Here is a 57,671-nt window from a genome sequence, read left to right on the forward strand (position 1 = left end):
AGCTGCGAGGATGGAGTCTCACGGCGGCCAGCCTGCCGGTCGCCTTCGATCCACTGCCGCTCGCGGCCCCTGCAACGAACGCAAGCCATGACCTCGCCCCGTCGCCGCGACTTCACCCCCGCGATGAAGCGTCGCAACCAGCATCTGCTCAAGGACGTGACCTGTGCCCAGAGCGCACCGCTCAATGTCGCCTTCATTTTACTGGAGCACTTCTCGATGCCCGCCTTCACCAGCGCCCTCGATGTGCTGGTCACGGCCAATCTGCTCCGCGATATCCCCTTCTATCGCATTCACACCTTCGGGGTGACGGCGGGCAGTGTGCGCAGTGATCTGGGCATCGACATCATGGCCAGCGCCGGGCTCGAGTCGCTGGGGCAGGCGCAGATCGACATGATCATCGTGTGTGGCGGCTACCGGGTGCAGCTGGACGAGATTCCCTTGCTGAGCGAGGTCTTGCGGCGAGCCGACCACCAGGGCTGTCGCCTCGGCAGCCTGTGGAATGGCAGCTACTTTCTGGCAGCCGCCGGCGTGATGGCCGGCCATCGCTGCACCATCCATCCCGAGAATGCGGCGCTGTTCAGCGAGTCATTCCCCCAGCTGGAGCTGTCGCGTGCCCCGCTGGTGGTGGAAGCAGCGCGCTTCAGCTGCACCAATGCCGGCAGCGCGCTGAACATGATGCTGGAAGCCATGCGCCAGCGTCACGGCGATGACCTGGCGCGCAGTGTCGAGGAAATCCTCGCCTGCGAGCGCCCCGCGACGCCCAGTCCCTGGCATCCGGACCAGACGCTGCCCGCGCCGGACAGCCAGCACCCGGAGGCACTGCGCACCATTCTCGAGCTGATGAGCAACAACCTCGAGGAGCCTTTGAGCATGAGCGAGATCTCGCACTGCGTGACGCTGTCACGCCGCCAGATCGAGCGCCTGTTCACCCGCCATCTGGATACCACACCCTCGCGCTACTATCTGGAGCTGCGCCTGACCCGGGCACGCCAGCTGCTGACACAGGGCAGTGCCAGCATCACCGAGGTCACCGTGGCCTGTGGCTTCGTCAGCACCACCCACTTCAGCCACTGCTTCCGCGATTACTTCGGCATGTCGCCGACGCGTGCGCGTCAGCAGCGCTGACGTTGCCCTGTCGCTGACGTGCCGGCGCCGCTCCACAGACTTTCCGCCACTGAAACGCAAGACGCCGCCCCGAAGGGCGGCGTTCTTTCATTGCGGCTTGTGCTCACGTGGGGGTTCTTGCCCCGCGCTCACAATCTCGCTTCAGGCCCACATCAGGCAGAAGCCGTCTGCAGCTCGCGGCGCTCATGACGCTGACCGAGCAGGAAGACGATCAAGCCCGCGATGGCCATCGCCACCCCGACCAGGCCGATGGAGGAATGCGACGGGCCATAGGCGAAGGCCATGCCACCACACCAGGCGCCCAGCGCATTGGCAATGTTGAAGGCCGCATGATTGAGCGTCGCCGCCATGGTCTGGGCGTCTTCCGCCACATCCATCAGGCGCATCTGCAGCGCCGGTGCCAGCCCGATGCCGGTACCGACCAGCCCGACGAACAGGATGCCGCTCCAGACACCATCGGCGGCGAAGTAGAAGCCGCCCTGCACCAGCGCGCTCCAGATCAGCACGGCAGGAATGGTGCGCATCAGGTCGATGTCCGCGGCACGGCTACCGATCAGGTTGCCGATGATGGTGCCTACCCCGAAGACGGCCAGCACCATCGGCACCAGGTTCTGGGACAGCCCGGCCTGGACGTTGAGCGTCTCCACCGCATAGCTGTAGACACTGAACATGCCGCCGAAACCGATGCAGGCGATGCCGAGGGTATAGAGCACCCGCGGCTTGATCAGCGCTGCCAGCTCGGTGAGCGGGGTCGCGTCCTGATTGCCGGCCTGATAGGGCACGAAGCCGCGCACCAGCACCGCCGTGGCCAGCGCCAGCAGGCCGACGACGAGGAAGGCGGAATGCCAGCCGAACAGGCTGCCGAACCAGGTCGCCGCTGGCGCCCCGATCAGAATCGCCACCGTCAGGCCCAGCATCACGCGACCGACGGCCCGCCCGCGCTCGCCGGCGGGGGCAGCATCCGCCGCCACCAGGGCCGCGACGCCCAGATAGACACCATGCGGCAGGCCGGCGATGAAGCGCAGCGCGGCAAAGCTGGTCAGCGACGGTGCGAGCAGGCTGGCCACGTTGCTGACCGCGAACAGCAGCATCAGGCCGATCAGCAGCCCGCGACGCGGCAGGCGTGCGCCCAGCGCCGAGATCAGGGGTGCACCGACCACCACGCCCATCGCATAGGCACTGATGGCGTAGCCGACCTGCTGCGAGGACACATTGAAGTCCGCCGCGATGTTGGGCATCAGGCCCATGATCACGAATTCGGTAGTGCCGATGGCAAAGGCACCGAGCGCCAGCGCCAGTTCGGCGATGCGCGGATGGCGCGCAACGGGGGAGGCAGACATGTCCGGGTCTCCTGAAACTTGAAAAGGGGGTATCACCCGTGGCCGTACTCAGCCTTGGCGTCGCTGTCAGGGCAGGCCACGGCTGACATTGCCCGCGCATGGCTGGCGCTACGCAGGGCAAAAGACCGCGCGCCATTCATCATCAGCCGGAAGGCGGGAATGAATGGCGCGCGGGACAGGTAACGGGTGATGCGCTCGTGCGCGGCCTCTCTGGCGGAGGCCTGCGGCACGTCTGGCGCTGCTCTATCGACTTATGTACGCGTCTGGCAAGGCGCGATGGGAATCACGGGAGTGCGCAAGCTCAGGCCAGCGTGGCGAGGCGGCGGCAAACCCCTGTGTCCCTTCAAGACCCCAGGCCGGCGCGAGAACTGGCTGACGCGACAACTGGCCGACGCTTGAGTGATAACTGAAATATACGACCATTGTTGCAGATAACGCCACGCCAACCCAGCCACTTCGCGACGACAACTGTGATGCCCGAGCTGCAACATTGCATCACGGGACTGTCATGCGCGCGTGCAGCGGAAGCGGGGTGGATTATGCGATAATGCCGCGATTCAGCGACAGCAAGCGGATCACTTCCATGTCTTCGACTTCTTCAGCATCTTCCTCGGCGGCCAGCAACGCACGTGGCACGCTCTACATCATTTCCGCGCCGTCCGGCGCCGGCAAGACCACCCTGGTCAAGGCACTGCTGGAGCGCATGGACGGTATCGGCGTGTCCGTCTCGCACACCACCCGCGGCCAGCGCCCGGGCGAGCAGGATGCCGTCAACTACCACTTCGTGGATGTCGATCACTTCAAGACCATGATCGAGCAGGGCGACTTCTTCGAGCACGCCCAGGTCTTCGACAACTTCTATGGCACCTCGCGTCCGGCGGTCGAAGCTCGCCTGAGCAAGGGCGAGGACGTCATCCTCGAGATCGACTGGCAAGGCGCCCAGCAAGTGCGTGCCCAGGTGCCGGAAGCCGTCTCCATCTTCATCCTGCCGCCGTCGCGTGAAGCGCTGCTCGAGCGTCTGTCCGGCCGTGGTACCGATGGCGAAGACGTGATCGCGCGTCGCATGCGCGATGCGGTCAGCGAGATGTCCCACTACGACGAATACGACCTGATCGTCATCAATGATGACTTCGAACAGGCCCTCGACGAGCTGTGCGGACTCGTCAATGCCCAGCGTGCGCGTCTGCCGCGCGTGCAGCATCGCCACGCGGCACTGCTCGATTCCCTGCTGGCCGACTGATGAAGGCGGCGGGAATCCCGCTGCTCGCTCAGACGCTCAGTCAGCCGTTCGGTCAGCCGCGCGGCCGGCCGTTCTGACAGCAGTTCGGACAGCCTGACAGTCGGGCAGGACTTGCCGGCTTTCGTCCTGATCATGCGCGCTGTGGTCGCGTACGCCGCCGACAGACGCGCCAGGCGAAGGAGTTGATCGCGCCTGACTTGTCATGCAACAACGGCGTCGAGTAGACTCGATTCCCTTTCAGAATCATTGGCCGCTGAGCCGTCTCGCCCCTGGCGGGCCGGCTCAGCGGCATTGTGCTTGCGTCGTGTGCGAGATACTGTCAGATGATCAGGGTAAGTGACCCCTAGCGGTCGCGGCACTCTGCGCTGATTACACGCCGACAGCGAACCCCGAATATCCCGCTATTGATAGGTGCACCGCCATGGCTCGCGTAACCGTAGAAGATTGCCTCGAGAACGTCGACAACCGCTTCCAGCTGGTGATGATCTCCACTCGTCGTGCCCGTCAGCTGTCACGCGGCAGCCGCAACGCCCAACTGCCGTGGGAAAACGACAAGCCCACCGTCCTTGCCCTGCGCGAAGTGGCGGCCGGTCTGGTCGGTCGTGACATCCTGAACGAGCCGGTCGAAGCTCCGATCCAGCGCAAGCCGGTAATGCCGCAGATCGAAGACTGAGCCCACGCTCAACCTGCCGACTGCATGTGTGCTTCCGCACCTCTGCCACTCCCGCCCTCGCGGCCGGAGCACGGGGTGCGGGCCCGGAATCACTCTGAGCCAAGGCCGCTGAATGTTCACGATCGATGACCTGGCAGACCGCCTGGGCGGTTATCTTCCCGAGGAAGAGATCCGTCAGGTTAGGCGCGCCTTCTATTACGCCGAGCAGGCCCACGATGGTCAGCGCCGGCGTTCCGGTGAGCCCTATGTGACCCACCCGCTGGCGGTGGCGAACATTCTCGCCAACATGCACATGGACCATCAGAGCCTGATGGCCGCCATGCTGCACGATGTCATCGAAGACACCAGCGTGACCTTCGAGGCACTGGCAGGCCAGTTCGGCGAACCCGTCGCCCTGCTGGTGGATGGCGTCTCGAAGCTGACCCAGATCACCTTCGAGGACAAGGCCGTCGCCCAGGCCGAGAACTTCCAGAAGATGGTGCTGGCGATGTCCCAGGACATCCGCGTCATCATCGTCAAGCTGGCCGACCGTCTCCACAACATGCGTACCCTCGGTGCCCTGCGCCCCGAGAAGAAGCGTCGCATCGCCCGTGAGACGCTCGAGATCTATGCCCGCGTCGCCAACCGTCTCGGTATCAACACCATCCGCGTCGAGCTGGAAGACCTCTCCTTCCAGGCGCTGCACCCGATGCGTTCCGAACGCATCAAGCGTGCCGTCACCGCCGCGCGTGGCAATCGTCGTACCCTGATGCGCGAGATCCAGGCCAGTCTGCAGAACGCGCTGGAGCGCGATCAGCTGCCCGGCTCGGTGATCGGCCGTCAGAAGCATCTGCTGTCCATCTATCGCAAGATGCGTGACCAGCAGAAGCCCTTCAATGAATTGATGGACGTGTTCGGCTTCCGCATCATCACCGATGACGTGGACAGCTGCTATCGCATCCTCGGCGTGGTGCACAATCTCTACAAGCCGGTGCCGGGTCGCTTCAAGGATTACATCGCGATCCCCAAGGCCAACGGCTACCAGAGTCTGCACACCACGCTGTTCGGCATGAACGGCATGCCCATCGAGGTACAGATCCGTACCCGCGAGATGGAAGCGATGGCCAACAACGGCATCGCGGCGCACTGGCTGTACAAGGCCGGCCAGACCGACCGCCCCATCGGCGCCGGCAGCCATGCGCGTGCCCGCGAATGGGTGCGGGGTCTGCTCGAGATGCAGCGCCATGCCGGCAACTCGCTCGAGTTCATCGAGCACGTCAAGAACGACCTCTTCCCCGACGATACCTACGTGTTCACCCCCAAGGGCGACATCATGGAATTGCCGCGCGGCGCGACGGCGGTCGATTTTGCCTATGCGGTGCACACCGATGTCGGCAACAGCTGTATCGCCTGCCGCATCGATCGTCATCTGGCACCGCTATCCTCGCCGCTGGAGAGTGGCCAGACCGTCGAAGTCATCACCGCGCCGGGCGCCAAGCCCAATCTGGCGTGGCTCAACTTCGTCACCACGGCCAAGGCGCGCTCTGCCGTGCGCCATTACCTCAAGCATCAGCAGCGCAGCGAATCCGTGACCCTGGGCCAGCGTCTGCTCAACAAGGCGCTCTCCGGGCTGGACTCTTCCCTCGAGCAACTGCCGCCCAGGCGTCTCGATACGCTGGCCGCGGAGCTGGAGCTGGAAGGCGGGCGTGATGATCTGCTCGAGTCCATCGGGCTCGGCACCCGCGCCGCCTACAGCGTCGCCCAGAGCCTTCTGAGCGACACGACCAACACCACGGCGCAGCAGCCCAAGTTCTCGGCCAAGGACGGCAACGTCCAGGCGGAGAACAGCGGCAACAGCCCGATGCAGGTCAGCGGTGGCAACAGCATGGTCACCAGCTATGCGCGCTGCTGTCACCCGCTGCCCGGCGAGCCGATCATGGGCCATCTGTCGGCCGGCAAGGGGCTGGTGGTCCATCGTCAGGAATGCAGCAACATCACCGAACTGGCCAGCGATCCGGAACGCGTCTTCCCGCTGACCTGGGCCGATCAGGTCGAAGGCGACTTCACGGTGGCGCTGCGTATCGAGGCACAGACCCAGCGCGGCCTGATCGCCGAGCTGGCCGAGCTGGTCACCGATGCCGAAGCCAATATCGAGCGCATCGGCATCGAGGAACGCGACGCCCATCTGGCCATCGTCAATCTGACGCTGGCCGTGCGTGATCGCATTCATCTGGCGCGCATCATCAAGCGTATGCGCAACCTGTTGCACGTGGAGCGAATCACCCGCGTCCTCAGCTGATCTACCGTACTGGCCGCGTCGTCCGCCACTGGCGGGCGGCGCGGTTTTTGTTTTCAAGGCTGCCGCAGAGCGGCCATCGGACACGTTCTTCTGAACACCCGTGTCGCGGCCAAGGCCGACTGCAGTGCAGGTCCTTGACCGCGACCGAACTCGCCGTGGACGGCGAGACCCTATAACCACAATCGTAACCCGCTGCTGAAGGCCGCCACCACACAACACTCGCAACCGGCAAGGCTTGAGCGCAGTCACAAGGAGCATGTCATGAGCAATCGCGCGATCATCAACACCAACAAGGCCCCTGCTGCCATCGGTCCGTATTCCCAGGCGATCAAGGCGGGCAACACCGTCTATCTGTCCGGCCAGATTCCGCTGGACCCGCAGACGATGGAAGTCGTCGAAGGCGGTATCGAGGCGCAGGCGCGTCAGGTCTTCACCAACCTGAATGCCGTGTGCGAAGAAGCCGCCGGCAGCCTGGGCGACATCGTCAAGCTCAACCTCTACCTGACCGATCTGGACGACTTCGCGCGCGTCAACGCGGTGATGGAAGAGTTCTTCACCGCGCCCTTCCCGGCGCGTGCCGCGGTTGGCGTCAAGGCGCTGCCCAAGGGCGTGGCCTTCGAAGCCGAAGGCGTGATGGTCATCGGTGACTGAGCACCCGCTCACTGACGATGGCAGGTCACCCGCGAGAAGTGGCTGACGCAGAGACGACAGTGCCCGCCCCGGGATTTCGGGGCGGGCACTGTCAGTTGGCGCTTCGCCTGGGCACTTGACCAGGCGCTTCATCACTCGAGAACTGCGCCGCTCGTCAGCCAGTCTCGGCGAGCAACTTATCCACACCCGGTCAGACGGCTCGAGGCGCAACCGGGTGTGGATAAGTGAAAGCGGCGGTGATCAGCGGCCCGACAATTCGCTCTTCGGCACCGTCACGCCGTGCTCCTTGAGCACCTCGGCATAGCCTTCGCGGAAGGTCGGGTAACGGAAGGTGTAGCCGCTCTCGAGCAACAGGGCATTGCCGCAGCGCTTGCTGGAACGACGCCGCAGCGGTGACTGGATCACCTCGGTGGACTCGACCTTGAGCTGACGCGCCAGCCAGGCCATCACTTCGTGCAGCGGTGCGCCATCGCAGTCGGTGGCCAGATAGATCGGCTCGACCGGCTTGCCCTCGAGGCTCAGTGCGATCAGGTGCGCCAGCACGCCCGCGCAGTCGTCACGGTGGATGCGGTTGGAGTAGAGTGGCGGGTTGCTGGCGGCGATGCGACCATCACGCGCCTGGCGGATCAGCATGTCGCGGCCCGGCCCGTAGATGCCGGAGAAGCGCACCACGGTGCCGTTGAGCGAGGAATCGAGCAGTGCCTGCTCGCCTTCGCGCATCAACTGGCCCGAGAAGCTGGTGGCATCGGTGGGCGACTGCTCGTCGACTTCCTCGCCATCCTTCTGGGCGTAGACGGAGGTCGAGGACACGAACAGCACGCGGGTCGGCGGTTTGGCGCGCGACTCGAGCTCCGTCACCAGCGCCCGAATGCCGTCGACGTAAGCGGCGCGATAGGCCTCTTCGTCGAAACGGTCGGCGCTCAGCACATGTACCACCGTGTCGGCATCTGGCAAGCTGGCCAGTGCACCTTCGGCAGTGATGTCCAAGGCCAGCGCCTCGATGCCGAGATCCGCGAGCTTGGACACATCGCGCCTGACACCAATGACGTGCTGACCGGCCTTGAGCAGTTCGCGCGCCAGCGCGCTGCCAACGTCGCCACAACCGAGGATGAGACTCGTCTTCTTCACCTTTGCCATGCTCCTTGGTAAAACGAATCGGTACCCACCGCATCCCAGGATGCCAGTTCCGGGCAGGAATCATGACTCTAACAGAACTCCGCTACATCGTAACCTTGGCCCAGGAGCGTCATTTCGGACGCGCCGCAGAGCGCTGCTTCGTCTCGCAGCCCACCCTGTCGGTGGCCGTCAAGAAGCTTGAGGAAGAGCTGGGAGTCGCACTGTTCGAGCGTTCCAAGTCCACCGTACAGGTCACACCGCTCGGCGAGAAGATCGTTCAGCAGGCTCAGCGCGTGCTGGAGCAGTCCAGCGTGATCAAGGAACTGGCCAATTCCGGCAAGGATCAGCTCTCCAGCCCGTTGCGCATCGGCGCCATCTATACCATTGGACCGTATCTTTTCCCGCACCTGGTGCCGGAACTGACGCGGCGTGCGCCGAAGATGCCGCTCTACATCGAGGAAGGCATGACCGGCGACCTGCGTCGCAAGCTGCGCAATGGCGAGCTGGACGTGATCATCGTCGCGCTGCCGTTCACCGAGACCGACGTGCTGACGAAGATCCTCTACGAAGAGCCCTTCGAAGTCCTGCTGCCGGCCGGCCACCCCCTGCTCGAGCAGGACAGCATCGCCAAGGAGCAGTTGATCAACGAGCGTCTGCTGATGCTCGGCGAGGGCCACTGCTTCCGTGATCAGATTCTCGAGGCCTGCCCGGCCATCGGCAATCAGATCAACAACCCCGAGAATACGCTGATCGCCGAAGGCGGCTCGCTGGAAACCATTCGCCACATGGTCGCCTCCGGCCTCGGTATCACCGTGCTGCCCTACTCGGCGACCGGTACCGGTCATTACGAGAGCGGCGTGCTCGAGACGCGTCCCTTCAAGGACCCGGCACCCAGCCGCAGCGTGGCGCTGGCATGGCGTGCCAGCTTCCCGCGCCCCAAGGCCATCGACGTGATCAGCCAGGCGATCGCCGAGTGCTCCAATCGTGCGCGCCAGAGCAATGAGAACGGCATGCAGGGCTCCGCTTCCCAGAGCCACGAACCGGCATGAGCAGGGCGGGCACGGAAGCCTCATCTGCCGGGCCCGCGAGCGCCGGTGTCTTTGCCACCGGCGCGCTGGCCCAACCGCTGGACAGCCTGAGCGGCGTCGGCCCCGCGCTGAGCGAGAAGCTGTCGCGCCTGGGGCTGGAGCGCGTCGCAGACCTGCTGTTCCATCTGCCGCTGCGCTATCAGGACCGGACCCGCGTCACGCCCATCGGCACGCTCAAGAGCGGCATGGAGGCGGTGGTGGAAGGCGAGGTGACGGCCTGTGACATCGTCAAGGGCCGTCGCCGCAGCCTGCTGGTGCGCCTGCGCGATGGCAGCGGCATCCTCAGCCTGCGCTTCTTCCACTTCTCCCCCGCCCAGCAGCAGCAATTCCAGCGTGGCCATAGCGTGCGCTGCTTCGGCGAGGCACGCGCCGGGGCCACCGGTCTCGAGATCTACCATCCGGAATACCGCCTGCTCGGCCAGGGTGCCGCGCCGGTGGAAGACCACCTCACACCCATCTATCCGGCCACCGAAGGCCTCAATCAGGCACGCCTGCGCGCTCTGATCGCCCAGGCGCTCAAGCAGCTCGAGGAAACGCCCCATGAGCTGCCGGACCTGATTCCCGAGGCGCTGCGCACGCGCTTTCGCCTGCCCGGCGTGATCGAGTGCCTGCGCTTTCTGCACGAGCCACCGCCGGATGCGCCCGTCGACCAGATGAGCGACGGCGTGCACCCGAGTCAGCGCCGCCTCGCCCAGGAAGAATTGCTCGCCCACCAGTTGAGCCTGCGTCAGGTGCGCGCGCGTATCCAGCAGGATGGCGCGCCCTCGCTGAGCGCCAGTGGCGGCCTCAGCACGCGCTTTCTCGCCCAACTGCCCTTCTCGCTGACCGGCGCCCAGCATCGCGTGCTGGAAGATGTGCGCCGCGACCTGGCACGCGAAGTGCCGATGCTGCGTCTGGTGCAGGGCGATGTGGGCTCGGGCAAGACGGTGGTCGCCGCGCTGGCGGCACTGATCGCGATCGGCGGCGGCTGTCAGGCGGCCTTGATGGCGCCCACCGAGATTCTCGCCGAGCAGCACTATCGCAACTTCCGCGAATGGCTGGAGCCATTGGGCATCGAGGTGGCGTGGCTGGCCGGCAAGCTCAAGGGCAAGGCGCGGCTGGACGCCAAGGCCGCCATCGCCGATGGCCGGGCACGCATGGTAGTCGGCACGCATGCGCTGTTTCAGGCCGATGTGACCTTCCAGCGCCTGGGGCTGGCGATCGTCGATGAGCAGCACCGCTTCGGCGTGCATCAGCGTCTCGCCTTGCGGGCGAAGGGGGAAGCCGGTGGCCTGACACCCCACCAGCTGATCATGACCGCGACGCCGATTCCGCGCACCCTGGCGATGAGCGCCTACGCCGACCTCGACCTGTCGGTGATCGACGAGCTGCCGCCGGGGCGCACCCCGGTGCAGACCGTCGCGGTGGCCGACCCGCGCCGCCCCGAGGTGGTCGAGCGCATCCGCGCCGCCTGCTCCGAGGGCCGCCAGGCCTATTGGGTGTGTACGCTGATCGAGGAATCCGAGGTGATGACCTGCCAGGCCGCCGAGGTGACGCGTGACGAGCTGACCGAGGCGCTGCCGGAGCTGTCCATCGGCCTGGTCCATGGCCGCATGAAGGCAGCCGAGAAGGCCGAGGTGATGGCGGCGTTCAAGGATGGCGAGCATGACCTGCTGGTGGCGACCACGGTGATCGAGGTCGGGGTCGATGTGCCGAATGCCAGCCTGATGGTGATCGACAATCCCGAGCGTCTCGGCCTGTCGCAGCTGCACCAGCTGCGTGGCCGTGTCGGGCGTGGCAGCACCGAGAGCTTCTGTGTGCTGCTCTATCATCCGCCGCTGTCGCAGCACTCCAAGCAGCGCCTGGCGGTGATGCGCGAGACCACCGACGGCTTCAAGATCGCCGAGAAGGACCTGGAGCTACGCGGCCCCGGCGAAGTGCTGGGCACGCGTCAGACGGGGCTGGCGGGGATGAAGATCGCCGATCTCGAGCGTGACAGTGACCTGATCGCCCCGACCACCACGCTGGCCGATGCCATCCTCAGCGAGGCCCCGCAGGCCGCGGAGCCATTGATTCGCCGCTGGCTGGGCGAGGCGGCCGGGCAATACGGCGCCGTCTGAGCGCGCTGCCCGCTGCTCGCCTGGCGCCCTCACGTATTCAACCCGGACACTCGATCACTCGGCCCGCCGCGCCAGTCGCTCAGACAGCACTTGTCTTGCAGTACAGGTCAGTCAGTACTTGTCTTTCAGTACCGGTCAGTCAGGACAGCTCAGCTGGCGCGGCTGGCCTTGATCAGCTGGGTGCCGGCGCTTTCCAGCGGCTGCAACAGCCGCAGCACCAGAATCAGCTGTGACAGCGCCAGGCGTCCGGTGATGGATTCGACCTGCTCGACCTCGGCTTCCAGTGCCGCGATCTCATCTTCGCTGTCCAGCGTGACGGCGATCTCACCGCCCGCCTCCAATTGCTCTCCCAACGCCGTCAGCTGCTGACTCAGGCGCTCGCCATGGCGCAGCAGCGTCTCGATGCCGCTGCTGGCCGAGGCGGTCGATTCCAGTTCGCCACGATGCGCTGCCAGCGCCGAGAGATAGCCGAGCACGGTGTGCGCGTGGAGCAGGAAGCCGAAGCCCGGCTCGACATCGCGCCGGAAGTGGCCGGGCTCCTTGCGGGCCGTGGCCAGAAGATTGGAGAAGGCCGCGTCGGCGTTGTGGGCATTGCGGCGTGCCAGGCGGTAGGCCAGATCGTCGCGCTTGCCGTGACGATACTGGGACAGCACCTCGCCCAGATAGCGACCGCTGGTCTTGAGGCTGACGCCGGCCTGACGATAGAGCTTGCGGCCCTGCCAGTCCGGCAGGATCAACACCACCGAAAGCCCAGCCAGCAGGCCACCGACCAGCGTATCGAACAGACGCGGCCAGATGAGATCGAAGCCATCGCCGACCTGATTGAAGCACGCCAGCACCATCAGCGTGATGGCGGCGGTGGCCAGGGTATAGCGCGAGCCACGGGTGGCGAAGAACAGTACCCCAGCGACCACGGCGATCCCGGCCTGGATCGTGGGCGCCGGGAACAGACTGATCAGCGCCCAGCCGGCGACCAGACCGATCAGCGTGCCCAGAATCCGCTGCGCCAGCGTGCGGCGCGTATCGCCATAGCTGGGACGGCACACGAACAGCCCGGTCAGCAGAATCCAGTAGCCCTGGGTCGGGTGTACCGCCAGCAGCACGCCATAGCCGGCCACCAGCGTCGCGGTCAGACGCAGCGCATGGCGGAAGATCGGCGAGCGCGGCGTCAGGTGGCTGCGGATACGCTCGAACATGTCCCGCGTGCCGTGGGGCGAGCGGTCCAGCAGGCTGTTGTCGCTTTCATTGCTGACGGCTTCGAGATCATTCAGGCGCGCGATCTGACCTTCGATCAGGCGCAGGTTGCTGGCCAGTGCCTCCAACGCCTGCATCAGATGGTGCCACTCGGGCCGCTGCTGTTGCTTGAGATAGACGAGCGAGGCGTTGAGGTCTTCCAGCGCCTGCTGGCTGTCACTGGCATCGAAGGGCTGGCGCATCAACAGCGCCTTGCCGAGTCCGCGACAGGCGCGCCCCTGCTGCTCCAGCAGGCGCTGACAGCGGAACAGGATGTCGTGATGGAAGAAGGCGTCGGTGAGCTGGCCGTAGGGATAATGGCTGGAGCTGGCGCGCTCGTGGAGGTCCTGGGCGATGAAGTAGAGCCGCAGGTAGCGGTCGAGCTTGGTGGTATCGCGCCGCCCGGCGAGGCGCCGGAAGACCATCTCCTTGGTCTGGTTGAGTGCCACCACCACGCGGCCGTTCTGCTCGGCCAGCGCCAGACGGCGGGCAGACTGGTCGACATTGCGCAGCGGCTCGAACAGCTGCGCCTTGAGAATCAGGTAGCGCCCCAGCTCACGGTAGAGCGTCGCCATGCTGTGCTTGAGCGGCTGGCGCGAGAACAGCGCACACCACACGACCGAGAGCAGGCCATACCAGGTCGCCCCCACCACCAGCAGCAACGGCTGAACCAGATTGATGCCCAGCCCCGGCTCCCGCAGCCACTCGGGCAGGCTGCGCTCCAGCACCGCGATCTGACCATCACCATGCTGCTGCTCGAGGCTGATCATGGTGTAGACGGCCAGAATCAACGAGGCGCGCGCGATGGCGCCGTAGCGGGCATCGATGGCGCCCAGCATCGGCATCGCGAAGGTGGCCAGCGCCAGCCCGATCACGAAGGGCAGCGGCATGCCGAACAACAGCTCCACCGAGACGGCGGCGATGCTGAAGCAGGCCAGCGTCATGCCCAGCGCGCGCAGGCGGCCGCGCCAGTGATCATCGGTTTCCGCCAGCCCCGAGGCGATCACGCCCAGAAACAGCGGAATCACCACCGCCATCTCGTCGAGCCAGAACCCCACCGCCATCACGCCACCCAGCGCGATCAACATGCGCAGCGAATAGCTGAAGGCATCCAGCGTCCACAGACGACGCAGGGAGTGCATGAGGGAGTCCAGGAGAGAGCGTGTCATGAAGTGTTCCGTGACCAGGGCGCCGGGCAGCGCATTAGACTTTAGATTTATATCGCTAGCATAACACCCCGTTCTGCCGTGTCCGAGAGCCATGGCGCATGCAAGCGTTGGCGGGCGCGTCGAATGTCGAATCGCCGCGACGTGCCACTCTGAAGACTCCTGACCTCATTGGCTTTCATGGAGAATACCGATGCATCCTCTTATCGAACGCGTCACTGGCTCCCTCGGGCTGTCACCGGAAATCGCCGAGCAGGCGGTCGGCATGGTTCTCAAGTTCGTGCGTGAGCAGGGGCCGGATGGCCCGGCCGCCTCACTGCTGGGCGCCATTCCGGGGGCGGAAGGCCTGATCGGCAGCGCAGGCGAGGAAGCCGCCGAGTCCGGTGGCGGTGGCCTCATGGGCGGCCTGATGGGCGCCGTCAGCGCCTTCACCGGCGGCAGCGGTGGCGGTGCGCTGGAACTGGGCCAGAAGCTGATGGGGCTGGACCTGAACATGGACCAGGCGCGCGGCGTGGCCGATGAGACGCTGAGCTATGCGCGCGAAGAAGCCGGCGATGGCGTGGTCGATCAGGTGCTCGAAGGCATTCCGGGCCTCAAGCAGTTGCTGTGACGCCTCGAGGGCGTTGAGAGGGTCTTCTCGAACAGCCCCTCGCAAGTAAAGGCTCGCGACAACTGCTCATGACAAAAACAACGCCCCGCTGATTCTCTCAGCGGGGCGTCTTTCGTTCATGCAGGCACGGCACCGGGTCGTTCAGCGAATGCGCTTGAGCAATGACTGCAAGCGGTTGAGCTGGGCCGAATCGCCAACCAGCCGCACGCGCTGGTCCATCAGGCCTTGCAGGAAGGCACGCGGCGAGGGCTTGAGCAGAAAGGCCACCGCACTGTCGCTATCGGCGAAGCGCAGCTCAAGCTCGGTATCCACCGGCAGGCCACTGCCAGTGGTGACGCCCGCGCGGGACATGCGGTAGTGACGCGCGATGCTCATGTCTTCGGTCGCGACGCCCCAGTCCAGCGGACGCTTTTCCAGCTCGGCACGAAATTCGGGGTCGCGCTTGAAGGCCCGCTTGAGCAGCAGACCCAGCACCCACAGCAATATCTTGAGCTTCATGGTGTCATTCCTTGAATCGCGAAGCGTCGGTCACGCAGGCCATATGAAAATGCCACCGGCCCCGCAGGGCGGAACCGGTGGCATCAGCATGACAGCCGACAGGGCTTTTGATGACGACGATTGAAAGCCATGGCGACAGCCACCCCGGGTCTGCGCTGAAGCACGAGCCGAGGTTACTTGGTCACTGCATCCTTCAACGACTTGCCGGGTTTGAAGGCAACGGTCTTGCTGGCCGGGATGGTCAGCGGCTTGCCTGTCTGAGGGTTCTTGCCGGTACGCGCCGCACGCTGGCGCACGGTGAATGACCCGAAACCGATCAGTGAGACGTCATTGCCTTTGGCCACGGTATGAGTGATCTCGTCGAGAATCACGTTCAGTACCTGACTGGCCTTGTCCTTGGATAGATCCGCACGCTCGGCGATGGCCGCAGCGAGTTCTGGCTTGCGCATGAAAAGCCCTCCTGGTTTGGCATTCTGCACGGGCGGCCAAGCCGCCGTTTCCATTGTTGTTCTTGCACTTGCTAGCGGTGGCGTATGGCGGCGACGCAATCCGCTCCCGGCAAGCTTTGCCGTATCAAACCTGTCGATGGCAGCAATCTGTCAGACTCCGCACGCTGAGCAGAATGTCTGACGGAGCATTCACTATCGTGCCTGACCGCGCTGGCAGCAAGGGATTTACGACCATCGATCATGGCATCGCCTAGCCTAGCAACGGCGGCGCCTGCCGCGCTAGCTCGACTTTCCTGCGAACGGCGGCGCCTGTCAACGCATATCCAATCAAGCGTTCGTTCATATCCAGTGCACGCGCTTCGAGGTCATCGCCTTCACCGTTGATTTCCCAGCGCGCCACGGCCGAACGCGGCGGATAGGCCACCACCGGCAAGACCGGTGTCTTGACCAGCACCGGCCACGCCTTCCAGTCGAGCACGCTCGGCTCACCACACAGGTTGGCCGCCAGGGTGCGCGCGGCCATCTGCAGCGGCTGGACATACATGGCATTGACGCCCTCGACACTGGCGCAATCGCCCAGCGCCCAGATATGCGGCTGGGAGGTGGCCAGGTGGCGGTCGACACGGATGCCGTCACCACCGGCGCTCAGGCCCGCGGCCTGCGCCAGACGAATGCGCGGCGCCAGCCCGGTGGCCAGCAGAACCACGGAGCCCGTCAGGCGACGACCGCTCTGCAGGCGCACCTCGACCGGCGCGGCCTGACGCTCGGCCTCCTCGCCTGAGCTGGCGGCGATGGTCTCGACCATCTCGCCCTGGCGACGCGTCACACCGAGTCCATCCAGCGCCGCACCCAGACGCTGCCCCAGTGCTTGCGGCAACAGTCCATCCAGCGGAGTTTCCTCCGGCGCGACCAGCGTGACGCGGTGGCCGGCCGCCGTCAGATCATTGGCGTATTCACAGCCGACCAGTCCGGCACCGACAATCACCACGTGCCCGTCTTCCCCGCGCTCGCGGGCCTTCGCCAGCGTCGCGCAGAAGGCCGCATAGTCGTCGAGGTCATTGATGCTCTGCACGCGTGAGGCCACTTCCGCGGCGACGGGGAAGGGACGACGCGGCGCGGCGCCGAGTGCCAGCACCAGCTCGTCATAGGCCAGACACTCCTCGCCCAGCCATAGCTGGCGGGCATCACCGTCGATGGCGGTGACGCGTTGACGGGTACGCAGCTCGGCATTCAGCTCGTCCACCAGCGCCACCGGCGCCTGACGCGACAGGTCGGTGGCCGACATCTTCTTGGCGAAGGCGGTGGACAACATCGGCTTGGCGTAATCGTGGCCGCTATCCTGGCTGATGAGGATCAGCCGGCTGTCCTTGTCACGCGCACGCAGCGCGCGCGCCAGACCAATGCCCGCCATGCCGGTACCAATGATGACAAGGGTGCGAGGGTCGCGCATGGCACCATCTCCTGAGATCGATCCGAGGGAAGCGCTGATGAAAGAGCGCCAGCAGCGTCCGTCATGAACGCCGATGAATGCGCCCAGCATACCAGCCCGCCAGCAGTGCAGGCATGCCTGAGCGGGAGGCCTTGCCGCCCGGCCATGCTAGACTCGCCATTTCGTCATCCTGACAGGGAATTCACCGTGGTCCGATGCCCAGCAGGCGAGCCTCATCGCGCAGCGCTCACGCCACAGACCTCCACCTGTGAGGCGCCTCATCCGTCAGCCGAGACCCTATGCAAGCCTGCGCCTCGCTGGCCTTCGCCCTCGCGCACCGCACCCGTTGCTTCGGCGGCGGTGCGCCGTCATTGGCAGCCGGCTGCCGCGCTGCAAGGTGTCATGCCGGCCGGCTGGTGGGCGTGGCTCTCCTCGACGGACTCGCTGACCCAGCGTCTTGCCAGCGCCATGCAGCAGCAGGATGAACGCGATGGCCAGTCCATCCAGGGCCTGCGCGTGCGCCTGCTGCTGCAGGACACCGGCCCCGCGCGGCTGGATGAGGCACGCCTGCTGGGCATCGGCCCACGCCGGCATGTCTGGCGGCGCGAAGTGGCACTCTGTCATGGCGATACGCCATGGGTGATCGCACGCTCGCTGGCGGCGCTGGACCTGGCCCACGGTCATCGCCTCTCGACGCTGGGCGAGCGCTCGCTGGGCCATTGGCTGTTTCGCCAGCCCGACCTGACCCGCAGCGCCATCGATGTCAGCCGCGCCCCGCTGGTGCTTTCGAGCCCCAGGCCGCTGGCCCGCACCACCAGCCTGTGGATGCGCCGCTCGATGTTCTCGCATGGTCGCTTCAAGGTACTGGTGCAGGAGGGCTTCACACCGGCCTTCCAGCACGCGCTGCAGCTGGCCTGAGCCTTGTGGCCGACTGGCCTCGTTTCTCTCTCTTCCCTTGCCCACTACCACTCGCCCAGGAGCCCCGATGACCGCGTCATCCACTTCCGCCGCTTCGCGTCCTTCCAGACTGGCCGACTACCTCGCCCTGACACGGCTGGACCGCCCCATCGGCACCTGGCTGCTGATGTGGCCGACCCTGTGGGCACTGTGGCTGGCGGCAGATGGCATTCCCGAGCGCACGACCCTGCTGATCTTCATCGCCGGGGTCTATCTGATGCGCGCCGCCGGCTGCGTCATCAACGACTACGCCGACCGCCATTGGGACAAGCATGTCGAGCGCACGCGAGACCGGCCGCTGACCTCGGGTCGCATTTCGGAGCGCGAGGCGCTGACGCTGTTCGGGGGGCTGGTCGCGGCCGCCTTCGTGCTGGTGTGCTTCACCAACCTGACCACGGTGCTGCTGTCGATCGTCGCCGTGCTGCTGGCGGCCAGCTATCCGTTCATGAAGCGCTTCCATCATCTGCCCCAGGTGGTGCTGGGCGCCGCCTTCGGCTGGGCGATTCCGATGGCCTTCGCCGCGACGCTGGAGGAGGTACCGACCTACGGCTGGTGGCTGTTCGCGGCCAATCTGATGTGGACGGTGGCCTACGATACCGCCTACGCGATGGTCGATCGCAACGACGACCTCAAGGTGGGCATCAAGTCCACCGCCGTGCTGTTCGGGCGTGCCGACAAGCTGATGATCGGCCTGTTGCAGCTGGGCATGCTGGCGGTGTTGATCGGCATCGGCCTGCACCTGACGCTGGGCATCTTCTACTGGCTGGGGCTGGCCGCCGCCGCCGTCACCTTCGTCTGGCAGCAACGTCTGATCCGTGAGCGTGAGCGTGCGCCCTGCTTCCAGGCGTTCCTCAACAATCATTGGACGGGTCTGCTGATCTTCGCCGGTATCGCCCTGGCGACCTGGCCGATGAGCTGACTCCCGCATAAACATTAGTATTATTTAATTTAAAGCGACCCCTGCCCTCTGTTGCTCCCCAGCCCACGGTTCATGCCTGCCTGCCGCGCCTCCAAGGCGGCTGGCAGGCTTGCGTGCAAGCTGCCATGCTGGCAGTTGTCATCTCGTTGTCATATAAGCGGGTTGTAATCGTCATCGACTTGTCATTCTGGCGCGTGCGCCGACTGCTGCATGGGATCTAGCGATGAGCTCCAAGACCGTACTGATTGTCGACGATGAATCCTCGATTCGCGAGATGATCGCCGTTGCCCTCGAAATGGCGGATTACCGCGTGCTGGAGGCAGACAATGCCCAGGACGCCCACGCCATCGTCGTCGATGAAAAGCCCGATCTGCTGTTGCTGGACTGGATGATGCCGGGCACCAGTGGCCTGGAGCTCGCGCGGCGTCTCAAGCGTGACGAGACCACCTCGGAGCTGCCGATCATCCTGCTGACCGCCAAGGGCGAGGAAGACAACAAGATTCAAGGCCTGGAAGCCGGTGCCGACGACTACATCACCAAGCCCTTCTCGCCGCGCGAGCTGGTCGCCCGTCTCAAGGCCGTGCTGCGTCGCACCACTCCCAAGGGGGTCGAGGAGGCGGTGGAAGTCGAAGGCCTGATGCTCGACCCGGCCAGCCACCGCGTCACCGCCCACGGCAACTCGCTGGATGTCGGCCCGACCGAATATCGCCTGCTGCAGTTCTTCATGACGCATCAGGAACGTGCCTACACGCGCAGTCAGCTGCTCGATCAGGTATGGGGCGGCAACGTCTATGTCGAGGAGCGCACCGTGGACGTGCACATCCGTCGCCTGCGCAAGGCGCTGGGCACAGGCCATCAGCATCTGATCCAGACCGTCCGCGGCACCGGTTACCGCTTCAGCGCTCAGGCCTGAGGGATTCATGCGCTATTGGACCAACGAGCTATGGCGCCTCGGCTACCTTGCCGGTGGCTTCGGCCTGATCGGTGGCCTGCTGGGCCATCTGGGCTGGGGCCTGGCGCTGGGCCTTTCGCTGTATCTGTTCGTCCATCTCAAGCACTTGAAGAGCCTCTACACCTGGCTGATCACCAATCCCCATGAAGAGCCGCCGCCCGGCGATGGCGTCTGGGGAGACCTGCTCGATCGTCTCTACCGCTACCAGAAGGGCCAGCGTCAGGCTCAGGAGCGACTGCGCAGCATCCTCAACCGTATCCAGGAATCCTCCGAGGCCATGCGCGACGGCCTGGTGATGCTGGACAACCACGGTGACATGGAATGGTGGAACAGCGCTGCCGAGCAGCTGGTCGGTCTCAAGGCCAGCCACGACCGCGGTCAGCACATCACCAACTATCTGCGTGACCCCGTCTTCATCGACTACTTCAATCGGCTGGCCTACCGCGAGCCGCTGACGCTCCAGTCGCCGCTGTCTGACAACCTGACGCTGCAGATCTCCATCACCCTGTTCGGTGACAACGAGCGTCTGGTCATGCTGCGTGACGTCACCCGCCTCTATCGTCTTGAAGAGATGCGCCGCGACTTCGTGGCCAATGTCTCCCATGAACTGCGCACGCCGCTGACGGTGCTGGCCGGCTATCTCGAGACCTACTCCGATTACGCCGATGACCTGCCACCGCGCTGGCAGCGTGGACTGGGCCAGATGCGGAGCCAGACCGACCGCATGCAGCACCTGGTCGAGGACCTGCTGACCCTGTCACGCCTGGAAAACGACGAACTGTCCGATAATGGTCGCTGCATCGACATGTGTGCCCTGCTCGGCCATATCCGCGACGACGCCGAAGGCCTGTCCCAGGGGCGCCACACCTTCTCCATCGAGGCCGATGCCAGCCTGTCTCTGCGCGGCGAGGAGCAGGAGCTGCGCAGCGCGATCTCGAATCTGGTCTTCAATGCGGTACGCTACACCCCCGAAGACTGTCATATCACCCTGCGCTGGAAGGCGGATGACCAGGGCCTGCTGGTCGAGGTGGAAGATGATGGGGACGGCATCGACCCGGTCCACCTGCCGCGCCTGACCGAACGCTTCTACCGCATCGACAAGGGCCGCAGCACCGCCACGGGAGGCACCGGCCTCGGGCTTGCCATCGTCAAGCATGTGCTGATTCGCCATCAGGGCCATCTGGAGATCGACAGCCACCCCGGCGAGGGTGCGCGCTTCCGCTGTCACTTCCCCGATGAGCGCGCCTGTCAGGCGAGCGCTCCCCAGGCCAGCAGTGCGCTAGCCCAGTGATGGGCTGATTCCGTGATGATCTGACCCGGACGTCAGCCCAACGCAGAACGCCCCGCAGCCACCTCGAAAGGAGGCGACTGCGGGGCGTTTCGTTTGGTCAATCAGACGACGCTGCGGCTATTTCAGCGACAAGCCAGCTCTGCGACGGGCTGTCTCAACGACGCGGCGCCGGCAACTGACGGTAGTGGCTCTGCCACATCAGTACCGCCCCGGCGACGGCGCCCGGGATGAACAGCAGATTGGCCAGCGGCACCAGCGTCATGACGAACACCGCGGCGCCGAAGGTCAGTGAGGGCCACCAGCGCGCCTTGAGGCGCTGCTTCATGTCACCGAAGCTGACCTGATGATTGTCCATCGGGTAGTCGAGGTACTGGATCGACATGCTCCAGGCCGAGAACAGTCCCCACAACAGCGGCGAGAGCAGGTTCAGGCCCGGGATGAAGCCGATGATGAACAGCGCGATCATGCGCGGGATGAAATAGCCCAGCTTGGCCATTTCACGCCCCAGCGAGTCGACGCCGATCTTCATCAGGCCGCGGTCATCATCGATCAGGGTGCCATCCAGACGATGCTCGACCTTCTCGGCCAGAATGCCGTAGAAGGGCGCGGCGATCAGGTTGGTCACCAGGCTGAAGGTGAAGAACACCACCAGCAACAGACTCACCACCAGCACCGGCCAGATCAACCAGCTGAGCCAGTCCAGCCACGCCGGTACCTTGAGCATCCAGTAATCGATCCAGCCACCGAACTGGTTGAACAACACCCATAGCGTGATGCTGTAGAGCACCAGGTTGATCGCCAGCGGTACGAATACGAAGCGGCGCAGCCCGGGGGTATAGACCATGCGGGTCCCGCGGACCAGCGCCGATACGGCATCAATCATGCGACGTCCTCGTCATCTCAAAAGAACCGGCCAGCCAGCGGGCTGGCCGGAGCCACACCCTAGCACTCCCGCCTGCGCGGCGCAGCTGTCGGCCGCCTGACATCGCTCGCGCTCCCACGACGCAATCGCCCCGCGACCTGCCGGTGGGCAGGAGCGGGGCGAAAGACGCTACACAGGGGCAGGGAAGCGCGTCAGCTCACTTCTTGTCCAGGTCCTGCGGCTTCAGGTCATTGGTATCGGTGTGACGCACGTCCACGCCCTTGACCAGGAAGATGACGTACTCGGCCAGGTTGTCGGCGTGGTCACCGATACGCTCCAGCGCACGCAGAATCCACATCACATTGAGCACCGGCGTGATCTGGCGCGCGTCTTCCATCATGAAGGTCATCAGCGAGCGCATCGCGCTCTGATATTCCAGATCCACCGAGGCGTCTTCACGCAGTACCTTGAGGGCAAGGTCGGTATCGAAGCGCGCGAAGGCCGTCAGGGAGTCACGCACCATGCTGCGCACGTGCTGGCTGAGATGACGCACCTCGACCATGCCGCGCGGGCTCTGGCCGTTCTCGACCAGCGAGATGGCGTTGCGTGCGATCTTGCTCGATTCATCACCGATACGCTCGAGATCGGAGGTGGCGCGGATGACGGCCAGCACCAGTCTCAGGTCGGAGGCCGCCGGCTGACGGCGGGCCAGCACCCGGGTGCACTCGTCATCGATCTTGAGCTGCATGTCGTTGACAGCCTTGTCGTTGTCGCGCACCCGCGTGGCGGTTTCACTGTCGCCTTCCAGCAATGCCGTGACGGCATCCTGCAGTTGTTTCTCTACCAGTCCGCCCATGGCCAGCAGGTGTGTCTTCAGTGCATCCAGCTCGTGATTGAACTGCTCTGAGATATGCTTGCCGTGCGAATCGCTGGTGATATCCATTTCCCTCTCCCGGAAAGTCGCCCACCGAGTCAGGGGGCGTGACATGAATGACGTGACAAGTATGGCCCACTACTGACTGACACAGCGGGATCCCCCTCAGCATGCCGACACTTGATTGCAGTTATGTTTCACCCATGGCGCAAAGGCGGTATCTGGCCGCCATCGTCAGCAATATCAGGGCGAAAAGGCTACCTGGCTGCACGTTCGCGCATGAGCGCGCTAACCGAAACGCCCCGTGATGTAGTCTTCCGTCTGGCGGCGCCGCGGGTTGGTGAACAGCTGATCGGTCGGGGCGAATTCCACCAGGCGGCCCTCATGCAGGAAGGCGGTATCGTCTGACACCCGCGCGGCCTGCTGCATGTTATGCGTGACGATGATCAGCGTCAGGCGCGAGCGCAGCGAACGGATCAGCTCCTCGATCTTGAGCGTCGAGATGGGGTCCAGCGCCGAGGCCGGTTCATCCAGCAACAGCACCTCCGGCTCGACCGCCAGCGTCCGCGCGATCACCAGCCGCTGTTGCTGGCCTCCCGAGAGCCCCAGCGCGCTGTCGTGCAGGCGGTCCTTCACTTCTTCCCACAGCGCCGCGGAGCGCAGACAGGATTCGACCTTGTCATCGAGGTGGCGCTTGTCATTCTCGCCGACCAGCCGCAGCCCGAAGGCCACGTTCTCGTAGACCGACATCGGAAAGGGATTGGGCGTCTGGAAGACCATGCCGATCCGGCGGCGCAGCATCGGCACGTCCACGCCGCGCGCATGAATGTCCTCGCCCTCGAGCAGTACCTTGCCGGAAAGACGTGACTGTTCGTCGAGATCGGTCATGCGATTGAAGGTACGCAACAGACTCGACTTGCCGCAGCCGGAAGGCCCGATGAAGGCCGTCACGCGCTTGCGCGCGATCTGCAGGCTGACATCCTCCAGTGCGCGGCGCGTCTGGTTCTCCTTGCCGACACGTGCCTGATAATCGAGGCTCAGGTGGCGGGTTTCCAGGCAGATGTCCTCAGCCGGCCGCGCAGGCGTCTCCTGAAGAAACAACTGGGGCTTGGGCTGTTCAGAGTCACGCCTCATTCGGTGGCTCCCTTGTAACGTTGTGCCAGCATGTGACGCAGGCGAATGGCACTCAGGTTGAGGCATAGAATCACGACCACCAGCACCAGCGCGGTCGCGTAGACCAGCGGCCGACTGCTGAAGGCATCGCTGCTCTGGAAGGCCAGATCATAGACCTGATGCCCCAGATGCATGAATTTGCGGTCCAGATGCAACCACGGGAAGCTGTCATCCAGCGGCAGGTCCGGGGCCAGCTTGACCACCCCGACCAGCATCAGCGGCGCGACTTCGCCCGCCGCACGCGCCACGGCCAGAATCAGCCCCGTCATCAACGCCGGAGAGGCGGCCGGAATCACCACGCGCTTGAGCGTTTCCAGGCGTGTCGCCCCCAGCGCCAGCGCGCCTTCGCGCAGACGACGCGGCACGCGCGCCAGCCCCTCTTCCGTGGCGACGATCACCACCGGCAAGGTCAGCAGGGCCAGCGTCAGCGAGGCCCACAGAATGCCGCCGGTCCCGAAGGTCGGCGTCGGCAGTCGCTCGGAATAGAAAAGCTCATCGATTCCGGCGCCCAGCCCATAGACGAAGAAACCGAGACCGAATACGCCATAGACGATGGAGGGCACCCCGGCCAGGTTACGCAGCGCGATGCGCGTCAGGCGCGTCAGGCGTCCCTGATGGGCCACCTCGTGCAGATAGAGCGCCGCCATCACGCCGAAGGGCATCACCATGATCGACATCAGCACCACCATCAGCACGGTGCCGAAGATGGCGGGCCAGACGCCACCGAAGCCCTCGGTAGGCGCGCCGGCCACGAAGTCGCGGAAACGCTTGAACGTCATCATCAGCCGGCCGCTGAAGCCCATCGCATTGGGCCGCCAGGCATTGCGGATATCATCGAGCGCGATACGGCCTTCGTAGCCGCCATTGCCGCCCAGCAGCAACTGACCGCCCGCCAGCGCATCACGCAGGGCACTCAGCTGACCTTCACGCTCGATGAAGGCGCTGCGTACCTCTTCCAACTCCTCCTGCATCTCCTGCTCGAGCTCAGCATCCTCTTGAGTCCGCGCCGCGTCACCGTCAGCAGTGGCGCTGCGCCGGGATGCCAGAGACTGCTGCAGCGCCTGATAGCGACTGCTCAAGGCTTCACTGTCCAGGCGCAGTGCCTGCAACTGGCGGCGCTCGCTCTCGATCATCTTCAGACGGGCAAACAGTGGCTCGGCGTCCTCGGACAAGGGCCGTGCAGGCCCGTCGCCGACGTCAGGCGTGTGGTCCATCTCCCCTGTCATCGGGTCACTCAGCGCCCGTGGCATGCCGTAGAGAGTGCGGCCGTCGCGCATTTCCAGCATCAGCGCCTGGCTGGGGAAGGTCATCCTGTCGAGCAGCGTCTCCGGCAGCCACTGCCAGCTGGCCGCGGCCCCGTCACGCGAGGATGTCTGCAGCAACCACCATTGCTGGCGAGCGTCATCCCCCTCGCCCGAGGCGACACGGCGCATTTCCTCGTGCATCAGCTCGCCGAGCAGATGGCGATTGTCGGCCGCCGGCTCACCGCGCGTGGTGGTCAGGGCCGTGGGGCTCTGGCCTGGCTGCGCCGTCAGCTCCACCTCGACCAGTCGTGAGGGCCAGAAGTGACTGAAGGAGCCCACCACCAGCAGGCTGAGCAGGCCCAGTACCAGCACCAGCGAGACACTGACCGCCATGGCATTCAGCCAGCCCCACGGGCCGCCGTCGCGCCAGTAGCGCTGCAGGCGCCCGACCAGCGGCTCGCGCGGGCGCAGCAATGAGGAGCTGGCGCGATTGGTGTCAGGGTGACTCATCCCCAGCTCCCCTGATTGGGCGGCGTGAAGCGCTGTCGCAGCACTTCCGCCAGCGTATTGACCACGAAGGTGAAGACGAACAATGCCAGGGCAGCGAGGAACAGCAAGCGGTAGTGGCTGCTGCCGACCTCGGCCTCCGGCAGCTCGATGGCCAGGGTCGCGGCCAGTGAACGCAGGCCCTCGAACAGACTGGCATCCACCAGCGGCGTATTGCCGGCTACCATCAGCACGATCATCGTCTCACCGACGGCGCGCCCCATGCCGATCATCATCGCCGAGAACAGCCCGACCGCAGCGGCAGGCAGGATGACGCGGCGCAGACTCTGCCATGGCGTCGCGCCAAGCGCCGCGGAGCCGGCGGCCAGACCGCGCGGCACCGACGAGAGGGCATCCTCGCTGAGCGTGAACAGGGTCGGCATCACCGCCAGCCCCAGCGCCATGCCGGTCACCAGGGTATTGCGCTGGGCGTAATCGATGCCGTAGTGGCTGAACAGCCACTGACGGAGGTCGCCGTCGAACCACCACTGCTCGACCTGGCCGGCGATGGTCACATCCAGCCACAGCAGCACGAACAGCAGCGGCAACAGCCCGAAGGCCGCCATGTTTTCCGGCAGCAGATTGCGCCATACGCGCGGCGACAGGGTCCACAGGAAGCCGGCCACCATGGTGCCCAGCGGAATCAGGACCAGCCCCAGCAACACCGCCATCAGCTCACGCTCGACGAAGGGCGCGACCACCAGCGCGGCGATGAAGCCGATCACCACGGTCGGCAGCGCCTCCATCATCTCCAGCAGCGGCTTGATGCGGGAACGCTGGCGCGGTGCCATGAAGCAGGCGACATGGATGGCACAGCCGAGCCCCAACGGCACGGCAAACAGCAGCCCGACCAGCGCCGCCTTGAGCGTGCCCCACATGATGGGCACCAGCGACAGACGGGGTTCGTCGGTGCCGGTGCTCTCCAGCTGCCAGATCCACTCCGGCGCTGCGCGTCCCTCATACCAGACCTTGCCGAAGATGGCGTCGAGCCCGACGGCCTGATGCGGGTCGTGTATCGCAAGCCCGGCATAGGCCTTGCCGAGCGCCCCCAGCGGCGCATCCTGAGCGAGCTGGCCGGGCAGCCTTGCCTCCCGGGTCGCCGATGCCAGCAAGCGGCGGTCATCATTGTCAAATTCCAGCGCCACGCCTGCCGCGACCCGGGCGGCATCCAGCCAGTCCAGCACCTGACGGCGACGCTCGCTGGTGGCCAGATAGAGGCCAAGGCGGCCGTTGGCGTCCAGCGCGGCAAAGCCGAGGCTGTGATGGGCGGCGGCCATCGTCACCACCGGCGCCGACAGGTCACTGTCAAAGACGCCGGCCTTGACCAGCGGCTGCGCGTGCGCCGGCAACAGGTAATGGCTCAGGCCACCTGCGGCGTCCCCGACGATCAGGCTTCTGCCGCCACGCAGGACGCTGATCGCGGTGATCGCCGGCGATGACGCGGAGGCAGAAGAGCTCACAGCGTGATGTGCCAACTTGCGTGCCAGCGGCTTGGTTCCGGTGGAGGCCTCGCTCAGTTGCCACTGGGTGAAGCCATCGCGGTCAGCGGTGACCAGCAGACGCCCCTGCTGCGAAGACAGCCTGGCCGTGCCCGGCAACCACTGCTGCTGCCACTCGGAGTGCGGGGGCTGACTTGCTGCATCGTCCTCCAGCGCGCCTGCGGCGCCGTGCGACGCCGACAACGTCAGGCGCGCCAGCCACAGGCCATCGCCCTCCTCGTACGGAATGCGCAGCCACAGCTGGTCACGGCTGAGCACCAGGCTTGCCTGGCGGCGCTCAAGCCCTGCGGGTACCTCGATGGCACTGCCGCGCAGGCGAACGCCAGCGGCTGACTGCTGAACCACCTGCAGGCGATCATCCGCGAGCCAGACACCCGCCAGCGGCGAGGTGCGCGAATCCGCCGTCGAATCATCACTGGCCAGCACGGGGGGCAGCCCGTCACGCGCGGCAAGCGGAATGTCAGGCAAGGTGCTCAGCCAGTCAGGATCGGTCTGCGCGGCAGGCATCTGCTGGTCGCTCGCTTGCTGTTCGAGCGCCTGCTGAGGAAGCGACGTGACGCTGGCGGGCTTGAGCAGCGGCCACGACACGCTGACCAGATAGGCCAGCATCACGACGACGATGACCATCACGCCCAGCCCGGCCGCTGTCAGCCACAGACTGGCAAGACGGTCATGACGCAGACGACGACGCTGCATTCGGGAGGCATCAACTGCCGACATGAAATATCACCACGAAAGGATTTGCGCGCTGGAGTGTCGACTCCGCAGACGCATGAAGCGGGTATGGCACCGAGATTATGTCCAAGTGATGACAGAGAGATGACAAAGGCGAATCAAAGGGCATTCACATCCTCCAGCCCCAATTGCTGACGCCAGTGCAGCAGCTGCTTTTCCGGCAACGGCACATAGCCACCACGCAGGATGGCCTGCTGACCCTGGCGCGACATGATCAATGACAGGAAGGCCTGCTCCAGCGCCGGGAGCGGCTCGTCAGGCACCCTATTGACGTAGATGTACAGCGCGCGGGTCAGCGGATAACGGCCATCGCGAATGCTGGCCCGGCTCGGGAAGACGGCGTGGCCACCCGCCTCACGGCTGACGGACAGCTGCTTCACCAGCGGCGAAGAGGTGCTGAAGCTGGCATAGCCGATGCCATTGGGCGAGGAGCCCACCGCACCGATGATGGAGGCCGAGCCCGGCTGTTCACTGACATCGAGGCGGAAGTCGCCATCGCACAGCGCGATACGGCGGAAGGCGCCGTAGGTGCCCGAGGTGGCACTGCGCCCGAAGCGGGTGATCTGGCGGTCATTCCACTCATCGCTCAGCCCGAGCTGGCCCCAGCGATTGGCCGCCTGGCCACCACAGTTGTGCGTGGCGGAGAAGATAGCATCCAGCTGCGCGATGCTGATCTCCTCCAGCGGGTTGCTGCGATGCACGATGATGCCCATCGCATCCAGCGCCACGGGCACACCCAGCGGCGGATAGCCGAATTCACGCGTGAAGTCCTGACGCTCCTGATCGCTCATCGGGCGCGACATCAGCCCGATGCGGGTGGTGCCGGCGATCAATGCCGGCGGTGCCGTCGAGGAGCCCGCGGCCTGCAGCTGCACGCGCACCCCCGGATGATAGCGGCGCAGCTGGGCAGCCCAGCGCGTCACCAGCACCGACAGGGTATCGGAGCCCACCGCCGTCAGGTTGCCCACCACCCCGGACACCGGGCGATATTCGGGCACCTTGTCGGCCAGTGCCGGAGCCGAGAGCGTCGAGAGCCCCAGCAGGCAGGCAAGCGACATCAGCCGCAGCGACGGCAGCCCTGAGCGCAGGCGGAGCGCGCATGAGGAGGACACATATGAGGAGGACGCGGATGACCCGCGACGCGACGCGAACACGGCGCGAAAGCCTGAACGGACAAGCGACCCGACGGAAACTGACATGGCGACTTCCCACCAGAGAATGAACAAGATGACGATGCGACACGGAGCTGGCCACGGCTTGCCACGCCCGTGGTGACGGGCAGGCGACGGTGGAACAAGGCGGCCCGTGCAGCATGGCGAAAGACAGCGAGTATCCGTCATTGCTGCGTTGAGTAACGATACTCCATGCTGCAGCGCAAAAAATCTCCTGACAGTCCCTTGTCAGTGAGGACAGTGCTTTGTCCGCCGGAGTAGGATACAGGAGATGATGAAGCCGCTGCGGCTCATCCGCCATGGTCTGCGTCGCGCTGATGCTATCGATGGCACCCGGTGACTTTCCTCGGCGATTGCCGAAGTGCCCTGTATAAGGCCCCCTGTGCAAGGCAGCGACCTGTACAAGGCAGCGCCCTGCGCCAAAAGACGCACCTTTTCAGACGCAAGGGTGCAGAAATGAAATGACCATTTTATAACAACAAGATAGCGAGTCATGACATGCAAGCTCTGGATGATATCCCGACGCCGAACGGCACACTGACGCTCAAATTGATCGCCCAGCGCCAGGACACCAATCTCTATGGCGACATCAGCGGCGGCTGGCTGATGCACCGCATGGACGAGGCCTGCGAACTGGCCGCCGGGCGCGTCGCCCACGGACGCACTGCCACCGTGGCCGTCGAGGGCCTCGATTTCCTGTCACCGGTGCGTATCGGCTCGGTGGTCAATATCTTCACTCAGGTGGCCGAGGTCGGACGCAGTTCGATCAGGCTCTCCGTCGAGGTCTGGATCCGCCCGCCGCAGGAGCGCAATCAACACGCGCTGACCAAGGTGACCGAAGCCTGCTACGTGATGGTGGCACTCGATGACAATGGCCGCATCCGCGCCGTACCGGAGCAGGCCAGCACCGACATCATCGAGGAGCAGGACTGATCCTGAGCAGGACTGAGCCAGGCGCCTCACCTCTCTTCCTGTCAGCCACACGCCAAGAAAAAGCCGCCCTCAGGGGCGGCTTTTTCGTCAACAATCAGTCACGCGCTCAGACACGCACTCAGACAGTCCGGCAGACAGTCCGGCAGGCAGTCCGAAAGAAACTCGCTCAGGCTTCGCCCAGCACCCGACCACGCGCATCCAGATAGGCCTGCTCACCGATACGCGACCAGGGGGCGACCTGCTTCTGGAAGGCGCGGTAGGACTCATAGACGCGCCTGGCGTCCTCATCCTTGGCGATGAACTCGTCCAGCACCTCGTTGGAGGCATCGAACAGCGCCGCATAGACGTCCTGGGGGAATTCACGCAGCTCCACACCGTGCTCCTCGACCAGCGAGGTCAGCGCAGTGGCGTTGCGCAGCGCGAATTCATCCACCATGGCGTGATTGGCGATTCTGGCCGCCTGGATCACCACCTGCTGCAGGTCTTCCGGCAATGCCTGCCAGGCCTCGAGATTGACGGTGCCTTCGAGGATGGCGGAAGGCTCGTTCCAGGCCGGCGAGTAGTAATACTTGGCCACCTGATGCAGGCCGAAGGCCAGATCATTGTAGGGACCGACCCAGTCGGTGGCATCGATCACGCCGGTTTCCATCGCGGTGAATATCTCGCTGCCCGGCAGATTGACCGCGCTGGCGCCGATGCGATTCATCACTTCGCCCGCCAGCCCCGGCAGGCGGATCTTCAGGCCCTTCATGTCCTCGAGACTGTTCACTTCCTTGTTGAACCAGCCGGCCATCTGGGTGCCGGTGTTGCCCACCGCCAGCGGCTTGAGGTTGTGGCGCGAGTAGATCTCGTCCCACAGCTTCATGCCATCGCCGTGATACAGCCAGGCGTTGGTCTCGGTGGTGTTCATTCCGAAGGGCACGGCGGTGAAGAACTGGGCCGCGGGCACCTTGCCCTTCCAGTAGTAGGAGGCCGAGTGGCCCATCTGGGCGGTACCGGAGGACACGGCATCGAAGACTTCCAGCGCCGGTACCATCTCGCCGGCACCATAGACCTTGACCTGCAGGCGGCCACCGGAGAGCTGACCGATCAGGCTGGCGAATTCATTGGCACCGGTGCCCAGTGCCGGGAAGTTCTTCGGCCAGGAGGTGACCATCTTCCAGTGGATGGTCTCGCCCTCGGCGGCATTGGCGGTGGACACGAAAGGCGCGGCGGCGAGGCCGGCAGCACCGGCCCCCAGAGCAGAGAGAAAACGGCGGCGTTGCATGGGACTTTCCTTGTTCGAGTTGTGGGCAATGCATGACGCGGCATCAAGACAGCAGATTGTCTGCCACTATGCCGCGACCCATGGATGGCCCACAACTGCACCAAGGCCGTAATGGCGAACGAATATCGCGCCCGCTGCGCCGCTTTCACTTCTTGCCAGCGCCTGCTGTCAGCGCCTCATGGCTGAGTCTGCCATCAATGCAGAATCAGCTCAGCACTTCCAGCTTGGCAAAGCCCAACACCAGCCACTTGTCGCCTTCGCCCTCGAAGCTGATCTGCACGCGCGCTCGCTCGCCCTGACCTTCGGCATTGATGACCACGCCTTCCCCGAACAGCGGATGGCGCACCAGGCTGCCGAGCGAGAGTGCCGGCATGTCGCCATTGGCCTCGACACTCTCCTGACGCGGACCGGAAGGACGGCGATTCGGCGTGGCGCGCTGGGTCGAGACCGGACGCGAGACCTGACCACGCAGACGCACCTCTTCCATCAGCTCTTCCGGCAATTCACGCAGGAAGCGCGACGGCCGCTGGAAGGTCTCCTTGCCGTGCATGCGACGCAGCTCGGCGTAGGTCAGGTAGAGGCGCTGCATGGCGCGGGTGACACCGACGTAGCACAGGCGACGCTCTTCCTCGAGACGCCCCGGCTCTTCCAGCGACATCTTGTGCGGGAACAGCCCCTCCTCGACCCCGGCGACGAATACCACCGGGAATTCGAGCCCCTTGGCGGAATGCAGCGTCATCATCTGCACGCATTCCTCGCCTTCGGCGGCTTCGTGATCGCCGGCATCCAGCGCGGCTTCGGCGAGGAAGGGTTCCAGCGCCTCGGCCCCTTCGCTGGGGGCTTCCGGGTCCATGCGCTCGCCCTGACTGAAGGCGCGGCAGGCGTTGACCAGCTCCGATAGGTTCTCGAGGCGCGCCTGGCCCTTCTCGCCCTTCTCGGCGGCGTGATGCTCACGCAGGCCGGAGACGTGGATGACGTGCTCGACCAGCTCATGCAGCGCCATGCCGGCGGTGTCGTTGTCGAGGCCATCGATGATGTCGGCGAAGGCTCGCACGGCGGTGGCGGCGCGTCCCTTGAGGGCGCCATCGGAGACCGCATCGCTCATCGCCTGCCACATGGTCAGGTTGCCGTAGCGTGCGCGCTCGCGCAGCTGCTCGACGGTGCGCATGCCGATGCCACGCGCCGGCACGTTGATCACGCGCTCCAGGGCGGCATCGTCCTCGCGGTTGTTCATCAGACGCAGGTAGGCGAGAGCGTTCTTGATCTCGAGACGCTCGTAGAAGCGCTGGCCGCCATAGATGCGATACGGCATGCCCTGGCGGATCAGCGTCTCTTCCAGCACGCGTGACTGGGCGTTGGAGCGATACAGGATCGCGATCTCGTCGCGGCTGTAGCCATGCTCATTGACCAGCTCACGGATGGTGTCGGCGATGTAGCGCGACTCGTCGATGTCATTGAAGCCGGCGTAGACACGAATGCGCTCGCCACGACCGCTGTCGGTCCACAGCTCCTTGCCCATGCGGCCGCCGTTGTGGCTGATCAGGGCGTTGGCAGCCTCCAGAATGGCGCTGGAGGAGCGGTAGTTCTGCTCCAGACGCACCACGCGGGTGTTGGCGAACTCCTCGGTGAAGCGCTGGATGTTCTCGACCCGTGCGCCACGCCAGCCGTAGATGGACTGGTCATCATCGCCGACCACGGTCATGCACTCGCGATCACCGGCCAACAGCTTCAGCCAGGCGTACTGCAGGGTGTTGGTATCCTGGAACTCGTCGACCAGCAGGTGGGCGAAGCGCTCGCGGTAATGCGCCAGCAGGTGCGGCGTATCACGCAGCAGCTCCAGCGAGCGCAGCAGCAGCTCACCGAAATCGACCAGGCCGCCGCGTTCACAGGCGAGCTGATAGAGCTCATACATCTCGACCATCTTGCCCATGTAGGCATCGCCATGGGTCTGCACCTGATGGGCGCGCAGACCTTCCTCCTTGCAGCCGGCGATGAAGTATTGGACCTGCTTGGGCGGCCAGCGCTCATCATCGACGTTGTGCTCCTTGAGCAGCCGCTTGACCATGCGCAGCTGGTCATCGCTGTCGATGATCTGGAAGTGCTCGGGCAGGCGCGCCTCCTGCCAGTGGGTGCGCAGCAGACGGTGACTGATGGAGTGGAAGGTGCCGACCCACATGTGGCGCAGGCTGCTGCCATTGAGCGCCTCGAGACGCGTGCGCATCTCCCGCGAGGCCTTGTTGGTGAAGGTCACCGACAGGATGGCGTAGGGCGAGAACTGGTATTGGTCCATCAACCAGGCGATGCGGTGAACCAGCACGCGGGTCTTGCCGGAACCGGCCCCCGCCAGTACCAGCATGTTGCCCGGCGGCGCGGACACGGCCTCACGCTGATGCGTGTTGAGGTGATCGAGGAGGGGCGATTCGGACATGCAGGGCTCACCACAGGGCAGAGGAGTCGAGGAGCGGAGCAGCGTGAGATTCGCTGCCCCTGTTCAGGCATCCACCTTATCACAGCGGCCTGCCCTGCTCTTCCCCGCGCCGGCCTTCCTTGCACATACGTGCCTTGCACTTGCCTTCAAGACAGATGACGCCCTGGTGGTGCTCAGTGGGTATCGAAGTCGTGGTCGTCGATGCGCAGGGTGGCGAGGCTCTTCTTGACCGCCTCCAGCTGCTCCTTGAGCTTGGGTCCACGCGCCTTGGCGACACCGACCGCCAGCGTATCGACGATCACCAGGTGCGCGATACGCGAGCTCATCGGGGTGTAGATCTCGGTGTCTTCGTGCACATCGATGTGCAGCGGCAGCGTGACTTCATCCGCCAGTGGCGAGCCACTCGGACACAGCCCGATGACGGTCGCGCCGGCGTCCCGCGCCAGACGCACGCTGGCGATCAGCGCCTTGGTGCGGCCGGTCTGGGAGATGGCCACCACCACATCGCGCGGCCCCAGCGTCACCGCTGACATGTTCTGCATGTGCGGGTCGGTGTAGGCGGCGGTGGAGATCTGCAGGCGGAAGAACTTGTGCTGGGCATCGTGAGCCACGGCGCCCGAGGCACCATAGCCGTAGAACTCGACCCGGCTGGCGGAGGCCAGCGAGTGGATGGCGCGCGCGACGGCTTCGGCGTCCAGGCGGTCACGCACCGACAGCAGGGTGCCGATGGTGGAATCGAACAGCGAGTGCGAGAACTCGGCCACGCTGTCGGAGTCATTCATGGAGAACTGGGCGAACTGGGTGCCGGTGGCGAGGCGTTGTGCCAGCTGCAGCTTGAAATCCTGGAAGCCGGCAAAGCCCATTGCCCGACAGAAACGCACGACCGTCGGCTCACTGACCGATGACTCGCTGGCCAGATCGACGATCCGCATGTGAATCACTTCCTCCGGATGGCGAAGGACATAGCGTGCGACCTTTTGTTCAGAGCGGCGGAAATTCTCCATCCGGCTCCTCAGGTCGTCGAAGATGGCATGGCTCACGGCACACTCCTTGCAGACTTCATGGGCATGCCTGAGCTTACGTCATCCCCCCAGGGGTGTCGCCTGCACAGGCAGGCGATAGTCACAATTTTGTCAAGTGAGCTATAGTAAAACGGTGTGGCGCCAGTGAAAGCCCACATCCTTTGGATGCCATGGAGGTCGAATCATGCGTAATTCAGAGCAGGTAGATACGCTCAAGAAAGAGCTTCTCGATATTTTCATGACTCTCGGTGCCGACGAACATCAGGCCCGCAAGAAACAAAGCGCAGTCCGCCATCTCCGCGCCCGTCGTGGAATAGAATTGCACAACGAAATCAAGCGCCTAAGCGAGGATTTAAGCGACATCGAAGTGCTGGAAATGGATACTGAAAGCGATATCGACACCCACTGATTCCAGGCGGGGAGGCGATACGCTCCCCGCCGATCAGTGATGTTTTCACGCTCTGATCCGCCAGGGTTCGGGCTCCATGCGACACCTTCCACCATCTCTTTCGAGCATGGTCGTACCCCCTTCTCGCGCAATTTCAGCATCATCACCCCTGACAGAAACGCCTTCTGCGCTGTCATGCCCGGTGTCCTGCTCATCAATCCCGAAATATTCGTTTTTTCTCACCTCATTTTCCGCCCCACCGCTCTTCTTTTGTTTGTCACATTTCTCCTCTATCGCGTGCCGCCACCATCCTTTATGCACCATTTCAGTGCATATCCGCTGTCATGCGCCTCTCATTACCTGAAACCAGGCTCACGCCTGCTGGCGACTTTTCCTCTCGGGAAGGATGAATCTTCTACGTCAAACGCATGACAGACGACGGCCACGCAGCGCTACCCAGCCATGACACCTGCCAGGCAAGCACGCGACCGGGTTGAGATTCTCCAGGCTCAGAAACAGGAAAGGCCCGCCGGGTGGCGGGCCTTTCGCATTGCCTGCCATGACAGGCCTGAGACAAGTCATGGCAAGTGTTTCACGAGATCTCTCGAGATCTCTCGAGACCTACAGGCTGGACGCGAACACCACGACCACACCGATCGGAGCGATATAGCGCGCCACGAAGCTCCACAGCGAGAAGGCCGAGTCGCTCATGTTGAGCTGGCTGCGCACCTCGTCACGGCCCATGAACCAGCCGACGAAGACGATGGTCGCCAGACCGGTCAGCGGCAGCATCAGCTTGCTGGTCGCGTAGTCGAGCAGGTCGAAGATGGTCATGCCTTCGAACTTGGCGAACATGCCCAGCGGCGCCACGTCACTCCACAGGTTGAAGGACAGGATGGTGGCGATGCCCAGCAGCCAGGTGGCGATACCCGCGACCCAGGCCGAGCCGACGCGAGACATCGGTGTCTTCTCTTCCAGCCATTCGACAATGGGCTCCAGCAGCGAGATGCCTGAGGTCCAGGCCGCAAATACCAGCAGCACGAAGAACACCACGCCGAAGACTTCACCGCCCGGCATGTGACCGAAGGCCAGCGGCAGGGTCTGGAAGATCAGGCCCGGGCCCGCGGCGGCGTCGAGGCCGTTGGAGAACACCACCGGGAAGATGGCCAGACCGGCCAGCAGGGCGATGACGGTATCCAGCACCACCACGACCAGCGCGGTACGCCCGATGTTGACGTCATCGGACAGGTAGGAGCCGTAGGCCATCATGATGCCCATGCCCAGTGACAGGGTGAAGAAGGCATGCCCCATGGCCGCCAGCACGCCATCCTTGTCGAGCTTGGAGAAGTCCGGCGTCAGCAGCCAGGCGGCCGCATCAGCGAAGCCATCGGTGGTGGCGGCGTAGCCGACCAGCACGATCAACATCACCGCCAGCAGCGGCATCAGGATCTTGGCGGCGCGCTCCAGGCCACCGGCGACCCCGCCGGCCACGACCAGGATCACCATCAGCATGAAGGCACTGTGCCAGGCCAGCAGCGTGGTCGGGTCCCCCAGCAGACCGCCGAACAGGCTACCGGCCGTGTCAGAGGTCAGGGTTTCGAAACTGCCACTGGCCGCGTCGGCGATGAAGGCCAGCGCCCAGCCACCGATGACGCTGTAGAAGGACAGGATCAGATAGGCGCCGAGCACGCCGGCTACCCCGATCAAGACCCAGGCGGGACTGCGTTTGAGCCGGGCACTGATGTGGCTCATGGTCGAGATGGGGTTCTTCTGCCCCAGACGACCCAGCAGCCATTCCGACATCAGGATCGGCAGCCCGATCAGCAGGATGCAGATCAGATAGACGAGGACGAAGGCACCGCCGCCGCTCTCACCTGTCATGTAGGGAAATTTCCAGATATTGCCCAGACCGACGGATGAACCGACGGCAGCCAGGGTAAAGGCCAGGCGAGAAGACCACTGTGCGTGGGAATGCGGTTTGGATGACATGTGAATCCCTGATTCGTCGCGAGGGTGCCAGTCGCTGGTAGCGACTTCGGGCACCTTGTTGTGCTTGTTGCATCATGCTGCCAATGCGGACGGATCATCCGTGGCCAACACGATGGCGTCGCAGGATCACTGCTGTGGTGCTCCCGGCATTCACGCTGACCGGGTAGGTCGTGGGGAATGACGGGCAAGTGCCGATAGGCACGCCGGAACGGGCAAACTGCCCATCTCCGGTAAATATCGCCGCGGTAACGGCAACATGTGGCTAAAGCTACTCGATTGAGGGGCCATCTGCCAGCAAGCCACCATCAGACCATGGCCTCACAGGAGAAACCTCACGGCCAGGTGGAGCGTCAGAACAGGCTGCCCTGCCCCTCTCCCGGAAAGGCCCCGATCAAGGGGCGCTCCAGTTTCGCCAGCACCTGATTGGCCAACAGGCGTGCCAGCGCGGGTGCTGCCTTGTTGTCCGGTGTATGCACGAAGAGGAACGGGCTTTTCCCCTGACTTATCCACAAGAAGAGTCGCTCTACCCAGGGAGCGAACAGTGCCCGGTTGGTAGCTTCATCGTAATGACCTATGAAGCGCACCACGGGATGTTGTCCGCTGGAGAACACATGCAATGGGCGGTGAGGCTTTTCCGAGCGCGCCACCGCAAGGCCCGGATGCGCGGTGGTGGGGCCACTGAAGAGTGGACGCACATCCAGCATCACGCGATCGACTGCGTGAGTTATCAACAAGCGATTCAACTGTCGTTCCGCCTCGCCCTTGGCAAAGAATACCGGGTCGCGGGGCTCCACCGACCAGGCAAACCCTGCTCCCTTCACCGACTGCAGGAATTGCTCGAGGCGTGGCAGGACTTCCGCCCCGAGGTCACGCGGCAGCTGAATCATGATCGGACCGAGGCGGTCCTTTATCGGTGCCAGGCAATCGAGGAATTCCGCCAGCTCGTGCTCGATGCCCTGCAGGCGCAATTCATGAGTCAGTCGGCCCGGCAACTTGAAGCAGAAGCGAAAATGGGCCGGCGCCTGACGTGCCCAGCTGGCGATGGCAGCAGGCGTGGGCTGGGCATAGAAGCTGGTATTGCCCTCGACGCTATCGAAGATCCGGGCGTAATCCGCCAGATGTTCCCGCGGGCCGCTGCCCGGCAGCAGGCTGCCGCGCCAGTCATCATTGGCCCACATCGCGAGCCCGAGATGAAGATGCCCCGCCGAGTGCGAGGCATCCGACGGTGCGGAGGCTGCATGAAAATGGTGCATGAAGAGGCCAGAACTAGAGAAATATAAGGGTCAAAGAGCCAACAAGCCGAAGAATATCGTCTGCCAGAGCGACGTAAGCACAATAAAAACTGTCATCACGGCGTGCTATGGTCCGCATCCTGCATGACACGTCAGCAGGCGGTCCACCCACCGCCCTGACTCCGCTTCCTGCCAGCCACAAGCCGCGCCGGAAGACACTCTTGTTGACTGCCCATACCCCGGAGCCTGTCATGACTGCTTTCCAACGACTCATTCTGCGCGCCAGCGGCAGCCGCTCACGCGCGGCAAATGCCATCACCCTGCGCAGCCTGATCACGCTCATCGAGGGCTGCCTGCTGGTGGCGCTCGGCGTACGCCTGCTGCAGGCCGGTGGCCTGCTGGTCAGTGGCACTGCCGGCATGTCGTTGCTGGGCGCCGACCTGACAGCACTGAGCTTCGGCAGCCTGTTCTTCCTGATCAACCTGCCCTTCTACGGCCTGGCCTGGAAACAGCTGGGGCTGAATTTCACCCTGCGCACGCTGGGCTGCGTCAGCCTGCTCTCCGTGCTGTCCGATGTGCTGGCGGTCAGCTTGCCGCTGGGCGCCGTCAGCCTGCCGGTCGCGGCGATAGCCGCAGGCCTGTTGATCGGTCTGGGCATCACGCTGCTGTTTCGCGAGAACGCCTCGCTGGGCGGCCTGAACATTCTGGCACTGCATCTGGAGCGACGCTTCGGCATCCATGCCGGTCGCACCACCTTCGCCTTCGACCTGCTGCTGATCGCGATCGCCGCGCTGGTCTACCCCTGGCCACAGGTCATCTGTTCGGCGCTGGCATTCGCGACACTGTCCTTCGTGCTGGGCCGCTATCATCGCCGCACGCCTCATACCGCACAGCCTGCCTCACCGGCGCATGACAAGCAGGTGCAGACGGCTCACTAGCGGCGACCGCGTCCCCCGTTGGAAGAACCGCCACCCTTGTACGAGGCGCCCTTGCCAGCCGGGCTGTTTTTCCCCGAGCTCGTGTTGCCGTAACTCTTGCTGCTGCCGCCCTTGTTGGCAGAGCCCTTGTTGGCAGAGGTCTTGCTGTTGGCCGCGCCACGCTCATTGCGGCCATCACTGGCATTGCCACGCGTGCGCGGCTTGAGTCCGCTGGCAAGCTTGCCGGCGCCGCCCGCACTCTTGGTGGCATTCCTGCTGGAATTCCTGCCGTCGCTTCTGCCTTCCTGATTGCCACGCCCCGTGGTGCGCTCGTCAGAACGCTCGCGACGCCCTGTACCCTCTTGCTTGGCTCCTGCCTGCTTGGCCCCTGCCTGAGAAGCGCCCGAACGCTGGCCCGGTTCGCGTTGATCAGCGCCGCGCTGACGCGTCTCGCGCTTATCAGGGCTGCGCTGATCTGAACTGCGCTGACGTGTGTCGCGCTGGCCGGATCCGCTCTTGCCACCTTCCTGACGCCGAGCCCCGCTACGCCGGCCAGCGTCCGTATCCTGGGCGGCGCGCTGGTGGCGCGCGGCCGTCGCATGCTGGGAAGGAGGCGGTGCCGCCGCCAGGCGCGAGGCTTCCTCAGTGCCGCTGGAGCCCTCGATCATCTGCTGGATATCCGCCATCTCGCGCTGGGTGAGATACCGCCATTCGCCGACTCCCAGCCCGTCCAGGCTGACATTCATGATGCGCACCCGCTTGAGCTTGAAGACCTCATAGCCCAGCGCCTCACACATGCGACGGATCTGACGGTTGAGGCCCTGGGTCAGGATGATGCGGAACACATAGGTCGAGATCTGCTCGATGCGACACGGCTGGGTGATGGTGTCCAGAATCGGCACGCCAGCGGCCATGCGCTTGAGGAAGTCGCCGTTGATCGGCTTGTCGACCCGCACCACGTATTCCTTCTCGTGGGCGTTGCCGGCACGCAGGATCTTGTTGACGATATCGCCGTCACTGGTCAGAAAGATCAGGCCATCGGAGGGCTTGTCGAGGCGACCGATCGGGAAGATCCGCTTGGGATGACCGATGTAATCGATGATGTTGCCATCGACATGGCGCTCGGTGGTACAGGTGATGCCCACCGGCTTGTTGAAGGCCAGGTAGACCGCTTCCTGCTTGGCTTTCAATGGCTTGCCATTGACCAGCACCTCATCGCCCGGCGCGACCTTGGTGCCCATTTCGGGCACGACACCATTGATGGTCACTCGTCCTTCGGCGATGTAGCGATCCGCCTCGCGTCGCGAGCAGAAGCCCGTTTCGCTGATGAACTTGTTGAGGCGGGTAAGCGATGCGTCGCGATCAGTCATGGCAGGTCACGTGCGTGCGCCGGGCGATGAACGCGCAGCGGACGGAAGGGGATAAGAAGGCAGGCGCACAGGATACCAAAAACGGCAGCCCTGAGGCTGCCGTTGGCATAATGAGACTGGGCTCATCTGCTGCTGCGCCAGATATGGCGCAGCCGTCTTGCATCGCAGATCACTCGACCGTGACACTCTTGGCCAGGTTGCGCGGCTGATCGACATCGGTGCCCTTGAGCACGGCGACGTGATAGGACAACAGCTGCAGCGGCAGGGTGTAGAGAATCGGCGCCAGCACTTCGCTGACATGCGGCATGCGCAGCACGCGCACGCCTTCGCTCTCTTCAAGGCTGATGTTCTCGTCAGCGAACACGTAAAGCTCGCCGCCACGCGCGCGCACTTCCTGCAGGTTCGACTTGAGCTTCTCGAGCAGCTCGTCGTTCGGCGCCACCGCCACTACCGGCATGTCGGCATCGACCAGTGCCAGCGGGCCGTGTTTCAGCTCGCCCGCCGGATAGGCCTCGGCGTGGATGTAGGAGATTTCCTTGAGCTTGAGTGCGCCTTCCAGTGCGATGGGGAACTGGGTGCCACGCCCGAGGAACAGTGCATTGTGCTTGTCGGCGAAGGCCTCGGAGAGACGCTCGATCTCGCTGTCCATGGCCAGTGCCTTGGTGACCAGCGACGGCAGCTGACGCAGCTCGCGCACCACCTCGGCTTCACCGGCCTCATCACCGCCACGCACACGACGCAGCGACAGTGTCAGCAGCATCAGGCCGACCAGCTGGGTGGTGAAGGCCTTGGTGGAGGCGACGCCGATTTCCGGGCCGGCCATGGTCATCAGGCTGAGGTCTGATTCCCGCACCAGCGAGCTGCCCGGGACGTTGCAGATCGCCAGACTGCCGAGGAAGCCTCCCAGCGACTGGGCATAACGCAGCGCGGACAGCGTATCGGCGGTCTCGCCGGACTGGGACAGAGTGACGAACAGGGTACCATCGGCGACCACCACCGGGCGGTAGCGGAACTCGGAGGCGACCTCGACCGCCGCCGGAATGCCGGCCAGACGCTCGATCCAGTAACGCGCGACCATGCCAGCGTGGTAGCTGGTACCACAGGCGACGATCTGCACCTGCTTGACCTGGCGGAAGAGGTTTTCCGCCTCGCTGCCGAAGCTGCGCACCAGCACGTGATCACCGTTCAGGCGGCCTTCCAGCGTGGCGGCCAGCACACGCGACTGCTCGTGGATTTCCTTGAGCATGAAGTGACGGTAATCGCCCTTGGAAGCGGCATCCTGCGCGTGCTCGAAGGTCTGCACCGGACGCTCGTTGGCCTCGGTGACCAGACGCTCGCCCTGCTCGAAGATCTCGATCTGCTCGGCGGTCATGCGCACCAGATCGCCTTCCTTCAGGTAGATGAAGCGATCGGTGACCTGCAGCAGCGCCAGCTGATCGGAGGCCAGGAAGTGCTCGTCGATCCCGACACCGATCACCAGCGGGCTGCCCTGACGCGCGCCGATCAGCACGTCCGGCTGGGCACGATGCACCACGCCCAGCGCGAAGGCGCCATCGAGCAGCGCCACGGCTTTCTGCACCGCGGTCAGAAGGTCCTGACTCAGGGTGTATTCACGCGCCAGCAGGTGAGCGACCACCTCGGTGTCCGTCTCGGAGGTGAAGACGTAGCCCTGGCCTTCCAGCTCGCGCTTGAGGGTCTCGTAATTCTCGATGATGCCGTTGTGGACCACGGCCAGGCTATCGCCGGACTGGTGCGGGTGGGCATTGGCTTCGCTCGGCGCGCCATGGGTGGCCCAGCGGGTGTGCGCGATGCCGACACGACCCTTGAGCGGGGCTTCCTCGAGGCGGCTCTGCAGCGCCCCGACCTTGCCCAGCGCGCGCACGCGGTTCAGGCGACCCTCTTCGGAGAGGACGGCCATGCCCGCGCTGTCATAACCACGGTATTCGAGGCGATGCAGGCCCTCGAGCAGAATGTTCTGGACGTTACGACTGGCGACGGCGCCGACGATGCCACACATGAGCGATCTCCTTATGCAGTTGCTGGCTCGATGAGCGGGGCGATCAACACCTCGACGCCATGAGCACGAATCTGGTCACGCGCAGCATCAGGCAACGCGTCATCGGTTATCAGGGTACTGACGCTGGACCAGGCCAGCTCCAGGTTGGGAATGCGGCGGCCCAGCTTGTGGGATTCCGCCATCACCACCACTTCACGCGACACCTCGGCCATCACGCGCGACAGGCCGATCAGCTCGTTGAAGGTGGTGGTGCCACGCTCGAGATCGAGACCATCCGCGCCGAGAAACACCTGATCAAAGTCATAGCTGCGCAGCACCTGCTCCGCCACCTGACCCTGGAAGGAATCGGAGTGCGGGTCCCAGGTGCCACCGGTCATCAGCAGCACCGGCTCGTTTTCCAGCTCGCGGATGGCATTGGCCACGCTCAGCGAGTTGGTCATCACGATCAGGTCATCCCGGCCCTTGAGCTCGGGAATCAACACCACCGTGGTGGTGCCGCTGTCGATGATGATGCGCTGGTGCGCGCGGATGCGGCTCGCGGCGAGACGGGCGATGGCCTGCTTGGCGGCGCTGACCGGCTCGTCATGCACCAGCAGCTCACGCGGCATGGCCACGGCGCCGCCATAGCGTCTGAGCAGCAGGCCACTCTTCTCGAGGAAGGCCAGGTCCTTGCGGATGGTGACCTCCGAGGTGGCAAGCTCCCGCGCCAGTGCCTCGACACTGACCTCACCGTCACGCGCCAGCTGATCAAGGATCTGGTGACGCCGTTGTGGTGTCAGTCGCTTTGACATCGGGGACTCCCATAAAGTTTCGAACCGAAAGATAAGAGAGATGAATCGAAACATCAAGTGAAAGACGCTAGAGGATGAGGCGATTCACTCCCGGCAGGTCGTCCAGCACAACCGGCCGTGACGAAAAACGGGGAGACACCTGTCGGTGCCTCCCCGCCGGTGATGCTCATCTCCCCTCAGGGGCAAGCATCGCTACCACTGCTGCCGATCACTTCTTGGTCGGACGCGGCCATTCCGGCTTGTCGATACGCTTGCCACGCGCCACGCTCAGCGCGCCCTCGGCGACATCGCGGCTCAAGGTAGAACCGGCACCCACGGTGGCACCGGCACCGATCTTGAGCGGTGCCACCAGCGCCGAGTTGGAGCCGATGAAGGCATTGGCGCCGATTTCGGTGCGGAACTTGTTGGCACCATCGTAGTTGCAGGTGATGGTGCCGGCGCCGACATTGACGGCCTCACCGAGGGTGGCATCGCCGACATAGCTCAGGTGATTGATCTTGGCATCGACACCGACCTGGGCATTCTTGGTCTCGACGAAGTTGCCGATGCGTGCGCCACGGGCAAGCTCGGTGCCCGGACGCAGACGCGCGAACGGACCTACGTTGTTGTCGCCTTCCAGCACGGCTCCGTCGATGACGCTGTGCGGCGCGATGTTGGCGCCGGCACCGATGGTGGCATTGCGGATCACGCAGTGGGCACCGATGACCACATCATCCGCCAGGGTGACCTCACCTTCGAAGATGCAGCCGACATCGATGCTGATGTCAGTGCCGATGGTCAGCTTGCCGCGCACGTCGATGCGTGACGGATCGGCCAGGCTGGCGCCTTCGGTCATCAGACGGTTGGCCTCACGACGCTGGAAGGCACGCTCGAGATCGGCCAGCTGCAGGCGGTTGTTGACGCCCTGCACTTCCTCGACCGCCGCCGGCTGGGCGGTGGCGATGTTGACGCCTTCGCTGGCTGCCATGGCGATGATGTCGGTCAGGTAGTACTCGCCCTGGGCATTATCGGCGGACAGCGCCGGCAGCCAGCGCTTGAGCTGGGCACCGGTGGTGGCGAGGATACCGGTGTTGCCTTCCTGGATGGCCAGCTGCTCCGGCGTGGCATCCTTGTGCTCGACGATGGCGCTGACGCGACCCTCGGCGTCACGCACGATACGGCCATAGCCTGTCGGGTCTTCCAGAATCACCGTCAGCAGGCCCAGGGTCTGCTCACTGACTTCGGCCAGCAGCGCCTCGAGGGTCTCGCGACGAATCAGCGGCACATCGCCATACAGGATCAGCACCTTGCCCTCACCGATGGCGTCCAGTGACTGGGCCACGGCGTGACCGGTGCCCTTCTGCTCTGCCTGCACCGCGAAGCTGGCGCCGGTATCGGCCAGCTGCTGCTGGACGCGCTCACCACCATGACCGATGACGACATTCAGATGCGCACCGTCCAGGCCTGCAGCGGTGTCAGCCACATGACGCACCATCGCCTTGCCTGCCAACGGGTGCAGCACCTTCGGCAATTTGGAACGCATGCGGGTGCCCTGGCCTGCGGCAAGAATGACGACGTCGGTACGCTCTGCGCTGCTCATCGGTGAACTCCTGTAGAAAGCGGGTCTTCATACCTGAAGCCCTGAAAATAGTGGCGCCATGATAGCAGCTGATCCGTGACCTGCCAGTGACGAGGTTTACCCACGGGACTGTCGCCGAGAACAGACCCGAGAAAGTAGCAGTGCTCCCGCAAGGGCTCTCAGCCAACCGGCTCAGCGCTCAAGGTGCTGACGGATGAGCACGCTCAACCTTGAATCGCGCCAGGCTACCCCAGCGGCAAGACTGTCCATTCCCGGGTGATGAGCACAAAAAAAGGCGACCCGAAGGTCGCCTCTTTCCTGTCACTGGCCGTCATGGCCCAGTGCATCTCAGCGCGTGTGACGACGCATCTGCTGCACGGTGCGCAGCTTGGCCATCGCCTCGGCCAGTTCGGCCGTGGCGCGTGAGTATTCCAGTTCGGAAGCCTGGTCGTTCATGGCCTTCAAGGCCACTTCCTTGGCTTCCTGGGCTGCCGCCTCATCCAGATCGTCGGCACGTACTGCGGTGTCGGCGAGGACTGAAACGAGGTTCGGCTGCACTTCGAGGAATCCGCCACTGACGTAGTAGATTTCCTCGGCCCCACCCTGACGCTGAACGCGAATCGGGCCGGGTTGCAGCTCGGTCAGCAGCGGAGCGTGACCCGGCATGATGCCGAGGTCACCTTCGCTGCCGGCAGCCACGAGACGCTCGACCAGGCCGGAAAAGATGCCTTTCTCAGCGCTGACGATGTCGCAATGGACGCTCATAGCCATACCTGTTTCCTCATGCCTGAACAGGGAAATTACATGCCCTTGGCTTTCTCGACAGCTTCGTCGATGGTGCCGACCATGTAGAACGCCTGCTCCGGCAGTGCGTCATATTCGCCGTCCAGGATACCCTGGAAGCCGCGGATGGTGTCCTTGAGGGACACGTACTTGCCCGGCGCGCCGGTGAAGATTTCCGCAACGAAGAACGGCTGTGACAGGAAGCGCTGGATCTTACGCGCACGTGCCACGGTCTGCTTGTCTTCGTCAGACAGCTCGTCCATCCCGAGGATGGCGATGATGTCTTTCAGCTCCTTGTAGCGCTGCAACACACCCTGAACGTTACGGGCAGTGTTGTAGTGCTCTTCGCCAACGACCAGCGGGTCGAGCTGACGAGAGGTGGAGTCGAGCGGGTCAACGGCCGGATAGATACCCAGCTCGGCAATCTGACGGGACAGTACGACAGTCGCGTCAAGGTGCGAGAAGGTGGTCGCCGGAGACGGATCGGTCAAGTCATCCGCGGGGACGTAGACGGCCTGCACGGAAGTGATCGAGCCAGTCTTGGTAGAAGTGATGCGTTCCTGCAGGACGCCCATCTCTTCCGCCAGAGTCGGCTGATAACCTACCGCGGACGGCATACGACCCAGCAGTGCGGACACTTCGGTCCCCGCCAGGGTGTAACGATAGATGTTGTCGACGAACAGCAGAACGTCACGACCTTCGTCACGGAACTTCTCGGCGATGGTCAGACCGGTCAGTGCCACGCGCAGACGGTTACCCGGCGGCTCGTTCATCTGGCCATAGACCAGGGCAACCTTGTCGAGAACGTTGGATTCCTTCATTTCGTGGAAGAAATCGTTACCTTCACGAGTACGCTCACCCACGCCCGCGAACACGGAATAACCGCTGTGCTCGGTGGCGATGTTGCGGATCAGCTCCATCATGTTGACGGTCTTGCCGACACCGGCGCCGCCGAACAGACCGACCTTGCCGCCCTTGGCGAACGGGCAGACCAGGTCGATGACCTTGATGCCGGTTTCCAGAAGCTCGTTGGACGCTGCCTGTTCCGCGAAGCTCGGGGCTGCACGGTGAATCGGCATGTGCTCTTCAGCACCCACGTCGCCAGCTTCGTCGATCGGCTGACCCAGCACGTTCATGATGCGACCCAGAGTCGCCGTGCCGACCGGCACGGAGATCGGAGCACCGGTGCTCTCAACTGCGAGACTGCGCTTGAGGCCTTCGGTCGAACCCATTGCGATAGTACGGACCACGCCGTCGCCCAGCTGCTGCTGGACTTCAAGTACGGTCTCGCTATCGGCGACGTTCAGGGCGTCGTAGACCTTGGGCACTGCGTCCCGCGGAAACTCGACGTCAATCACCGCGCCGATGATTTGTACGATACGTCCGCTCATTCCTGGTTCCTCTTAAACCTGCGATTGAAACCTGCTTGCCTGTTGCCACGCTGTCATCAGACGGCGGCGGCACCGGATACGATCTCGGAGATTTCCTGAGTGATCGCTGCCTGGCGGGCCTTGTTGTAGACCAGCTGAAGGTCGTCGATCAGGTCGCCGGCGTTATCGGTCGCACTCTTCATTGCGATCATTCGCGCTGCCTGTTCGCAGGCGATGTTCTCGACCACGGCCTGGTAGACCTGGGCCTCGACATAGCGCTTGAGCAGCTTGTCGAGCAACGAGACGGCATCCGGCTCATACAGGTAGTCCCATGTAGTGGGACCGGTTTCTTCGTCATTCAGATCAGCTTCGAGAGGAAGCAGCTGACGCACGACCGGCTTCTGCGTCATGGTGTTGACGAACTCGTTGAACACCACGTACAGACGGTCGAGGCTGCCCTCGTCGAATGCGTCCAGCATGGCCTTGACGCTACCGATCAGATCCTGGGTACCCGGGGAATCCCCGAGACCGGACTTGGCGGCAAGCAGGTTGCCACCGTAGTTGCGGAAGAAGGTACCGGCCTTGGAGCCGAGGGCACAGAAGTCCACCTCGACACCCTGGTCGCGCCAGCTCTTCGCATGCTTGGTGACAGCCTTGAACAGATTGGCGTTCAGGCCACCACACAGGCCGCGATCACTGGAGACCACGATATAACCGACACGCTTCACATCGCGTTCCATCAGATACGGATGGCGATATTCCGGGTTGGCCCGGGCGATGTGTCCTACAACCTTGCGGATCTGATGAGCATAAGGCTGGCTGGCCGCCATGCGATCCTGCGCTTTACGCATCTTGGACGCAGCCACCATTTCCATGGCGCTGGTGATCTTTTGCGTATTTTTGATGCTCCCGATCTGGGAGCGAATCTCTTTTGCAGCTGCCATAGCGATCTGCCTTATTCATGCCACTCGAAGGGAAACGACAGGGCCCGGACTGGCCGGGCCATGCCACTTACCAGCTTTGAGTCGCCTTGAACTTCTCGACGCCAGCCTTGAGACCATTCTTGATCTCGTCATCGTAGCCGCCGGACTGATTGATCTTGTCCAGAAGATCCGCGTGCTCGGAGTGCATGAAGTCCAGCAGCGCCTTCTCGAAGCCCAGCACCTTGGCGACGTCGACGTCGTCCAGGTAGCCTTCGTTGGCCGCGAACAGCGAGATCGCCATGTCGGCCACGGACATCGGAGAGTACTGCTTCTGCTTCATCAGCTCGGTGACACGCTGACCATGCTCGAGCTGCTTGCGGGTCGCTTCGTCCAGATCAGAGGCGAACTGGGAGAAAGCTGCCAGCTCACGGTACTGAGCCAGTGCCAGACGCACACCACCACCCAACTTCTTGATGATCTTGGTCTGAGCAGCACCACCGACACGGGAAACAGACAGACCCGCGTTGATGGACGGACGGATACCGGAGTTGAACAGGCTGGTCTCGAGGAAGATCTGACCGTCGGTGATGGAGATCACGTTGGTCGGAACGAACGCAGACACGTCGCCACCCTGGGTCTCGATGATCGGCAGCGCAGTCAGGGAGCCGGTCTTGCCTTTCACTTCACCCTTGGTGAACTGCTCGACATAATCGGCGTTGACGCGTGCGGAACGCTCAAGCAGACGGGAGTGGAGATAGAAGACGTCACCCGGGTAGGCTTCACGGCCCGGCGGACGCTTGAGCAGCAGGGAGATCTGACGATATGCCCATGCCTGCTTGGTCAGATCGTCATAGACGATCATCGCGTCTTCACCGCGGTCGCGGAAGTACTCACCCATGGTGCAACCGGCGTACGGTGCCAGGAACAGCATGGCAGCCGGGTCGGAAGCGCCAGCAGCGACGATGATGGTGTGTTCCATCGCGCCGTGCTCTTCGAGCTTGCGAACGACGTTGGCAATGGTGGACTGCTTCTGGCCGACGGCGACGTAGACGCAGGTAATGCCCTTGCCCTTCTGATTGATGATGGCATCAATCGCGATGGCGGACTTACCAATCTGACGGTCACCGATGATCAGCTCGCGCTGACCACGGCCGATCGGCACCATGGCATCGATGGACTTCAGACCTGTCTGCACCGGCTGGTCGACCGGCTCACGGGCGATGACGCCCGGAGCGACCTTCTCAACCGCGTCAGTCAGCTTGGCGTCGATCGGGCCTTTGCCGTCAATCGGGTTACCCAGTGCATCGACCACACGGCCGACCATTTCCGGGCCTACCGGCACTTCGAGGATACGACCGGTGCACTGCGCGGTCATGCCCTCTTCGAGCTGGAGGTAGTCACCCAGAACGACAGCACCGACGCTGTCGCGCTCAAGGTTAAGCGCCATACCAAAGACGCCACCCGGGAATTCAATCATCTCACCGAACATGACGTCTGCGAGGCCGTGGATCTGCACGATGCCGTCGGAGACGCTGACGATGGTGCCCTGATTACGGGCTTCGGATGCGACGTCAAGCTTTTCGATACGCTGCTTGATGATGTCGCTGATCTCGGAAGGATTCAGTTGCTGCATGCCATGTCCCTCGGACTCAGGAGTTCAGTGCTTCGGAAAGCCGGGCCAGCTTGCCGCGCACGGAGCCGTCAATGACGGTATCTCCGGCACGGATGATGACGCCGCCGAGCAGCGTACTATCCACCTGAGTGGTAATGGAGATGTCGCGGTTCAGACGCTTGCGCAGGGCAGTGGCGAGCTTTTCTTCCTGCTCACTCTCCAGTGCAAAGGCAGACACCAGGGTCACCTCGACACGCTGTTCCTGCTCGGCCTTCTGGGCCTCGAACAATTCGGCCACGGAGGGCAGGGCCGCAAGGCGGTCCTGCTCACCGAGAGTCCGGATGAAGTTGCGGGCGCTGTCATCCAGCGCCTCACCGCACACGTCCAGGAAGGTGCCAACCTTGTGCTCGGTGGAGAGCTTGGGGTTGTCGAGCACCGCCTTGACGTTTGCGTCGACAGCGACGAGCGCCGCTGTCGACAACATGCCGGACCAGGCCTCTAGCGCCTGCTGGCCGCGTGCAAACTCGAACGCCGCCTTGGCGTACGGGCGAGCCGCGGTGGAGGTAGACGTTTCAGCCATGGAATCAGTCTCCTCAGAGCTCGGCAGCGAGCTTGTCAATCAGCTCGCGGTGCTTGGCTTCGTCGATGGAGGATTCCAGGATGCGCTCGGCGCCGACCACTGCAAGAGCAGCGACCTGACCACGGAGCTCGTCCTTGGCCTGGTTGATCTCCTGGGAGATTTCGGCACGGGCCTGCGCAACGAGACGCTCGCCTTCCGCACGTGCAGTTTCACGTGCTTCCTCGATCATCTGGTTGGAGCGCTTATGGGTCTGCTCAATGATGCGTGCTGCTTCATCCTTGCTTTCCCGCAGAGTCTCGGTGGCTTTTTCCTGCGCCAGTTCGAGGTCACGGGTAGCACGGCTGGCAGCATCCAGACCATCTGCAATCTTCTTCTGACGTTCTGCCAGAGCCTGTGTGACCGGCGGCCAGACATACTTCATGCAGAAATAAACGAAGACCGCAAAGGCGATGGCCTGACCAATCAGGGTTAAGTTCAGATTCACGCCAGCACCTCTCGCTTCACGATTGTTGGGTCAAAAACACGGTAGGCCGGAGGCCAGCCGATGTTTAACCGACAAACGGGTTGGCGAAGGTGAAGAACAGCGCGATACCAACACCGATCATGGTCACGGCATCCAGCAGACCAGCGACGATGAACATCTTGACCTGCAGCTGCGGGATCATTTCCGGCTGACGCGCTGCGCCTTCCAGGAACTTGCCACCGAGGATACCGAAACCGATGGCGGTGCCCAGGGCGCCCAGGCCGATCAGCAGGGAGACGGCGATAGCGGTCATGCCAAGAACTTGTGCTTCCATTGTGGAACTCCAGTTTTAGTCAAGTTTAAGTCAAGGGTTGAGGGTGTGAGCAGAGCTCGGAAATCTTGCCCCACGCCACGGATGGCGTGGGGCGAATTACATCAGTGGTCTTCGCTGGCCATGCTCAGGTAGACGATGGTCAGCATCATGAAGATGAATGCCTGCAGGGTGATGACCAGGATATGGAAGACCGCCCACGGGAAGTGCAGGGGCAGCTGCCAGATACCGACCAGCGAGATCAGGATGAAGATCAGCTCGCCTGCATACATGTTACCGAACAGACGCAGCGCCAGAGAGATCGGCTTGGCGATCAGCGTCACGAACTCAAGCAGGAAGTTGACCGGAATCAGCGCGATCTGTGCCAGCTTGTTCGGGGTGTTGAACGGGTGCAGCGTCAGTTCGGCCAGGAAGCCCTTGAGGCCCTTGACGCGAATGGAATAGAAGATGATCAGCGCGAACACGGACAGTGACATGCCCAGCGTGGCATTGATGTCAGTGGACGGCACCACCTTGAAGAACACGTGAGCCGGATCGGCGCCGAACATCTCACCGACCTTGGCAGCAACGCCAGGCAGCCAGTCGACGGGGATCAAGTCCATCAGGTTCATCAGGAAGATCCAGCAGAAGATCGTCAGTGACAGCGGTGCGATCAGGCGTGAACGGCCGTGGAAGGTCTCACGCACGGACTGATCGACGAACTCGACCATCAATTCGACGAAGTTCTGCAGACCGCTGGGAACGCCAGTGGTGGCGGACTTGGCGACCTTGCGGAACAGGCACAGGAAGATCAGGCCCAGACCGATGGACCAGCCCATGGTATCCAGGTGGATGGCCCAGAATCCCATGTCGGCCGCTTCCTGAGCGCTGTGCGCCAGTGACCATCCGTGTTCCGGGTGGTTGCCGTACGTCAGATTCTGCAGGTGGTGCTGAATATATTCGGAGGGACTCGGGTTGGTGCCTGCCATGACTCTGCCTCAGGTTCGTGTGTACGGTGTTCGCTTCACCAGCCAGGGGCCCAGCCAGTGAACCGCCATTGCCGCCACGTAAGCGCAAAAAAATAAAGCGGGGTTTGAGGGCGGCACTGCAATGAAGAAGAACGCAAACAATACGGCCGTCAAACCGAACTTACCGGCCTCGGCCTGATAGAAGGCCTTGACCATTGCCTGGGCGTAGCGTGCACCGGTCACACGCAGTGAACGCCAGGCGAAAAACAGATTGGGCAGCAGGCAGACCAGCCCACCACACAGCGCGGAAAGCGCCGCACCACTGCCTTTCATCACTCCCGCCAGCAAGACGGCAATCACGATGACCAGCGCCTGGCCCCAGAGCAATCGAGCCACCTGAGGGCGTTGTAGAGCAGCGGGTGTCGTCTTGTGCATCTTGGACCTGTGTCTCGCAATGATGGCCTTCGCCATTTCTGGCGCTGCGCTGGACACAGCCCGGGAGCAAACTCGCCGGATTATAGGGGAGCGCTTCACCGCCATCAACCAAACGACAAGCTAAATTCCTTGATCTTTCGCAAGCTTACGACCAAAGCCTCACTATCTTGCGGGAAACCGATGACAGTTTGCTTACGTTGACAGTCGCTTGCGGTGCGAGCGACACAGGGTTGCATGAATCACAACCTGACGTCAGCAACATCCTTCAATATCTTGAATGTCAGATGCATTTCGCGCCCCTGCGACAATGAGTCACAGGGGCGCGAAAGAAGATCGTGATCCGTCACGCGGAAAATTGCCGCCTGGGGAGGTGTGACGCGCGGTCAGCCCTCCCCTGCTCGCCCACTAGTGGATATGGCCGAGAATGCCGTCCAGCTCATCCAGACTGGTGTAGGAGATGGTGACCTTGCCCTTGCCGCTCTTGCCGTGACGGATATTGACGGCGGCACCCAGTTGCTCCGAGAGGCGCGTTTCCAGACGCTGGATGTCGGCGTCCGGTCGTGCCGGTGCCGGCTTGGGCTGCTCACCCTTCTGCACGCTTTTCACCAGCGCTTCGGTCTGGCGCACGGTCAGCTCGCGCTCGACGACTTCATGGGCCAGCTTGCGCTGACGTGCCGGGGTCAGGCCGATCAGGGCACGCGCATGGCCCATGTCGAGCTCACCGCGCTCCAGCAGAGTCTGCACTTCCTGTTCCAGCGTCAGCAGTCGCAGCAGGTTGGTGACCTGGGCGCGTGAACGCCCGACGGCGTCGCCCACCTGCTGCTGGGTCAGCTCGAATTCCTCGAGCAGGCGCTTGAGCGCCAGGGCTTCCTCGACCGGATTGAGATTCTCGCGCTGGATGTTCTCGATCAATGCCAGCGCGAGCGCGATCTCATCGCTGATGCCTTCGCGGACGACGGCGGGGATGGTATCCAGCTCCGCCAGCTGCGAGGCACGCCAGCGGCGTTCGCCGGCGATGATCTCGTAGCGCCCCTCCCCCACCGGACGCACCACGATGGGCTGCATCACGCCCTGAGCCCGGATGGAATCCGCCAGCTCCTCGAGCGCTTCCGGCTGAATGTCACGCCGTGGCTGATACTTGCCACGCTGCAGCTGCCCGAGCGGCAGGCGCTCGAGGCGCTCGCTGGGCAATTCCGCCGTGGCAGCGGCCGGATTCGCGGCCAGCGCGGCATCCGGTGACGCATCGATGGCGTCGCCATCGACAGCTTCTATATCGGCTTCGACATGGCGGCGGCGGTTTCCGGCGCCAATCAGGGCATCCAGGCCCCTTCCCAGGGCACGCTTACGCGTCATGGACCTTCCTCGGTGAAGTTACAGCGAGAGACGACGAATCAATTCCTTGGCGAGCACCCGATAGGCCTGGCTGCCACGCGACAGACGCGCATACTTGGTCACCGGCAGGCCGTGGCTCGGCGCTTCCGCCACCCGCACGTTGCGCGGAATGGTTGCCTTGATCAGGGTATCGCCAAAGTAATCGGAAAGTTGCTTGCTGACATCGCGGGTCAGACTGTTGCGAGCGTCGTACATGGTACGCACGATCCCGAACACGTCGAGGGCCGGATTCACGTTGCCTTGAATCTGCTCGACGGTATCGAGCAGCGCTGACAGACCTTCCAGTGCATAGAACTCGCACTGCAGCGGGATCAGCACGCCATGGGCGGCGGTCAGGGCATTGACGGTCAACATGTTGAGCGAGGGCGGGCAGTCGATCAGTACCACGTCGTATTCCGCGGCGATCGGCGCCAGAGCTTCCGTGAGGCGGCGCTCACGCCCCTCGACACCGAGAAGATCGACCTCGGCGGCGGTAAGGTCGCCATTGCCGGGCAACAGGGCGTAGCCGGCATCGGGACAATCGAGAATCACGTCACTGGCACGCAGCTCACCCAGCAGCACATCCAGCACGCTGCCTTCGAGGTCGTGCTTGTCGATGCCGCTGCCCATGGTGGCATGGCCCTGCGGGTCGAGATCGATCAGCAGAACGCGGCGATCGAGTGCCGCCAGCGACGCCGCCAGATTGACGGCAGTGGTGGTCTTGCCGACGCCACCCTTCTGGTTGGTCAGCGCGATGATCTTGGTCACGAGCGACTTCCTTGGTTCCTTGAGAAGCGGGGCCATTGGCACCAGCCACATGCTCACGAGGACAGATCAATGATCTGCCCTCGTGAAAACATCAGGCTGCCTGCCTTTTGCGCCCGGCACAATCCCTGCGCACGCCTTGAGGCGCTTTATCAGTCGCGCTTGAGGCGCAGAAGGTGACGCTCCCCTTCCTCGCCCGGCACTTCCAGCACCAATGTCTCGACCAGCGAGACACCCATCGGCAGGCGGGCAATCTCATCACTGGGGATGCGCCCTTTCATGGCCAGCCATTCGCCGCCCTCGGCGAGCACGGCCGCCGACAGATTGACGAAGGCATCGGTATCGGCGAAGGCACGCGAGATGATCTGCTCGAACGGCGCGCCATCATAGGCTTCGATGCGTACCTGGGTCGGGCTCAGATTCTTGAGGCCCAGTTCATGGCCGGCCTGAATCTGGAAGCGCACCTTCTTGCCATTCGAATCCAGCGGCACGACGGCGATGTCGGGACGCATGATCGCGATCACGATGCTGGGCAGGCCCGGGCCGGCGCCGACATCCAGTAGACGTGGCCCACTGATATAAGGCAGCACACTGAGGCTGTCGAGCAGATGGCGAGTCACCATCGCCTCCGGCTCACGTACCGCGGTGAGGTTATAGGCGCGATTCCACTTGTGCAACAGCACCAGCAACGTCATCAGCTGGGCGTGCTGTTCCTCGCTCAGCGCCACTCCCATGGCGCTGGCACCACGACTGAGCAGCTGAGCGCAACGTTCACGCTGGGTCTCGTTGAGCGTCTGGCTCATTGCGCGGCCCCCGTGTCAGCCGTTGCGGCATCTGCGGGTGTCTCCGCCTTGATCAGCTGACGCTTCTTCAAGTGAATCAGCAGGATAGAGACAGCTGCCGGGGTGACACCGGAAATGCGACCGGCTTGGGCCAGCGTCGCCGGGCGCGCTTCGTTGAGCTTCTGCTTGATCTCGTTGGAGAGACCATCGACGGAATCATAGTCGAGGCTGGTCGGCAGTTCGGTGTGCTCGTGACGGCGCAGGCGGTCGATCTCTTCCTGCTGACGCTGGATATAGCCTGCGTACTTGGCAGTGATCTGTACCTGTTCGGCGATGCGCCAGTCGTCGACCCCTCCCCCTTTCAGACCTGCCACATCCGGATACTCGAGCTCCGGACGCTTGAGCAGCTCCATCAGGCTGGCTTCGCGCTTGAGCGGCGAGCTGAGCTTGTCGCTCAACGGGGCCAGCTCCGGGCTCTTCGGCGTCAGCCAGGTGCTCTCGAGACGCGCGGTCTCGCGGGCGATGGCTTCACGCTTGCGATCGAAGGCTTCCCAGCGGGCGTCATCGATCAGGCCCAGCTCGCGACCCTTGGCGGTCAGACGCAGATCGGCATTGTCCTCACGCAGCAGCAGGCGATATTCGGCACGCGAGGTGAACATGCGGTACGGCTCACGCGTGCCGAGAGTGATCAGGTCATCGACCATCACACCGGTGTAGGCCTCATCACGCAGCGGATGCCAGGACTCGTCGTCAGTGGCGCGCAAGGCGGCATTGACGCCCGCCAGCAGCCCCTGGGCACCGGCTTCTTCATAGCCGGTGGTGCCGTTGATCTGACCGGCGAAGTACAGGTTCTTGATGAAACGCGTCTCCAGGGAGTGATGCAGGTCCTGGGGATTGAAGAAATCGTACTCGATGGCGTAGCCGGGACGCGTGATGTGCGCGTTCTCCATGCCACGGATCGAGCGCACCACCTCGAGCTGCGTATCGAAGGGCAGCGAGGTGGAGATGCCGTTGGGATACAGCTCATGGGTATTCAGGCCTTCCGGCTCGATGAAGACCTGGTGGCTGTTCTTGTCGGCGAAGCGGTGCACCTTGTCCTCGATGGACGGGCAGTAACGCGGCCCGATGCCATCGATGACGCCGGAGTACATCGGCGAGCGATCGAGATTGGCGAAGATGATCTCGTGAGTGCGCTCGTTGGTGTGCGTGATGTAGCAGTTGACCTGCTCCGGCTGCATCTCACGGCTGCCCATGTAGGACATCACCGGACGCGGCGTGTCTCCCGGCTGGGCTTCCATCTTGCTGAAGTCGACGCTCTTGGCATCGATGCGCGGCGGGGTGCCGGTCTTGAGGCGATCGACCCGGAACGGCAGTTCACGCAGACGCGATGCCAGGCCATTGGCGGGCGGATCACCGGCACGGCCACCGGCATGATTGTCCAGGCCGATGTGGATCACGCCGCCGAGGAAGGTCCCGGTCGCCAGCACCACAGTGGTGGCGTGGAAGCGGATCCCGGTCTGGGTGACGACACCCCGCACGGTCTCGCCTTCGACGATCAGGTCTTCCGCACCCTGCTGGAACAGCGTCAGGTTCGGCTGGTTTTCCAGCACGTTGCGGATCGCGGCCTTGTACAGCGCCCGGTCAGCCTGTGCGCGAGTGGCACGCACTGCCGGCCCCTTGCGGGCATTCAGGGTGCGGAACTGGATACCCGCCATGTCGGTGGCCAGGCCCATGGCACCGCCCAGCGCATCGATCTCCTTGACCAGATGGCTCTTGCCGATCCCGCCGATGGCGGGATTGCAGGACATCTGGCCCAGCGTCTCGATGTTATGGGTCAGCAGCAGGGTCTGACGGCCCATGCGGGCAGCAGCCAGTGCGGCTTCCGTACCGGCATGACCGCCGCCGATGACGATCACGTCAAAGCGGTTCGGGTAATCCACGTTGGCACCTCGGGGTATCACGAAACTTGGGTGAAGCGCTGTTCGCTGGTTGGCGAAGCAGGCAAATCGGCCAGACAGGGCGATGAATCGATGCCTGGATGAATCAAGAACTGCCAGACGGCATGGCGAATGATGTCCGTCGCCGAAGGCATGTGCTCAACCGGTGAGGGAGCTTGCAAGCCAGCAGGATGACGTCCGGGCCGCACAGTATAAACCGCCTGTGGGTAAGCGTCAGGAG

At 63.8% G+C, this 57,671-nt stretch carries 51 protein-coding genes (1 of these 51 running past the window's edge); 16 read left to right on the forward strand and 35 right to left on the reverse strand.

Going from position 1 to position 57,671, the window contains the following annotated elements:
• Positions 1–87: 87 nt before the first annotated feature.
• Positions 88–1,125 carry a GlxA family transcriptional regulator gene (locus tag HA399_RS16950; protein WP_248380239.1) on the forward strand — a complete coding sequence of 346 codons (1,038 nt, stop codon included), beginning with the start codon at positions 88–90 and terminating at the stop codon, positions 1,123–1,125.
• 152 nt (positions 1,126–1,277) lie between these two features.
• On the opposite strand, the gene HA399_RS16955 is transcribed toward HA399_RS16950, so the two are convergent.
• Positions 1,278–2,465: an MFS transporter gene (locus HA399_RS16955; protein ID WP_107335799.1), complete on the reverse strand. Its 1,188-nt coding sequence runs from the start codon at positions 2,463–2,465 to the stop codon at positions 1,278–1,280.
• A 583-nt stretch (positions 2,466–3,048) separates the two neighbouring features.
• Here HA399_RS16955 and gmk point away from each other — a divergent pair.
• From gmk to HA399_RS16975, 4 genes are all read left to right on the forward strand, one after another.
• On the forward strand, positions 3,049–3,705 hold the full coding sequence (gene gmk / locus HA399_RS16960; protein ID WP_052384319.1) for a guanylate kinase: 657 nt from the start codon (positions 3,049–3,051) through the stop codon (positions 3,703–3,705).
• 421 nt (positions 3,706–4,126) lie between these two features.
• Positions 4,127–4,378 carry a DNA-directed RNA polymerase subunit omega gene (gene rpoZ / locus HA399_RS16965; RefSeq protein WP_043331755.1) on the forward strand — a complete coding sequence of 84 codons (252 nt, stop codon included), beginning with the start codon at positions 4,127–4,129 and terminating at the stop codon, positions 4,376–4,378.
• A gap of 112 nt (positions 4,379–4,490) precedes the next feature.
• Complete coding sequence (locus tag HA399_RS16970) at positions 4,491–6,656, forward strand: RelA/SpoT family protein (RefSeq protein ID WP_404325573.1); 2,166 nt, start codon at positions 4,491–4,493, stop codon at positions 6,654–6,656.
• A 261-nt stretch (positions 6,657–6,917) separates the two neighbouring features.
• Positions 6,918–7,307 (forward strand): RidA family protein, encoded by a 390-nt coding sequence (locus HA399_RS16975; protein WP_404325574.1) that lies wholly within the window; start codon positions 6,918–6,920, stop codon positions 7,305–7,307.
• A gap of 240 nt (positions 7,308–7,547) precedes the next feature.
• On the opposite strand, the gene HA399_RS16980 is transcribed toward HA399_RS16975, so the two are convergent.
• Positions 7,548–8,435, reverse strand: a complete 888-nt coding sequence (locus HA399_RS16980) for an SDR family oxidoreductase (RefSeq protein WP_153636715.1) — start codon at positions 8,433–8,435, stop codon at positions 7,548–7,550.
• A gap of 71 nt (positions 8,436–8,506) precedes the next feature.
• On the opposite strand from HA399_RS16980, the gene HA399_RS16985 reads away from it, so the two are divergent.
• Positions 8,507–9,472, forward strand: a complete 966-nt coding sequence (locus HA399_RS16985) for a hydrogen peroxide-inducible genes activator (protein ID WP_052384315.1) — start codon at positions 8,507–8,509, stop codon at positions 9,470–9,472.
• Positions 9,469–11,610: an ATP-dependent DNA helicase RecG gene (gene recG / locus HA399_RS16990; RefSeq protein ID WP_082388678.1), complete on the forward strand. Its 2,142-nt coding sequence runs from the start codon at positions 9,469–9,471 to the stop codon at positions 11,608–11,610. The genes HA399_RS16985 and recG overlap by 4 nt, the downstream gene beginning before the upstream one ends.
• 149 nt (positions 11,611–11,759) lie before the next feature.
• Here recG and yccS read toward each other — a convergent pair whose 3' ends face one another.
• Positions 11,760–14,012, reverse strand: a complete 2,253-nt coding sequence (gene yccS / locus HA399_RS16995; RefSeq protein ID WP_404325575.1) for a YccS family putative transporter — start codon at positions 14,010–14,012, stop codon at positions 11,760–11,762.
• 190 nt (positions 14,013–14,202) lie between these two features.
• Between yccS and HA399_RS17000 the strand changes: the two genes are divergently transcribed.
• Positions 14,203–14,619, forward strand: coding sequence for a DUF2780 domain-containing protein (locus HA399_RS17000; RefSeq protein WP_054556347.1), 417 nt, complete (start codon positions 14,203–14,205; stop codon positions 14,617–14,619).
• Between the two features lie 141 nt (positions 14,620–14,760).
• Here HA399_RS17000 and HA399_RS17005 read toward each other — a convergent pair whose 3' ends face one another.
• The 3 genes from HA399_RS17005 to HA399_RS17015 all read right to left on the reverse strand — a co-directional run bounded on the left by HA399_RS17005 (position 14,761) and on the right by HA399_RS17015 (position 17,016).
• Positions 14,761–15,117 carry a hypothetical protein gene (locus tag HA399_RS17005; protein ID WP_404325576.1) on the reverse strand — a complete coding sequence of 119 codons (357 nt, stop codon included), beginning with the start codon at positions 15,115–15,117 and terminating at the stop codon, positions 14,761–14,763.
• 173 nt (positions 15,118–15,290) lie between these two features.
• Positions 15,291–15,566 carry an HU family DNA-binding protein gene (locus HA399_RS17010; RefSeq protein ID WP_024952843.1) on the reverse strand — a complete coding sequence of 92 codons (276 nt, stop codon included), beginning with the start codon at positions 15,564–15,566 and terminating at the stop codon, positions 15,291–15,293.
• Positions 15,567–15,816: 250 nt separating this feature from the next.
• A complete protein-coding gene (locus HA399_RS17015) occupies positions 15,817–17,016 on the reverse strand; it encodes an NAD(P)/FAD-dependent oxidoreductase (RefSeq protein ID WP_404325577.1) in 1,200 nt (399 codons plus the stop codon).
• A gap of 339 nt (positions 17,017–17,355) precedes the next feature.
• Here HA399_RS17015 and HA399_RS17020 point away from each other — a divergent pair, with 339 nt between their 5' ends.
• The 4 genes from HA399_RS17020 to phoR all read left to right on the forward strand — a co-directional run bounded on the left by HA399_RS17020 (position 17,356) and on the right by phoR (position 21,114).
• Positions 17,356–17,913, forward strand: a complete 558-nt coding sequence (locus tag HA399_RS17020) for a chorismate lyase (protein WP_324692532.1) — start codon at positions 17,356–17,358, stop codon at positions 17,911–17,913.
• A 67-nt stretch (positions 17,914–17,980) separates the two neighbouring features.
• A complete protein-coding gene (gene ubiA, locus HA399_RS17025; RefSeq protein WP_348472467.1) occupies positions 17,981–18,871 on the forward strand; it encodes a 4-hydroxybenzoate octaprenyltransferase in 891 nt (296 codons plus the stop codon).
• A gap of 223 nt (positions 18,872–19,094) precedes the next feature.
• Complete coding sequence (gene phoB, locus HA399_RS17030) at positions 19,095–19,784, forward strand: phosphate regulon transcriptional regulator PhoB (protein WP_043331741.1); 690 nt, start codon at positions 19,095–19,097, stop codon at positions 19,782–19,784.
• 7 nt (positions 19,785–19,791) lie between these two features.
• A complete protein-coding gene (gene phoR, locus HA399_RS17035; protein WP_404325580.1) occupies positions 19,792–21,114 on the forward strand; it encodes a phosphate regulon sensor histidine kinase PhoR in 1,323 nt (440 codons plus the stop codon).
• A gap of 154 nt (positions 21,115–21,268) precedes the next feature.
• On the opposite strand, the gene cysZ is transcribed toward phoR, so the two are convergent.
• From cysZ to HA399_RS17065, 6 genes are all read right to left on the reverse strand, one after another.
• On the reverse strand, positions 21,269–21,997 hold the full coding sequence (cysZ, locus tag HA399_RS17040; RefSeq protein ID WP_107335789.1) for a sulfate transporter CysZ: 729 nt from the start codon (positions 21,995–21,997) through the stop codon (positions 21,269–21,271).
• Positions 21,998–22,193: 196 nt separating this feature from the next.
• A complete protein-coding gene (gene phoU, locus HA399_RS17045; RefSeq protein WP_404325582.1) occupies positions 22,194–22,919 on the reverse strand; it encodes a phosphate signaling complex protein PhoU in 726 nt (241 codons plus the stop codon).
• A 219-nt stretch (positions 22,920–23,138) separates the two neighbouring features.
• On the reverse strand, positions 23,139–23,984 hold the full coding sequence (gene pstB, locus HA399_RS17050) for a phosphate ABC transporter ATP-binding protein PstB (protein ID WP_084589238.1): 846 nt from the start codon (positions 23,982–23,984) through the stop codon (positions 23,139–23,141).
• Positions 23,981–25,777 carry a phosphate ABC transporter permease PstA gene (gene pstA, locus HA399_RS17055; protein WP_404325584.1) on the reverse strand — a complete coding sequence of 599 codons (1,797 nt, stop codon included), beginning with the start codon at positions 25,775–25,777 and terminating at the stop codon, positions 23,981–23,983. The genes pstB and pstA overlap by 4 nt, the downstream gene beginning before the upstream one ends.
• Positions 25,774–28,032: an ABC transporter permease subunit gene (locus HA399_RS17060; RefSeq protein WP_404325586.1), complete on the reverse strand. Its 2,259-nt coding sequence runs from the start codon at positions 28,030–28,032 to the stop codon at positions 25,774–25,776. Before HA399_RS17060 ends, pstA begins: the two co-directional genes overlap by 4 nt.
• A 113-nt stretch (positions 28,033–28,145) precedes the next feature.
• Positions 28,146–29,105 (reverse strand): PstS family phosphate ABC transporter substrate-binding protein, encoded by a 960-nt coding sequence (locus HA399_RS17065; protein ID WP_404325588.1) that lies wholly within the window; start codon positions 29,103–29,105, stop codon positions 28,146–28,148.
• Between the two features lie 612 nt (positions 29,106–29,717).
• On the opposite strand from HA399_RS17065, the gene HA399_RS17070 reads away from it, so the two are divergent.
• On the forward strand, positions 29,718–30,152 hold the full coding sequence (locus HA399_RS17070) for an acyl-CoA thioesterase (protein ID WP_404325589.1): 435 nt from the start codon (positions 29,718–29,720) through the stop codon (positions 30,150–30,152).
• A 166-nt stretch (positions 30,153–30,318) separates the two neighbouring features.
• On the opposite strand, the gene HA399_RS17075 is transcribed toward HA399_RS17070, so the two are convergent.
• The 3 genes from HA399_RS17075 to hexR form a co-directional block, all read right to left on the reverse strand.
• Positions 30,319–31,419: a TRAP transporter substrate-binding protein gene (locus HA399_RS17075; protein WP_404325591.1), complete on the reverse strand. Its 1,101-nt coding sequence runs from the start codon at positions 31,417–31,419 to the stop codon at positions 30,319–30,321.
• 205 nt (positions 31,420–31,624) lie between these two features.
• Complete coding sequence (uvrD, locus tag HA399_RS17080) at positions 31,625–33,847, reverse strand: DNA helicase II (protein WP_043331731.1); 2,223 nt, start codon at positions 33,845–33,847, stop codon at positions 31,625–31,627.
• A gap of 173 nt (positions 33,848–34,020) precedes the next feature.
• Positions 34,021–34,887 carry a transcriptional regulator HexR gene (hexR, locus tag HA399_RS17085; RefSeq protein ID WP_043331730.1) on the reverse strand — a complete coding sequence of 289 codons (867 nt, stop codon included), beginning with the start codon at positions 34,885–34,887 and terminating at the stop codon, positions 34,021–34,023.
• Positions 34,888–35,053: 166 nt separating this feature from the next.
• Here hexR and HA399_RS17090 point away from each other — a divergent pair, with 166 nt between their 5' ends.
• Complete coding sequence (locus HA399_RS17090) at positions 35,054–35,278, forward strand: PA3496 family putative envelope integrity protein (protein WP_043331728.1); 225 nt, start codon at positions 35,054–35,056, stop codon at positions 35,276–35,278.
• Positions 35,279–35,317: 39 nt separating this feature from the next.
• Entirely contained in the window at positions 35,318–35,689 is a 372-nt protein-coding gene (locus tag HA399_RS17095) for a hypothetical protein (protein ID WP_404325592.1), read from the forward strand.
• A gap of 189 nt (positions 35,690–35,878) precedes the next feature.
• Here the strand turns inward: HA399_RS17095 and HA399_RS17100 are convergent, their stop codons facing one another.
• On the reverse strand, positions 35,879–37,246 hold the full coding sequence (locus HA399_RS17100) for a sodium-dependent transporter (RefSeq protein ID WP_043331727.1): 1,368 nt from the start codon (positions 37,244–37,246) through the stop codon (positions 35,879–35,881).
• Between the two features lie 350 nt (positions 37,247–37,596).
• Positions 37,597–38,499 (reverse strand): DUF72 domain-containing protein, encoded by a 903-nt coding sequence (locus HA399_RS17105; RefSeq protein WP_404325594.1) that lies wholly within the window; start codon positions 38,497–38,499, stop codon positions 37,597–37,599.
• 230 nt (positions 38,500–38,729) lie between these two features.
• Here HA399_RS17105 and HA399_RS17110 point away from each other — a divergent pair, with 230 nt between their 5' ends.
• Positions 38,730–39,416, forward strand: coding sequence for a YitT family protein (locus HA399_RS17110; protein ID WP_084589236.1), 687 nt, complete (start codon positions 38,730–38,732; stop codon positions 39,414–39,416).
• Here the strand turns inward: HA399_RS17110 and rluF are convergent.
• From rluF to HA399_RS17200, 18 genes are all read right to left on the reverse strand, one after another.
• The gene (rluF, locus tag HA399_RS17115) at positions 39,413–40,765 is read right to left on the reverse strand and encodes a 23S rRNA pseudouridine(2604) synthase RluF (protein ID WP_404325596.1); all 1,353 of its coding nucleotides are present in this window, start codon (positions 40,763–40,765) and stop codon (positions 39,413–39,415) included. The two genes, HA399_RS17110 and rluF, sit on opposite strands and share 4 nt — an antisense overlap.
• A 169-nt stretch (positions 40,766–40,934) precedes the next feature.
• Entirely contained in the window at positions 40,935–42,782 is a 1,848-nt protein-coding gene (gene glmS / locus HA399_RS17120; RefSeq protein ID WP_043331725.1) for a glutamine--fructose-6-phosphate transaminase (isomerizing), read from the reverse strand.
• Between the two features lie 11 nt (positions 42,783–42,793).
• Positions 42,794–43,573 carry a DeoR/GlpR family DNA-binding transcription regulator gene (locus HA399_RS17125; RefSeq protein ID WP_043331724.1) on the reverse strand — a complete coding sequence of 260 codons (780 nt, stop codon included), beginning with the start codon at positions 43,571–43,573 and terminating at the stop codon, positions 42,794–42,796.
• 208 nt (positions 43,574–43,781) lie between these two features.
• Positions 43,782–45,152 (reverse strand): bifunctional UDP-N-acetylglucosamine diphosphorylase/glucosamine-1-phosphate N-acetyltransferase GlmU, encoded by a 1,371-nt coding sequence (gene glmU / locus HA399_RS17130; protein WP_404325598.1) that lies wholly within the window; start codon positions 45,150–45,152, stop codon positions 43,782–43,784.
• Positions 45,153–45,479: 327 nt separating this feature from the next.
• On the reverse strand, positions 45,480–45,902 hold the full coding sequence (locus HA399_RS17135) for a F0F1 ATP synthase subunit epsilon (RefSeq protein ID WP_054556360.1): 423 nt from the start codon (positions 45,900–45,902) through the stop codon (positions 45,480–45,482).
• Between the two features lie 29 nt (positions 45,903–45,931).
• Entirely contained in the window at positions 45,932–47,305 is a 1,374-nt protein-coding gene (atpD, locus tag HA399_RS17140) for a F0F1 ATP synthase subunit beta (protein ID WP_043331716.1), read from the reverse strand.
• Between the two features lie 56 nt (positions 47,306–47,361).
• Positions 47,362–48,228 (reverse strand): F0F1 ATP synthase subunit gamma, encoded by an 867-nt coding sequence (gene atpG / locus HA399_RS17145; protein WP_043331714.1) that lies wholly within the window; start codon positions 48,226–48,228, stop codon positions 47,362–47,364.
• Positions 48,229–48,295: 67 nt separating this feature from the next.
• Entirely contained in the window at positions 48,296–49,840 is a 1,545-nt protein-coding gene (gene atpA, locus HA399_RS17150) for a F0F1 ATP synthase subunit alpha (protein ID WP_404325601.1), read from the reverse strand.
• Positions 49,841–49,856: 16 nt separating this feature from the next.
• Positions 49,857–50,399, reverse strand: a complete 543-nt coding sequence (locus HA399_RS17155) for a F0F1 ATP synthase subunit delta (protein ID WP_043331710.1) — start codon at positions 50,397–50,399, stop codon at positions 49,857–49,859.
• Positions 50,400–50,412: 13 nt separating this feature from the next.
• Entirely contained in the window at positions 50,413–50,883 is a 471-nt protein-coding gene (locus tag HA399_RS17160) for a F0F1 ATP synthase subunit B (RefSeq protein ID WP_043331708.1), read from the reverse strand.
• Between the two features lie 64 nt (positions 50,884–50,947).
• Entirely contained in the window at positions 50,948–51,196 is a 249-nt protein-coding gene (gene atpE, locus HA399_RS17165) for a F0F1 ATP synthase subunit C (RefSeq protein WP_011508579.1), read from the reverse strand.
• 101 nt (positions 51,197–51,297) lie between these two features.
• A complete protein-coding gene (gene atpB, locus HA399_RS17170) occupies positions 51,298–52,161 on the reverse strand; it encodes a F0F1 ATP synthase subunit A (RefSeq protein WP_043331706.1) in 864 nt (287 codons plus the stop codon).
• Between the two features lie 9 nt (positions 52,162–52,170).
• The gene (locus tag HA399_RS17175) at positions 52,171–52,575 is read right to left on the reverse strand and encodes an ATP synthase subunit I (RefSeq protein WP_043331819.1); all 405 of its coding nucleotides are present in this window, start codon (positions 52,573–52,575) and stop codon (positions 52,171–52,173) included.
• Positions 52,576–52,980: 405 nt separating this feature from the next.
• Positions 52,981–53,928 (reverse strand): ParB/RepB/Spo0J family partition protein, encoded by a 948-nt coding sequence (locus HA399_RS17180; protein WP_043331703.1) that lies wholly within the window; start codon positions 53,926–53,928, stop codon positions 52,981–52,983.
• 18 nt (positions 53,929–53,946) lie between these two features.
• Complete coding sequence (locus HA399_RS17185) at positions 53,947–54,714, reverse strand: ParA family protein (protein ID WP_043331702.1); 768 nt, start codon at positions 54,712–54,714, stop codon at positions 53,947–53,949.
• A gap of 149 nt (positions 54,715–54,863) precedes the next feature.
• On the reverse strand, positions 54,864–55,514 hold the full coding sequence (gene rsmG / locus HA399_RS17190; RefSeq protein WP_043331700.1) for a 16S rRNA (guanine(527)-N(7))-methyltransferase RsmG: 651 nt from the start codon (positions 55,512–55,514) through the stop codon (positions 54,864–54,866).
• Positions 55,511–57,433 carry a tRNA uridine-5-carboxymethylaminomethyl(34) synthesis enzyme MnmG gene (gene mnmG / locus HA399_RS17195; RefSeq protein WP_324690931.1) on the reverse strand — a complete coding sequence of 641 codons (1,923 nt, stop codon included), beginning with the start codon at positions 57,431–57,433 and terminating at the stop codon, positions 55,511–55,513. The genes rsmG and mnmG overlap by 4 nt, the downstream gene beginning before the upstream one ends.
• Before the next feature lie 17 nt (positions 57,434–57,450).
• Positions 57,451–57,671, reverse strand: the 3' portion of a protein-coding gene (locus tag HA399_RS17200) for a hypothetical protein (RefSeq protein ID WP_216061099.1). 64 nt of this gene lie beyond the right edge of the window; 221 of the gene's 285 nt are visible here — the last part of the coding sequence; the start codon falls outside the window, past its right edge; it ends in the stop codon at positions 57,451–57,453.

Source organism: Cobetia sp. UIB-001 (assembly GCF_044789135.1).
Classification (GTDB): domain Bacteria; phylum Pseudomonadota; class Gammaproteobacteria; order Pseudomonadales; family Halomonadaceae; genus Cobetia; species Cobetia amphilecti.

What these genes read in the sequence shown, in the direction of transcription:
- HA399_RS16950 (WP_248380239.1), top strand. Translation starts at nt 88, where the DNA reads ATGACCTCGCCCCGTCGCCGCGACTTCACCCCCGCGATGAAGCGTCGC.
- HA399_RS16955 (WP_107335799.1), bottom strand. Translation starts at nt 2,465, where the DNA reads ATGTCTGCCTCCCCCGTTGCGCGCCATCCGCGCATCGCCGAACTGGCG.
- gmk (WP_052384319.1), top strand. Translation starts at nt 3,049, where the DNA reads ATGTCTTCGACTTCTTCAGCATCTTCCTCGGCGGCCAGCAACGCACGT.
- rpoZ (WP_043331755.1), top strand. Translation starts at nt 4,127, where the DNA reads ATGGCTCGCGTAACCGTAGAAGATTGCCTCGAGAACGTCGACAACCGC.
- HA399_RS16970 (WP_404325573.1), top strand. Translation starts at nt 4,491, where the DNA reads ATGTTCACGATCGATGACCTGGCAGACCGCCTGGGCGGTTATCTTCCC.
- HA399_RS16975 (WP_404325574.1), top strand. Translation starts at nt 6,918, where the DNA reads ATGAGCAATCGCGCGATCATCAACACCAACAAGGCCCCTGCTGCCATC.
- HA399_RS16985 (WP_052384315.1), top strand. Translation starts at nt 8,507, where the DNA reads ATGACTCTAACAGAACTCCGCTACATCGTAACCTTGGCCCAGGAGCGT.
- recG (WP_082388678.1), top strand. Translation starts at nt 9,469, where the DNA reads ATGAGCAGGGCGGGCACGGAAGCCTCATCTGCCGGGCCCGCGAGCGCC.
- yccS (WP_404325575.1), bottom strand. Translation starts at nt 14,012, where the DNA reads ATGACACGCTCTCTCCTGGACTCCCTCATGCACTCCCTGCGTCGTCTG.
- HA399_RS17000 (WP_054556347.1), top strand. Translation starts at nt 14,203, where the DNA reads ATGCATCCTCTTATCGAACGCGTCACTGGCTCCCTCGGGCTGTCACCG.
- HA399_RS17005 (WP_404325576.1), bottom strand. Translation starts at nt 15,117, where the DNA reads ATGAAGCTCAAGATATTGCTGTGGGTGCTGGGTCTGCTGCTCAAGCGG.
- HA399_RS17010 (WP_024952843.1), bottom strand. Translation starts at nt 15,566, where the DNA reads ATGCGCAAGCCAGAACTCGCTGCGGCCATCGCCGAGCGTGCGGATCTA.
- HA399_RS17015 (WP_404325577.1), bottom strand. Translation starts at nt 17,016, where the DNA reads ATGCGCGACCCTCGCACCCTTGTCATCATTGGTACCGGCATGGCGGGC.
- ubiA (WP_348472467.1), top strand. Translation starts at nt 17,981, where the DNA reads ATGACCGCGTCATCCACTTCCGCCGCTTCGCGTCCTTCCAGACTGGCC.
- phoB (WP_043331741.1), top strand. Translation starts at nt 19,095, where the DNA reads ATGAGCTCCAAGACCGTACTGATTGTCGACGATGAATCCTCGATTCGC.
- phoR (WP_404325580.1), top strand. Translation starts at nt 19,792, where the DNA reads ATGCGCTATTGGACCAACGAGCTATGGCGCCTCGGCTACCTTGCCGGT.
- cysZ (WP_107335789.1), bottom strand. Translation starts at nt 21,997, where the DNA reads ATGATTGATGCCGTATCGGCGCTGGTCCGCGGGACCCGCATGGTCTAT.
- phoU (WP_404325582.1), bottom strand. Translation starts at nt 22,919, where the DNA reads ATGGATATCACCAGCGATTCGCACGGCAAGCATATCTCAGAGCAGTTC.
- pstB (WP_084589238.1), bottom strand. Translation starts at nt 23,984, where the DNA reads ATGAGGCGTGACTCTGAACAGCCCAAGCCCCAGTTGTTTCTTCAGGAG.
- pstA (WP_404325584.1), bottom strand. Translation starts at nt 25,777, where the DNA reads ATGAGTCACCCTGACACCAATCGCGCCAGCTCCTCATTGCTGCGCCCG.
- HA399_RS17060 (WP_404325586.1), bottom strand. Translation starts at nt 28,032, where the DNA reads ATGTCGGCAGTTGATGCCTCCCGAATGCAGCGTCGTCGTCTGCGTCAT.
- HA399_RS17065 (WP_404325588.1), bottom strand. Translation starts at nt 29,105, where the DNA reads ATGTCGCTTGCCTGCCTGCTGGGGCTCTCGACGCTCTCGGCTCCGGCA.
- HA399_RS17070 (WP_404325589.1), top strand. Translation starts at nt 29,718, where the DNA reads ATGCAAGCTCTGGATGATATCCCGACGCCGAACGGCACACTGACGCTC.
- HA399_RS17075 (WP_404325591.1), bottom strand. Translation starts at nt 31,419, where the DNA reads ATGCAACGCCGCCGTTTTCTCTCTGCTCTGGGGGCCGGTGCTGCCGGC.
- uvrD (WP_043331731.1), bottom strand. Translation starts at nt 33,847, where the DNA reads ATGTCCGAATCGCCCCTCCTCGATCACCTCAACACGCATCAGCGTGAG.
- HA399_RS17090 (WP_043331728.1), top strand. Translation starts at nt 35,054, where the DNA reads ATGCGTAATTCAGAGCAGGTAGATACGCTCAAGAAAGAGCTTCTCGAT.
- HA399_RS17095 (WP_404325592.1), top strand. Translation starts at nt 35,318, where the DNA reads ATGTTTTCACGCTCTGATCCGCCAGGGTTCGGGCTCCATGCGACACCT.
- HA399_RS17100 (WP_043331727.1), bottom strand. Translation starts at nt 37,246, where the DNA reads ATGTCATCCAAACCGCATTCCCACGCACAGTGGTCTTCTCGCCTGGCC.
- HA399_RS17105 (WP_404325594.1), bottom strand. Translation starts at nt 38,499, where the DNA reads ATGCACCATTTTCATGCAGCCTCCGCACCGTCGGATGCCTCGCACTCG.
- HA399_RS17110 (WP_084589236.1), top strand. Translation starts at nt 38,730, where the DNA reads ATGACTGCTTTCCAACGACTCATTCTGCGCGCCAGCGGCAGCCGCTCA.
- rluF (WP_404325596.1), bottom strand. Translation starts at nt 40,765, where the DNA reads ATGACTGATCGCGACGCATCGCTTACCCGCCTCAACAAGTTCATCAGC.
- glmS (WP_043331725.1), bottom strand. Translation starts at nt 42,782, where the DNA reads ATGTGTGGCATCGTCGGCGCCGTCGCCAGTCGTAACGTCCAGAACATT.
- HA399_RS17125 (WP_043331724.1), bottom strand. Translation starts at nt 43,573, where the DNA reads ATGTCAAAGCGACTGACACCACAACGGCGTCACCAGATCCTTGATCAG.
- glmU (WP_404325598.1), bottom strand. Translation starts at nt 45,152, where the DNA reads ATGAGCAGCGCAGAGCGTACCGACGTCGTCATTCTTGCCGCAGGCCAG.
- HA399_RS17135 (WP_054556360.1), bottom strand. Translation starts at nt 45,902, where the DNA reads ATGGCTATGAGCGTCCATTGCGACATCGTCAGCGCTGAGAAAGGCATC.
- atpD (WP_043331716.1), bottom strand. Translation starts at nt 47,305, where the DNA reads ATGAGCGGACGTATCGTACAAATCATCGGCGCGGTGATTGACGTCGAG.
- atpG (WP_043331714.1), bottom strand. Translation starts at nt 48,228, where the DNA reads ATGGCAGCTGCAAAAGAGATTCGCTCCCAGATCGGGAGCATCAAAAAT.
- atpA (WP_404325601.1), bottom strand. Translation starts at nt 49,840, where the DNA reads ATGCAGCAACTGAATCCTTCCGAGATCAGCGACATCATCAAGCAGCGT.
- HA399_RS17155 (WP_043331710.1), bottom strand. Translation starts at nt 50,399, where the DNA reads ATGGCTGAAACGTCTACCTCCACCGCGGCTCGCCCGTACGCCAAGGCG.
- atpE (WP_011508579.1), bottom strand. Translation starts at nt 51,196, where the DNA reads ATGGAAGCACAAGTTCTTGGCATGACCGCTATCGCCGTCTCCCTGCTG.
- atpB (WP_043331706.1), bottom strand. Translation starts at nt 52,161, where the DNA reads ATGGCAGGCACCAACCCGAGTCCCTCCGAATATATTCAGCACCACCTG.
- HA399_RS17175 (WP_043331819.1), bottom strand. Translation starts at nt 52,575, where the DNA reads ATGCACAAGACGACACCCGCTGCTCTACAACGCCCTCAGGTGGCTCGA.
- HA399_RS17180 (WP_043331703.1), bottom strand. Translation starts at nt 53,928, where the DNA reads ATGACGCGTAAGCGTGCCCTGGGAAGGGGCCTGGATGCCCTGATTGGC.
- rsmG (WP_043331700.1), bottom strand. Translation starts at nt 55,514, where the DNA reads ATGAGCCAGACGCTCAACGAGACCCAGCGTGAACGTTGCGCTCAGCTG.